We start from the raw sequence: 54,109 nt of genomic DNA on the forward strand, positions 1-54,109 counted from the left end.
CCGCGCGGGCCGCCGCCGACCAGCTCGGCTGCGAGGTCGGCGCCATCGCCAACAGCCTGGTCTTCGAGGCCGACGGGGCGCCGCTGCTGGTGCTGACCAGCGGCGCGCACCGGGTGGACACCGCCCGGGTCGCCGCGCTGGTCGGGGCGGCGAAGGTGGGGCGCGCGACACCGGAGTTCGTGCGCGAGGCCACCGGTCAGGCGATCGGGGGCGTCGCCCCGGTCGGCCACCCCGCGCCGGTCCGTACCCTCGTGGACGTCTGGCTGGACAAGTACGAGCGGGTCTGGGCGGCGGCCGGGCTCCCGCACACCGTCTTCCCGACCTCCTTCGAGGAACTGCTGCGCATCACCGGGGGCGACCCCGCCGAAGTGGGAGTGGACGAATGAGCACGAGCCGACGCGCGTCGTCTGGACTGAGGAGCGTAGGGAGCTTGCGACCGGAGCGACGAGGGAAGACGGCGCGTAAGACGGCGGCGAGTAGCCGAGCGGAGGCGAGGCAATGAGCACAGAGCTGTGGCACAACCCGCGCTGCTCCAAGAGCCGGGCGGCCAAGGCGGCGCTGGACGAGGCGGGCGTGGCCTACACCGAGCGGCGCTACCTGGACGAGCCGCCGACGGCCGAGGAGCTCGACGCCGTGCTGACCTCGATCGGCGCGGAGCCGTGGGAGGTCGCGCGGCTGAACGAGGCCGTCGCCAGGGAGCTGGACCTGAAGAACCTGGAACGCGACCGCGCCAGGTGGATCGAGGTCATGGTGGCCAACCCGGTGCTCATCCAGCGGCCGATCGTGGTCACCGGCGGGGGCGCCGTCGTGGCGCGCGACGACGAATCGGTACGCCGGGCACTCGACAGCGCGTGATGCGAGTGTGATTCTGGGGATTTACCCGGGACCTCTCGTCGGCGACCCTCGGAGGGGCTGGAATGCCATCGCAGATGCGCGGCGCGGCCGCGCGTGACTCCGACTTCCGGGGGATCGACCCGCCCGCGCTGAACGCCCTGCTCAAACAGGTCCGTGACGCCCACACGGCGATCACCGGGTGGCTGTCGGCGCACCGGCCGCCGCCCGGGGTGTCGTCGGCCGGATACCGGCAGGCCGAGCAGGTCGCGCAGTGGGCGGCCGACCAGATGAGCATGCTGACGCGGCGCTACAACTACGCGATCACCCATCCCGACCGGGGCGGCGAGGTGGCGCCGCCCCCCGTCCCCGCGCCGCCGCGCGCCGGGGGGAGCCCCGGCTCCGGCCCCGCCGGGACGCCGCGGGCGCCGCGTCCGCCCCGGCCGAACACCACCCCGCGGGGCGCGGGCGACCTGGGCGGCTTCCCCGACCGGGAGTCCGCGCTCAGGGCGGCCCGCTCCGACGCGCTGGCGGCGACCGCCGCGATCCAGGACCGCAAGCCGATCCCGGACGCGGTGTGGAGGAACCTCAGGGCCAACGCCGACGACCCCGACTACACCGAGAAGCTGTACGAGCGGCTCGGCCCGGCGGGCGCGGCGGCCCTGCTGAAGGCCGCCGGGAACGACGGGGCCCGCCTCAGGACCGTCGAGGAGTCGCTGGGCACGGCCAGCCACCACCTGACGATGGACGTCCGGTGGCTGCGCGCGTTCCTGGCCGAGGCGGACCGCACCGGCGTGCGCGCGGTCGCCGTGCAGGTCCTGACCGGCGCGGACATGAGCAAGCGGACCCGGGAGGCGATCGGGCGGCTGGAGCTGCGCGGCGATCCGGCTCCCCCGCCCCGGGACCGGCCCGCCGGGCCCGCGCACCCGCCGCTGAAACCGGGCGCCCCGGCGTTCGAACAGACCTCCGGCTAAGAGGGACACCATGGCCGCACCACCGCCCCCCGGCGCGCTGCCGCCGCCGCTCGACTCGGCCGCGGCGGCGAAGCTGCCGCCCACCGAGCAGCCCAACCCCGCCTACCGGCAGCTCTACCAGGCCTACGCCGACGCCTACGGCAGCATCGACCGGCTGCGCCGCGCCCTGGACCCGGCCCACCGGACGCTGAACGGCACCGACGCCTGGCTCGGTCCCGAGGCGCGCCAGTGGGGCGGGCAGCTCGACACGCAGCGCGGCCAGTTGCAGAAGGCGGCCGACCGGATCCTCTGGGACATCTACGAGCGCCTTTCGGCGACGCAGCGGACCATCGCCCGGGTCTAAGCTCGCTCGCGTGAGAGAGCCCTGGGTGCGTGAGATCGACCGGCGGGCGTTCCTGCGCCGGCTGCGGCCGATCCTGGAGGTGTACGCGGCGGCGATGCGGCCGCCGCCGGAACAGCTGCCGGGACGGCACACGATCATGGAACGGCACGCGTCGTACCCGCGCTTCCGGGCGCTGGTCGCGGAGCGGCGGCCGGCGTTCCCGGGGCTGCCGGGGACGGTGCGCGGCTTCGCCTACGGGTTCCACGGCGAACGCGGCCAGTGGTGGCACGACGTGGTGCACCAGGCGCTGGAGCGCCGGGGCGGGCCCGGGCACGCCGCGGGGTGGCTGTCGGACGCGTTCGAGGTCGCCGAGCTGCACGTCCACCCGGAGGCGCAGGGGCAGGGCCTGGGGCGCAGGCTGCTGACGGGGCTGTGCGAGGGGCGTCCGGAGACGACGGTGGTGCTGTCGACGCTGGACGGGCCGGAGGACTCCCCGGCCCGCCGCCTCTACCGGTCGGTGGGCCTGGTCGACCTGCTCACCGACTTCGAGTTCCCGGGGGGCGGGCCGCGCTACGCCGTCATGGGCGGGCGGCTGCCGTTGGCCCCGTACCCGGAGCCGGCCAGCAGCTCGTAGACCTCGCGGGTCGCCGTCGACTTGTTGAAGGTGATGAAGTGGATGCCGGGCGCGCCCTCGTCGAGCAGCTCCCGGCACAGCTCGGCGGCGTGCTCGATGCCGAGGCGGCGCACCGCCTCGGGGTCGCCGGCCACCCGCTCGAAGCGCTCGCGCACCTCCGGCGGGAACGGCGCGCCCGACAGCTGCTCGGACCGCTCGATCGTGCTGAGCTGGGTGACCGGCATGATCCCCGGGATGATCGGAACGTCGCAGCCCTGCGCGACGACCCGGTCGCGCAGCCGCAGGTAGTCCTCGGCGCGGAAGAACATCTGCGTGATCGCGTAGTCGGCGCCCGCCCGGCACTTGGCCACGAAGTGGCGGGTGTCGCTCTCGATGTCGCCCGAGCGCGGGTGCTTGTAGGGGAACGCCGCCACGCCCACGCAGAAGTCGCCGTAGGAGCGGATCATGCGGACCAGCTCGGCGGCGTACTCCACGCCCTCGGGGTGCTTGACCCACTCGCCCATCGGGTCGCCCGGCGGGTCGCCGCGCAGCGCCAGGATGTTGCGCACGCCGACGGAGGCGAACCGGCCGATCAGGTGGCGCAGCTCGGCCTGGGAGTGGTCGACGGCGGTGAAGTGCGCGACGGGCGTGAGGGTGGTGTCGGTCGCGATCCGCTCGACGATGTCGACCGTCTTGTCGCGGGTGCCGCCGCCCGCGCCGTAGGTCACCGACACGAACGCCGGGTGCAGCGGCTCCAGCTCGCGGATGGTACGCCAGAGGGTCCGCGCGCCCTTCTCGGTCTTCGGCGGGAAGAACTCGAACGAGAACGTGGGGCCGCCCGCCGCGAGCAGCTCGCGGACGGTGGGCGCTCTGTCGGGGCGTACGCGTCGCATCCGCCCAGCGTACAGAACCGGGCTGAACCCCGGGTAAGCGTGACTTCGCGCACATCCGGCACCGGCATGACCTTTTCTTTCGGGTATCGATGCCTTTGCGGGGTGCTGCGGCGACGCGTCCGCTCTGCGGGTGGATACGATCTCGGCATGCCTACCAGCCGTATCCGCAAAGAGGTCGACGAGGCGTTGTTCTCGTTCGTCGACCAGCGCCGCCCTCTGCTGCTGGGCATCAGCGAGGACCTGGCGGCGCTGATGGCGGCGCTGCGGGCCCTGTTGCAGGGCGGCAAGCGGCTGCGGCCCGCGTTCGCCTACTGGGGCTGGCGGGCCGCCGACGGCGAACCGTACGGCGACGGCATCGTGCGCGCCGCCGCCTCGCTGGAGTTCCTCCAGGCCAGCGCGCTGATCCACGACGACGTGATGGACTCCAGCGACACCCGCCGGGGGCAGCCGGCGGCGCACCGCCGGTTCGAGACGATGGCGGCCCGGATGGGCTGGCCGGGCGCGGCCGCGCCGTTCGGCGAGGGCGCGGCGATCCTGCTGGGCGACCTGTGCCTGGCGTGGTCGGCGGAGATGTTCGAGGCCAGCGGGCTGGAGGAGGAGCGCCGCGCGGCCGGGCGGCGGGTCTACGACCTGATGCGCACCGAGGTCATGTGCGGCCAGTACCTGGACCTGCTGGAGGGGGTGCGGGCGCAGGGCACGGTCGATCGGGCCCTGAAGGTCGTGGAGTACAAGAGCGCCAAGTACACCATCGAACGCCCCCTGCACCTGGGCGCGGCGCTGGCGGGCGCGGACGCGGCCACGATGGGCGCGCTGACCAACTACGGGCTGCCGCTGGGCATCGCGTTCCAGCTGCGCGACGACGTGCTGGGCGTGTTCGGCGACCCGGACGAGACCGGCAAGCCCGCCGGGGACGACCTGCGCGAGGGCAAGCGGACCGCGCTGGTGGCGCTGACCCTGGAGCGGGCCGGCGAGACCGCCGCCGCCGAGCTGGAGCGCCGGCTGGGGGACCCCGCCCTGGACGAGGCCGGGGTGGACGCGCTGCGCACGATCATCACCGAGTCCGGCGGGCTGGCGGCCTGCGAGGAGATGATCGAGAAGTACGCGGGGCAGGCGCACCGGGCGCTGAACATCGCGCCGATCACCGCCGAGGCGCGCGACGCGCTGGCGGACCTGGCCGTGAAGGCGACCACCCGCCAGTCCTGAGCCGGTGCCGAGCCGGGCCTGACCGGCTGCGGCGGGGGTTTACCGCCGCGCCGAAAGTGACTCGTTCCGGCCAAATACGCCCCGTGGGGTAGCACCGTTCCACCGCCTGGTGGCACAAATGTCGCCATGGCCGCCGAACCGCGCATCCCCCCGCTCCCCGAGAACCAGTGGGACGACGTCCTGAAGGCCGTGGCCGCGACCACCGGTCCGCTGCACGTCTTCACCACCCTGGGCCGCCACCCCGAGCTGTTCGCCGCCTGGATCGGCCTCGGCTCGCAGCTCCTGATGAAGGGCACGCTGGGCGACCGCGTCCGGGAGCTGGCGATCCTGCGCACCGCCCACCACCGGTCCTGCGGCTACGAGTGGACGCACCACCACCGGCTGGGCCTGGCGGCGGGGCTGACCGAGACCGAGATCGCCGCGCTGCGCCAGGACCGGGACGCCCACCCCTGGGACGCCGGGGACCGCGCCGTCCTGCGCGCCGCCGACGAGCTGCACGCCACCGGCACGCTGGGCGACGCCGCCTGGGCCGACCTCGCCGGACGGTTCGACGAGCGCGAGCTGATCGAGCTGGTCATGCTGATCGGCCACTACCACATGCTCGCGTTCGCGCTGAACGCCCTGCGCGTCCAGCCGGAGGAACCGGACCGTCCGGAGGAAGGCGGGTCCCGCTGATGGGCGCCGCGAAACGCTGGATCGCGATCACCGGCTCCCTGGCGTCGGCGCTGGCGCTGCTGTCGGCCCCCGGGCCCGCGCGGGCGGCGGGGCGCTGCGGGGACCCCGCGCGCCGCCCCTGGTGCGACACGAAGCTCACGCCCGACCGGCGCGCGGCCCTGCTGCTGGCGAAGCTGACCGAGGACGAGAAGATCGGGCTGCTGGCGTCCGACGACCCCTTCGGCGGCCCGCTCGGCGGGATCTCCGAGAACGCCCACGCCGACACCTCCCACGGCGTCCCCCGCCTCGGCGTCCCGCCCCTCTACATGGCCGACGGCCCCGCCGGGGTCCGCCAGGGGAGGGCGACCGCGCTGCCCGCGCCGATCGCGATGGCCGCCGCGTTCGACGAGGACGCCGCCGCCCGCTACGGCGCGACCGTCGGGTGGGAGGCCCGGCACCGGGGCAACGACGTGCTGTTCGGCCCGACCGTGGACGTGCTGCGCGCCCCGCTGAACGGCCGCGCGTTCGAGGGCCTGGGCGAGGACCCCCACCTGTCGTCGCGGACGGCCGCGGCCTGGGTGAACGGCCTGCAACGGCAGGGCGTGATGGCGTCGGTCAAGCACCTGGCCGTCTACACCCAGGAGACCGACCGGCTGGAGCTGCGGATGAGGGTGGACCCGCGCACCCTGCGCGAGATCTACCTGCCGCCGTTCGAGGCCGCCGTCCGGCAGGGCCGCGCGGCGACCGTGATGTGCGGGTTCGGGCAGCTCAACGGCCGCTGGGCGTGCGAGGACGGCGGCGTCCTCACCGGGATCCTGCGCGGCGAGTGGGGCTTCAAGGGGTTCGTCGTCTCCGACCACACCGCCCTGCACGACGCGGCCCGCGGGATCAACGGCGGCCTGGACATGGAGCTGCCGATCGGCCTGAAGTACAACGCCTGGACGCTCAGGCAGGCCGTCCAGCAGCGGAAGGTCACCTGGGCGACCGTCGACGGGCGGGTCCGCGCCATCCTGCGCACGATGTTCGCGTTCGGGGTGTTCGACCGCGCCGCCCATCCCAACGACCTCACCCGCGTCGACCGCACCGCCAGCGAGGAGACCGCGCGGCGCGTCGCCGAGAGCGGCATGACGCTGCTGAAGAACGCCGGCGGGATCCTGCCGCTGAAGGCCCCGAAGTCGATCGCGCTGATCGGCCGGGGCGCGGTGGAGAACCCCAGCGGCTTCGGCTCGGCCAAGGTCGAGCCGTTCACCCAGGTCACCCCGCGCGACGGCATCGCGCGGCGGGCCGGGAACGGCACGACCGTCACCCACCACGACGGCCACCACCGGGCGGCGGCGGTGGAGGCGGCGCGCCGGGCCGACGTGGCGATCGTGTTCGTCTCCGACACCCAGGGCGAGTTCTTCGACAAGTCCTGCCTCACCCTCACCTGCGCCCGCGACCCCCTCAAGGGCGACCAGGACGGCCTGGTCGCGGACGTCGCCGCGGCGAACCCCGACACGATCGTGGTGCTGGAGACCGGCGGTCCGGTGCTCACCCCCTGGGCCGGCCGGGTCAGGGGCGTCGTGCAGGCGTGGTACCCCGGCCAGCGGGGCGGCGAGGCGCTGGCGCGGGTGCTGTACGGGGACGTCGACCCCGGCGGGCGGCTGCCGATGACGTTCCCGGCCGCCGAGAGGGACGCGCCCCTGGCCGGGAACCCGGCCCGGTACCCGGGCGTGGGCAAGACCGTGACGTTCTCCGAAGGCGTCATGGTCGGGTACCGGCACTACGACGCCAGGAGGCTCACGCCGCGGTTCCCGTTCGGGCACGGCCTCTCGTACACGACGTTCCGCTACGGCGGGCTGTCGGTGCGGCCGGACCGGGTCCAGGTCACCGTCACCAACACCGGGAAGCAGCCGGGCTACGCGGTCCCGCAGCTGTACCTGGGGCTGCCGTCGCCGCGCGCCGGGATCCCGCAGCCGCCCCGCCAGCTCAAGGGGTACGACAAGGTCCTGCTGGCCCCCGGCGCGAGCGCCCGCGTCACGTTCCCGATCACGTCGCGGTCGCTGGCGTACTGGGACGAGGCCGCCGGGGGCTGGCGGGTCGCGCGGGGCTGCTACACCGTCGGCGTCGGTTCCTCCTCCCGCGACCTGCCGCTCACCGGCCGGTTCGGGCAGGGGGGCGCGGCCTGCTGACCGCGCGTTCGCCGTCCGACTGCGGGGCGTCGCGGGGACGCGGTACAAATAACGCGGTACAAATGAGGCATTCCCCGTCCGTCCCCCGCCCCGCCGGAGTCCCCCGTGCCGCATGACCCCTCCCCCGCCACCCGGCGGCGGCCGGGCCGCCCCCTCGGCCCCGACGACCCGGACGAGATCGGCGGCTACCCGCTGGTGTCCCGGCTCGGCGAGGGCGGCCAGGGCGTCGTCTACCTGGCGCGCGACCCGGCCCGCAAGGACCGGCCAGTCACGGTGAAGCTGCTGCGCGGCGGCCGGGCCGCCACCGCGCGCGCCCGCGGCCGGTTCGTCAAGGAGGCCGCCGCCGCGCGGCAGGTCACCGGGCGGCACACCGCGCGGGTGCTGGACGCCGACGTCACCGGCGACCGGCCCTACATCGTCAGCGAGTACGTCGAGGGCCCCACGCTCCAGGACGTCGTGGCGGACCGGGGCCCGCTCCGCGGGGACCGGCTGCGCCGGACGGCGCTGGGCAGCGCCGCGGCGCTGGCGGCGATCCACCGGGCCGGGGTCGTGCACCGCGACTTCAAGCCCGGCAACGTCGTGCTCGGCCCCGGCGGCCCCAAGGTGATCGACTTCGGGATCGCCCGGACCGCCGACGCGACCACGCTCACCACCGGGCCCGTCGGCACCCCCGCCTACATGGCCCCCGAGCAGATCGAGGACGAGCCGGTCGGGCCGCCGGCCGACGTGTTCGCCTGGGGCGCGACGATCGTGTACGCGGCGACGGGGCGGCCGCCGTTCGGCACCGGCCCCAACGCCGCCGTCATGCGGCGCATCACCACCCGCCGCCCCGACCTCGGCGACCTGGAGGGGCCGCTGCGCGAGCTGGCCGCCCGCTGCCTGGACAAGAACCCGGCGGCCCGGCCCACCGCGCGCCAGCTCGTGCGGGCATTGCGCGAGGACCGCGCCCCCGCGCCCAAGCCGCCTCCCCGGGAGATCCCCCGCTACCGGTGGCGGATGATGGTCGCCCTTGCGGTGGTCTCGGTGCTGGGGTTCACGCTGGGCATCCTGATCTGACGGGCCGGGCCCGGGGTTCCGGGCTCACCAGTGCGGTGGGCGTTCCTCCAGGAAACGCGCGTCGTCGCCGTCGTCGGAACCGCGCCACTCGCCCCAGCCGGTGTCGGTGTCGTCGGAGGTCTGGTCGGGCAGCACCGGCAGGTCGTCGTCCAGCTCCACCGGGCGCTCGTCGTCGGGTCGCACGCTCATGTGATCCATTGTCGGGGATGACGGAACGTGCCCGACCGGCACCCCCTCGGCCGCGGCGGCGCGCGTCACAGCTCCGGCAGGCGGCGCGCCAGCTCGGCGGCGGCCGCGCCCGGGTCGGCGGCCTCGGTGATCGCCCGCACCACCACGATCCGGCGCGCCCCGGCGGCCAGCACCTGGTCCAGGTTGGTCGCGTCGATCCCGCCGATCGCGAACCACGGGCGGCCCTCCCGCTGCCCGGCCACGTACTCCAGCAGCTTGGGGCCGGGGGCCTCGCGGCCCGGCTTGGTCGGCGTCGGCCACACCGGACCGGCGCAGAAGTAGTCCACGCCCGGCTCGGCGGCGGCGGCCGAGGCCTGCTCGCCGGAGTGGGTGGACCGGCCGATCAGGATGTCCTCGCCGGCGATCTGGCGGGCCAGCGGCACCGGCAGGTCGTCCTGGCCGAGGTGCAGCACGTCGGCGTGCGCGGCGCAGGCGACGTCGGCGCGGTCGTTGACCGCCAGCAGCGCCCCGTGCCGCTCGCACGCCTCCCGGAACACCTTCAGGTACTCCAGCTCCCGCCGCGCCTCCAGCCCCTTCTGGCGGAGCTGGACGATGTCGACGCCGCCCGCCAGCACGGCGTCCAGGAACTCCGGCAGGTCTCCCTGCCGCTCCCGGGCGTCCGTGCAGAGGTAGAGGCGGGCGCGGCTGAGCCGGGCCCGCAGGGAGACGGCGCGGTCGGAGAGCAGGTGCCTGGACACTGGGGGTGGTGTTCCTTTCCGGGGCGTGGGGCCACGGGCCACGGGGCGAACCCCGCGGCCCGTGGCCTCGTCAGTTCAGCGGTCGAGCGGGTGGAGGCTCAGAAGGCCAGGGCCTGGGCGCGGCGGCGCACCTCGGTGCCCCGGTTCTCGCTGAGCGCCTGCACGGGCGTGCCGGGCAGCGTGTCGTCGGCGGTGAACAGCCAGCGCAACGTCTCGACCTCGCCGTAGCCCGCGTCCGACAGCAGCGTCAGCGTTCCCGACAGGCCCTTGATGACCTGGCCGTCGTGGATGAACGCCGCGGGCACGACGAGCACCCCGTCGCGCCGGACCGCCAGCAGCTTGCGCTCGCTGATGAGCTGCTTCAGGCGGTTGATCTTGATGCCGAGGCGCTCGGTCGCCTCCGGGAGGGTCAGCCACTCCCCGACCAGGGTGTCGGTGCCGGGGTCGAGGGTGCTGTCAACGGTCGTGTGCGTCTGGGTCACGCCCCCTTGCTACCACGTCCCGCCGAAAGTCAAACCCTCAGCTCCGCGCCGCCTGGCGCACCGGGACGTCCGGATCGGCCAGCGCGCCGGGGTCCACCGGCGTCCCGGCGGCGATCAGGCGTCTGGCCTGGACGAGGTCGCGGGGCCGGTCCACGGTCAGGATCGCGTCGAGGCGGTCGCCGGTCAGCCACGCCACGGCCCATTTGCGGTCCGCCGGGTCGCCCCGGCGCACCATCCGCCCGGAGGCGGCGTGGAAGCCCGCGTACTGGACCATCCGGCCGAACTGCTCGGACCAGAAGTAGGGGGCGGCGTCGTAGGCGGCGTCCTGGCCGAGGAGGGTCGCGGCGGCGACCTCGGGGGCGTTGAGGGCGGTGTCCCAGTGCTCGACCAGCAGGCGGCGGCGGTAGCGCTCCGACCACCAGGCGGCCACGTCGCCGACGGCCACGATGTCGGGGCGGGCGACGCCGCCGGCGTGGGCGCGCAGGGAGGCGTCGACGACCACGCCGCGCTCGACGTCCAGGCCGGAGCCCTCCAGCCAGGCGACCTCGGGGCGCACGCCGACGCCGACCACGATCTCGTCGGCGTCGATCCGGCCGCCGTCGGCCAGGAGCAGGTGCCCGTCCCCGACCGAGGCGACCTTGACGCCGGTGCGCAGCCCGACGCCCGCCTCGGCGTACCAGGGGGCGGTCAGCGCGCCGACCTCGGGGCCGAGCGCGTGCGCCAGGGGCGTGTCGGCGGCCTCCACGACCGTGACGGCGCAGCCCTTCCGCGCGGCGGTGGTGGCGACCTCCGCGCCGATCCAGCCCGCGCCGACGATCACGACGCGGGCGCCCTCGACCAGGCGCTCGCGCAGCGCGAGGGAGTCGTCGATGGTGCGGACCACGTGCTGGCGGCCGTCGCCGGGCAGGGTGACCGGGGCGGCGCCGGTCGCGATGACCAGGCCGTCGAACGGCAGCTCGCCGGCCGTGGTGGCGAGGACGCCGCCGCCCTCGTCCGCGGCGGCGAGGGTGAGGCCGGTGGCGCGGTCGCCGAGCAGCAGCTCCACGTCCAGCGCGGCCCAGTCGGTGTCCACGGTGGTGTCGTCGCTGTCGCCGGCGAGCACCGCCTTCGACAGCGGAGGCCGGTCGTACGGCCGGTGCCGCTCGGCCGACACGAGCGTCAGCGCGCCCTCGAAACCCTTGCCCCGCAGGGCCTCCACGGCGCGCACCCCGGCCAGTCCGCCGCCTGCGACGATCACCCTCTCCATGGGGCCGAACCCTACTCGGCCGCCGTGCGGCGCCAGAGGGCGGCACCGGAGCACGGCCGGGGGTCGTAGGGTGGAAACCGACAAAGCGCGGGAGTCCGGGCATCGCCGGGCTGAGAGGGCGGCTGAGCGTGCCGCCGACCGCCAGGACCTGATCCGGATCATGCCGGCGAAGGGAGCGCGCATGGACATTGTGATCATCGGCGCCGGGGTGGTCGGGCTGGCCACCGCGTGGCGGGCCGCCGCGCGGGGCGCGGCCGTCACCCTGGTCGACCCGGCCCCCGCCAGCGGGGCCTCGAACGTCGCGGCGGGGATGCTCACCCCCGTCAGCGAGCTCACCTACGGCGAGGAGCCGCTGCTGCGGCTGGGGCTGGCCTCGCGGGAGCGCTACCCGTCGTTCGTGGCCGAGCTGGAGGAGCTGACCGGGCACGACACCGGGTACCGCGCCGACGGCCTCCTCCAGGTCGCCTTCGACGCCGACGACCTGGCGTCCCTGGAGGACCTGCGGCGCTTCCAGGAGTCGCTGGGCATCCCCAGCGAGGCGCTGAACGGCCGCGAGTGCCGCAGGCAGGAGCCGATGCTCGCGCCGGGCGTCCGGGGCGGGCTGCTGGTCCCCCAGGACGGCTCGATCGACCCCCGGAGGCTGGCGCCCGCGCTGCTGGCGGCGGCCGAGAGGCTGGGCGTCACGCTGGTGCGGCGGCGCGCGGCCGGGATCGTCGTGGAACGCGACACCGCCACGGGCGTCCGCCTCGACGACGGGACGGTGCTGCGCGCCGACCGGGTGCTGCTGGCCGCCGGGCCGTGGTCGGGCGACCTGGAGGGGCTGCCGCCGGGCCTGGTGCCGCCGGTGCGGCCCGTCAAGGGGCAGGTGATCCGGCTGCGCGCGCCGGTGCCGTTCCTGCGGCGCTCCACCCGGGGCCTGGTCCGGGGCTTCTCGATCTACCTGGTGCCGCGCGGCGACGGCGAGCTGGTGGTGGGCGCGACCCAGGAGGAGCTGGGGTTCGACACCCGCGTCACCGCCGGGGGCCTGTGGGAGCTGCTGCGCGACGCCCGCGAGCTGGTGCCCGGCGTCACCGAGCTGGAGTTCGTCGAGGTGTCGGCCGGGTTGCGGCCCGGCTCGCCGGACAACGCCCCGGTGATGGGGCCGACCGCGCTGCCGGGCCTGGTGCTGGGCACCGGGCACTTCCGCAACGGCGTGCTGCTCACCCCGGTCAGCGCCGACGTCCTGGCGGCGGCGCTGCTGGACGGCGCGGTGCCCGAGGTGGGCCGCCCCTTCACCCCCGACCGTTTCGAACAGAGGGTCTGAAAACGTGCAGGTCATCGTGAACGGGCAGCCGCGCGAGCTGCCCGAGGGAACCACCGTGGCCGACGCGGTCGCCACGGTCACCGCGGCCGGGTCCGGGGTCGCCGCGGCGGTGAACGACGAGGTCGTGCGGCGCGCCGACTGGGCGGCCACGACGTTGCGGGACGCGGATCGGCTGGAAGTGCTGACCGCGGTGCAGGGAGGCTGAGGCATGGGCGACGACAGGAACGGCACCGGCGGGACCAACCCGGGCGGCACCGACCCGGGCGGCACCGACGCGCTGGTCATCGCGGGGCGGGAGTTCGGCTCCCGGCTGATCATGGGGACCGGCGGCGCGCCGAGCATGCACGTGCTGAAGGAGGCGCTGGTCGCCTCCGGCACGGAGCTGACGACCGTGGCGATGCGCCGGGTGGACCCGGCGGCGCGCGGCTCGGTGCTGGACGTGCTGCGCGAGTGCGACATCGCCGTGCTGCCCAACACCGCCGGGTGCTTCACCGCGGGCGAGGCGGTGCTGACCGCCAAGCTGGCCCGCGAGGCGCTCGGCACCGACTGGGTGAAGCTGGAGGTGATCGCCGACGAGCACACGCTGCTGCCCGACCCGATCGAGCTGGTCGACGCCGCCGAGCAGCTGGTGGCCGACGGCTTCACCGTGCTGCCCTACACCAACGACGACCCGGTGCTGGCGCGCCGACTGGAGCAGGTCGGCTGCGCCGCCGTCATGCCGCTGGGCTCCCCCATCGGCTCGGGCCTCGGCATCCGCAACCCGCACAACATCGAGCTGATCGTGGAGCGCGCGAACGTCCCGGTGATCCTGGACGCGGGCCTCGGCACCGCCAGCGACGCCGCCCTGGCCATGGAGCTGGGCTGCGACGCGGTGCTGCTGGCCACCGCCGTGACGCGCGCCCGGCACCCGGCGCGGATGGCCGCCGCGATGCGGCACGCCGTGGAGGGCGGGCGGCTGGCGAGGCTGGCCGGGCGCATCCCCCGGCGGCGGTACGCGCAGGCGTCGTCACCGTTCGAGGGAATCGCCACCTGACTGAAGGATCACTTAACGGTCGGGTCCAGATTTAGTCGCTGGACCCGAAGGTTCCGGTCGCACGAAACTGGGTGCAACCGGTGCGCACCATTCGGTGTCCACCGAAATGAACCAGACCTAGGGTGCGGTGCATGGGACAGAGAGCAGATCGGCGCGCGGTGGCCGCGGCGGCGGTGACGGTGGTGCTGTGGGCGTCGGCGTTCGTCGCGATCCGCAGCGCCGGGACGGAGTTCGGCGCCGGCGCGCTGGCGCTGGGCCGGATGTTCACCGGGGCCCTGACCCTCGGCGTGATCTGCCTGGTGCGGCGCGAGGGCCTGCCGCCCCGCGCCGCCTGGCCCGGCATCGTCGCCTCCGGCGTGCTGTGGTTCGGCCTCTACATGATCGCCCTCAACTGGGGCGAGCAGCTGGTGGACGCGGGCACGGCGGCGCTGGTGGTCAACATCGGCCCGATCCTCATCGCGCTGCTGGGCGGCTGGCTGCTGAAGGAGGGCTTCCCGCCGCGGCTGATGGCCGGGATGGCGGTGTCGTTCGCCGGGGCGGCGGTCGTGGGGCTGTCGATGTCGGGCGAGGGGCGCGCCTCCCTGCTGGGGGTCGTGCTGTGCCTGGTCGCCGCCGTCACCTACGCGGCGGGCGTGGTGAGCCAGAAGCCCGCGCTGCGGCACGCCTCGGCGTTGCAGGCCACCACCTGGGGCTGCGTGATCGGCGCGGTGGCGTGCCTGCCGTTCGCCGGGCAGCTGATCGACCAGCTCGGCGACGCCTCGCCGACCGCGATCGGCAACATGATCTACCTCGGCGTCTTCCCGACCGCGCTGGCGTTCACGACCTGGGCGTACGCGCTGGCCCGCACCTCGGCGGGCAACATGGGCGCCACCACCTACGCCGCGCCGGCGCTGGTGGTGCTGATGTCGTGGGCGCTGCTGGCCGAGGTCCCCGGCTGGCTGACCCTGACCGGCGGCGTGCTGTGCCTGGCGGGCGTCGCGGTGTCCCGCAGCCGTCCCCGCCGCCCGGCCCCGGTCGACGACCCGGCCCCCGAGGCCGTCGCCGAAGGGGCCACCGAGACGCCCGTGCGCTGACGGTGTGACCGGTTGCGGACGGGACCGCCACCCAACCGCACCCTCCGGGTGACTGTTCCCGGGGGCGCGGCCGGGGTGCACTGGTCCCCGAACGCCTCAGGGGGACGCCATGCAGCACACGCCGACGTTCCGGACCGCGTCGCCGTTCCTGGCCGCCGGGGCCCTCGCCGCCGTCCTGACCGGCTGCGGCGGGGACGGCGGGTCCTCCGGGGGCGGCTCCTGCCGGGGCGACCGCTGCGTGGGCCAGAGCCCCGTCACGACCCGCTGCGCCGACAGCGGCCGCCGGCTGGAGACCCGGGACATCGACCGCAACACCGGCGACCCCGAGACCAGCCACCGGGTCGCCACCGCCGAGCTGTGGCGGTCCCGCCGCTGCGAGTCCGCCTGGATCCGCATCGTGAACCGGGACGGCGCGGCCTCCGCCGAGGACGTCGCGGCCGCCGTGGTGCTGGTGTGGCTGCGCTGGCGGGAGGTCCCGGCCACCCGGGGCCAGGACCTGTCGGGGTTCACCGCCGGGTGGGAGGTCCACTCCCGCGTCCGCGTGGGCGGCCGGGAGGGCGGCGGCGGCGAGCGCTGGTCCACGATGATCGCCACCGCGCGGCGCGGGGACCGCTTCCAGATGTGCGTCCACGACCTGTTCCACCGCGACGACGGCGAGGCCCCCGTCGCCGGGTCCTGGGACTGCACGCCCCGTGGCCAGGGCTGATCGCGGGTCTCCAGGCGGTCACCCGCCGTGACCGGTCACTCCGGGCAGCCGCCCATGCTCATCCTCCGGACTGATGAGATGCACCCGGAAACGCCCTTAAACTCACTTCGATGGACACGACGGTTGCTGATCCCCTCGTCGGGCAGGTGCTCGACGGGCGCTACCGCATTGAGTCCCGGATCGCCCGCGGCGGGATGGCCACGGTCTACGTGGCGCGCGACATCAGGCTGGACCGCACGGTCGCCATCAAGGTGATGCACGCCCATCTCGCGGCCGACGACGACTTCGTGCGGCGCTTCATCGACGAGGCCAAGGCGGCCGCGGCGCTCTCCCACCCCAACGTGGTGGCGGTCTACGACCAGCGCACCGACGGCGAGCACGTGTTCCTGGTGATGGAGTACGTGCCGGGACGCACCCTGCGGGACCTGCTGAGCGAGCGCGAACGGCTCGGCCCGCGCGCGGCGCTGGAGATCATGCAGCCGGTGCTGGCCGCCCTCGGCGCGGCGCACCGCGCGGGCCTGGTGCACCGGGACGTCAAGCCGGAGAACGTGCTGATCACCGAGGACGGCCAGGCCAAGGTCGCCGACTTCGGGCTGGCCCGGGCCGAGACCGCCAGCAAGATGACCCGCACCGGCGTGATCATCGGAACGGTCGGGTACCTGGCGCCCGAGCAGGTCCTGGCGGGCCGGGCCGACGTCCGCTCCGACGTCTACGCCGCCGGCATCCTGCTCTACGAGCTGCTGACCGGCGAGCTCCCGCACCGCGGCGACACCCCGCTCGCCGTCGCCTACAAGCACGTCAACGAGGTCGTCCCGCCGCCGTCGGCCGCCGTCCCCGGCCTGCCGCCGCAGGTGGACGCCCTCGTCTCCCGCGCCACCGCGCACGACCCGGCGCAGCGCCCGCAGGACGCCAACGCGTTCCTGGCGGCCGTCGCCGAGGTGGCCAACGGCCTGCCGCCCGGCATCGACGAGCGCCTCGCGGACCAGCTCGACGGGCACAACGCCACCTCCGTCCTGCCGACGCCCGCACCCGCGCCCGCCAGCGACGGCCGCACCGCCGTCTACGACGGCACCGCGATCCCGCCGGGCGCGACCCGGACCATGGCCCCGGGCGGGATCCCGCCCGCGGGACCGCACACCGCGCCGCCCCGGCCGCGCGGCACCGGCGACCGCGTCATCGGCGCGCTCACCGGGCGCTACGTGCTGATCGCCATCGGCACCGTCGCGGCCGTGGTGCTGGGCTGGGCGGTCTGGTACCAGGTGTCGGGCCAGTACGAGCACGTGCCGAACACCGTCGTCGGCATGACCGTCTCCGACGCGCGCAGCACGTTGCAGGGCAAGGGCCTGACCGTCCAGGTCGGCCGGCAGAAGGTCTACAGCGACCGGGTCGGCAAGGGCCGGGTCGCCAGGACCGACCCGGCGCCCGGCACCCGCCTGACGCAGGGCCAGGCCGTCACCCTCTACGAGTCCAAGGGCCGCGAGCCCAAACGGGTCCCCGACGTCGTCGGCAAGTCGCAGTCGGAGGCGACGCGGACGTTGCGGGACGAGGGCTTCACCGTCGGGCAGGTGCGCCGCGCCTCGTCCCAGTCGGTCCCCAAGGACCACGTCGTGTCCACCTCGCCGCGCGCCGGGGACATGCAGTCCCCCGACGAGCCGGTCGGGCTGGTGGTCAGCAACGGGATGACGATGCCGTCGCTGGTCGGCCAGAACGGCGACGACGCCGCCGACCAGCTGCGCGGCATGGGCCTGGACGTCAAGGTCGAGAAGAGCAGGGACGGCTCCCGGCCGCCGAACACGGTGCTGAGCCAGAACCCGTCCGCGGGCACCGCCGTGTCCCGCGACGACCGCGTCACCCTGGTCGTCAACAAGAAGGACTGCCTGTTCGGCGACTTCCTGTGCGACGAGGGGCCGCGCCGCGGCGGCGGGGACGACGAGCAGCTCCCGATCCCCACGGTGATCGGCCGCACCTTCGGCGAGGCCCGCCAGGCGCTGGAGAGCTCCGGTTTCAGGATGAAGGTCGGCAGCCGCCGCCTCGGCGACCGGGTCATCGGCCAGAACCCCCTGGGCAACGCGCCCCGGGGCTCGGTGGTCACCGTCTGGGGCTGATCCTCCCCGCCGCCTCCCCCACCTTCGCCGGGCCCCGGCCGGGTCGCGTCCCGACCTGGCCGGGGCTCGGCGTCTCCGCGGCTAGGCTGGGCGGCCTATGACGACTCTCAAGAGCCCCATCGGGGCCCATGTTCCGGTGGCCGGGGGCCTGGCGACGGGGGGCCTGAAGTACGCCGCCGAGATCGGCGCCGAGACGGTCCAGGTGTTCACCTCCAACCCGCGCGGGTGGGCCCTGCCCGAAGGAAAGCCCGAGGAGGACGCCAGGCTGCTGGAGCGGTCCGGCGAGATCCCGGTGTTCGTGCACGCCCCGTACCTGGTCAACTTCGGCACGCCCAGCGCCGAGACGCTGGAGAAGTCCCTGGCCACGGTGCGGCACTCGCTGCGCCGGGGCCGCGCGATCGGCGCGCGCGGCGTGGTCGTGCACACCGGCTCGGCGGTCAGCCAGAGCTACGACGCGGCGATGAAGCAGGTGCGCGAGCACGTGCTGCCGCTGCTGGAGGAGATCCCCGAGGACGGCCCGGACCTGCTGCTGGAGCCGATGGCCGGGCAGGGCGCGATGCTGTGCGCGAAGGTGCTCGACCTCGGCGAGTACTTCGACCGCCTGGAGCGCCACCCCAAGCTGGGCGTGTGCCTGGACACCTGCCACGCGTTCGCCGCCGGGCACGACCTGGCCGCGCCGGACGGCGTCGAGCGGACCATCGCGGACCTGGTCGCGACCGTCGGCCCCGGCCGCCTCAAGCTGGTCCACGCCAACGACTCCAAGGACGTGTGCGGCTCCTGCAAGGACCGGCACGAGAACATCGGCAAGGGCCACATCGGCGAGGAGCCGTTCGCGGCGCTGCTGCGGCACCCGGAGGTGGCGGGGGTGCCGTTCGTCATCGAGACGCCGGGCCGCGACGCCGAGCCGCACCGGGCCGACGTGAACGTCCTCAAGCGCCTCCGGGACGCCTGAGCCCGCGCCCGGGTCCGGAAAAAGGACTCAGGTGCCGCTGAACAACCCCCCGACTGTCCAGCGGCACCTGAGCCGTACACCGTCGGATCCCACCCCCCCGGTACGGGATCCGCCGGCTCTGATCCGGCGCGCGACTCGCGCCCGCCGGATCTCCGGTGTTGTCTTGTGCGGGGCTCCGCGCCGTCACCGGCGCCCGCTCCCCGGAGCGGTGCGGCGTCCTGCCGCCACGGAGAACACTAGAGGTGTTCTGATACCGATCGGGGGACGGGAAACGCCACCCTCGATAAACGGTCCGTAGTCAGCGTTATACGTAGAGTAATCGAGCGACGAGCGGTCGGTCCGCCGCGACGAACGGCCGGGCGCGCGCCCGGGAACGGTCCAGCCGGGGCGCGGCGGGTGTCGCCGGAGTGTCGCGGGTTCATCGCGCGGGTCGTTCCGCGCGGTCAGCGGATGACGATCTCTTCGGGCAGGTGCATCCGCGCCATCGCGCGGTCGGCGCGGCGCGGCACGCTCCGCCGGGTGGCCAGCGACACCCCGGCCATGACGGCGAACGAGATCGGCGCGACCACCAGCGCGGGCTGCTCCAGCAGCGCCGCGGGCCAGCCCGTCCACGGGCCGCCGAACAGCGCCGCCACGCCCGCCGCGACCGCCAGCCCGCCGCCGACCACCAGGCCCGCCCCGGCCCCGGCGGCGGTCAGCCCGCGCCACCACAGGCCCAGCACCAGCAGCGGGCACAGCGAGCACGCCGAGACCGTCAGCGCCAGCGTGACCAGCACCGCCGACCCCAGCGTCCCGATCTCCGACACCAGCGCCAGCGGCACCACCAGCGCGAACACCGCGCCCAGCCGGAACACCGTGACGCTGCCGCGCCCCACGCACTGCGCCACCGTTCCGGCGATGGCCACCACGATCCCGCAGGAGGTGGAGATGAACGCCGCGAACGCCCCGGCCGCCACCAGCCCGGTCAGCAGCGCCCCCGCCGGGTCGGGCAGCAGCTGCTGCGGCAGCATCAGGATCGTCGCGTCGGTGTCGCCGGTCATCAGCAGCTCGGGCATGTAGACGCGGCCCAGCGCGCCGTACAGGGCCGGGAAGACGTAGAACAGCGACAGCAGCACCGGCACCATCGCGGCCGTGCGGCGGGCGGCCCGGCCGCAGGTGTTGGTGTAGAAGCGCATCAGGATGTGCGGCAGCCCCACGGTGCCCAGCACCACGCCCAGCAGCGCCGAGTAGACGGCGTACAGGCCGTGGTCCAGGGACGCGCCGTCGGGCATCGACCAGCGCGTGCCGTCCCGCGCGGGCACGTGGTCGACGTGCGGCACCCGCGCGCCCGCCGGGAACGTCAGCGTCGCGCCCTCCCCGACGGTGTGCCCGCCCGGCGCCAGCGTCAGGTCCGCGCCGTCGTGCGCGGCGCCGTCCACGGTCCCGGTGGCCCGCACCCGCGTGGGGTGGGCCACCCGGACGGTCACGCCCGTCTCCACCCGCACGTCGGTGACGCGTTCGAAGCGCGGCGGCCCGCCGGTCGTGGGGTCGGCCGCGCCGTCCAGCTGCCACACCGACAGCACCGCCACGGCGGGCACCGCGACCGCCACCAGCTTGATCCAGAACTGCACGGCCTGCACCGCGGTGATGCTGCGCATGCCGCCCGACAGCACCAGCAGCAGCACCACGGCGACGACCACGGCCCAGCCCGCCCACACCGGCGCGCGGGTCAGCACCCGCAGCGTCACGCCCGCGCCCTGGAACTGCGGCAGCAGGTAGAACCAGCCGATGAAGATCACGCACCAGGACACCAGCCGCCGCACGGCCCGCGAGCCCAGCCGCCACTCGGCGAAGTCGGAGATCGTGTAGGCGCCCGAGCGGCGCAGCGGCGCGGTCACCAGCGCCAGCAGCAGCACGTACCCGGCGACCGCGCCGAGCGGCAGCCACAGCATGTCCGCGCCGTGCGCCAGCACCAGCCCGGCGGTGCCGAGGAACGCCGCCGCCGAGATGTACTCGCTGCTGATCGCCGAGGCGTTCCACAGCGGGGTGACGCCGCGCGAGGCGACCAGGAAGTCGGAGGTGGTGCGCTCGGTGCGGCGGCGGCCGTAGGAGCCCAGCACGGCCGTCAGGCCCAGCACCGCGACCAGCGCGGCCAGCGCGGCCGTCACCGCCATGACGATCACGACCGCTCCACCAGCCGCAGGAAGTCGCGTTCGGTGCGCTCGGCCCGCCGGGCGTGCCGGACCGCCAGCCCGATCCACAGCGGTTGCAGGCCGAGCGCCAGCAGCAGCCACGGCAGCGGCACGCCGTGCAGGCGGGCCTGCGCCAGCGCCGGGACCTGGAACAGCAGCGGCAGCGCCACCAGCACCCCCGCGACGGCCGCGCAGGTCGCCAGCGCCGAGCGGAGCTGGGCGCGGATCAGGGACCGGACGTAGACCGCGCCCAGCTCGGTCTGCTCGTCCAGGTCGCGGACGACGCTCCAGTGCGCCGCCGGGCGGTCGCCGCGCCCCGGATCGGTCCGGGCCTGGTCCGCGCGGGTCCGGTCGGCACGGGCCCGGTCGGCGCGGGCGCGGTCGGCGCGGGCCCGGTCGGCACGGGCCCGGTCGGCACGGGCGCGGCCGGTGCGAACGCCGGTCACCACGACCCGGCGCGGCCTCTCTCGGTGGGGTTCGTCGCCGGGCTCGGCGAGCGTCTCGGCGGGCGGGCCCATGGTCGGCTCAGGCATCGGGTCCGTCCCCCTGGATCGCCTCGTTGTGCCGGAACCGGCGGACCAGCAGGTCGCGCACCTCCCGGGTGTGGCGGCGGCTCACCGGCAGCAGCTCCTCCCCCACCTGGACGGCGGCGCGGCCCCCGTCGAAGCGCAACTCGCTGATGTGCGCCGAGGCGACCAGCGTGCTGCGGTGGATGCGGATGAACCCGGCCGCCTCCCACCGCCGCGCCAGCGACGCCAGCGACATGCGCACCAGGTAGCTGCCCTCGTCGGTGTGCAGCCGCACGTAGTCGCCCTGCGCCTCGACGTGGGTGACCGAGCTGCGCGGCACCAGGCGGGTGCGCCCGCCGAGCTCGACCGGGACCATCTCGTCCTCGGCGGGCGGGCCCCCCTCCGACGGCAGCGCCCGGTGCACGGCCTCGTCGACGCGGCGGACCGCCTCGGCGAGCCGTTCGGGCCGCACCGGCTTGAGCAGGTAGTCCAGGGCACCCAGCTCGTAGGCGGCCACCGCGCAGTCGTCGTGCGCGGTGACGAACACCACCTCGGGCGGCGCGGCGAACCCGGTCAGCAGCCGGGAGAAGTCCAGCCCGTCCAGCCCCGGCATGCGGATGTCGAGGAAGACGGCGTCGAGGCGGTCCCCCGCGACCAGCATGCGGCTGAGGTTGCGCAGCGCGGCGGCGGCGTCGCCGGCGCCGGTGGCCTGCTCGATGCGGGGATCCTCCCGCAGCAGGTAGCACAGCTCTTCGAGGGCGGGCAGCTCGTCGTCGACGGCCAGGACGCGCAGCATACAGAGGACCTTGCCGCGATTACGGTCCGCACGCAATAGGTTTCGTCAGGTAAGGGCCCCCGCTAGTCCGGGAAGACCCCCGGCCGGTACTTCGGCACCCGGAGGCTGACCTTGGTCCCGGCGCCCGGCGCGGTCTCCACCGTCAGGCCGTACTCGTCGCCGTAGACCTGGCGCATCCGCTCGTCGACGTTGGCCAGGCCGATGCCCGCGCCGCCGCGGTCGCGCCCGGGGCCGGGCGACAGCGCGCCCGCCGACAGGATCCCGCGCAGCCGCTCGGGGTCCATGCCGACGCCGTCGTCCTCCACGCTGATCGTCGCCTCCGGACCGGCGTCCCGCGCCACGATCTTGATGTGGAACTCGGTGCGCGCGCCCTCCATGCCGTGCCGGATGGAGTTCTCCACCAGCGGCTGGAGCGACAGGAACGGCACCGCCACCGGCAGCACCTCGGGGGCGACCTCCACGCTGAAGTGCAGCCGGTCGCCGAACCGGGCCCGCTCCAGCAGCAGGTAGCGGTCGATGGAGCGCAGCTCGTCGGCCAGGGTGGTGAAGTCGCGGGGGTTGCGGAACGAGTAGCGGGCGAAGTCGGCGAAGTCCAGCAGCAGCTCGCGGGCGCGTTCGGGGTCGGTGCGCACGAACGAGGCGATGGTGGTCAGCGAGTTGTAGACGAAGTGCGGGGAGATCTGGGCGCGCAGCGCCCGCATCTCGGCCTCGGCGAGCCGGGCGCGGGAGGAGTCCAGCTCGGCCAGCTCCAGCTGCCCGGCGACCCAGCGCGCGACCTCCCCGACCGCGCGCACCCGGGCGGCCGAGGCGCTCGGCCCGTAGACGGCCAGCACGCCCGTCACGCGGCCCTCGACCGTCAGCGGGGCCAGCATCCCCACCCGGATCCGGCACGCGGGGTCGTCGCACGCCAGCGCGTCGGGGGTGAGCACGCGGGGGCGCCCGCCGGTCAGCACCGGGCGGGCCTGGCAGGCCGCGCCGGCCGAGTGGCGGTCGCCGCCCTCGCCGTCCCAGACCAGCAGCTCGCCGTCCGTCTCCTCGTCGTCGGTGTCGACGTCGTCGGCGGCGGGCCGGACGGCGACCAGCGCGACCGCCTCGGCGCCCAGCAGGGCGCGCAGGTGCCGGGCGGCCTTGCGGGCCGACTCGCGGGTCAGGCCCGCGCGCAGCGACGGGGAGGCGCGGGAGATGGTGTGCAGGGCCCGGAACGTCGCCTCGTCGGCGGGCGTGCCGAACCCGTGGCGCCGCGCCCGCAGCCGGGACGGCAGGGTGCGGCCCGCGGCCCCGGCGAACACCGCCATGAAGACGGCCCCGACCAGCACGAGGACGGACGGTGCGGACATGGGAACTCACGGTAACGTGAGAATCCCATCACCGCAGTGCTTTCCCGGGTTCTCCGTCCCCGTCACAGCGGCGGGGACTCCCCGTCCTCCTCCTGGTAGGAGTAGCGCTGCTCGCGCCAGGGGTCGGCGACGTTGTGGTAGCCGCGCTCCTCCCAGAACCCGCGCCGGTCCTTGACCATGTACTCGATGGCGCGGACCCACTTGACGCTCTTCCACGCGTACAGGTGGGGCACCACCATCCGGACGGGGAAGCCGTGGTCGGGGGTGAGGCGCTCGCCGTCGCGGTGGGTGGCCAGCATCGCCCCGTCGGCGAGGAAGTCGCCCATGCGGACGTTGGCGCTGTAGCCGTACTCGGCCCACACCATGACGTGCGTGACGTCGGGATGGGGCGGGGCGAGCTCGACGAGCGCCGAGCCGGGCACCCCCTCCCAGGCGATGTCGGGGATCGTGAACTTGGTGACGCAGTGGAAGTCGGCGACCGTGGTGACGCGCGGCAGGGCGTCGAACTCGTCCCAGGTCCACCGGTGCTGCCCGCCGTCGGCGGTGGCGCCGAAGACACGCAGATCCCAGTCCTTGGGACGGAACTTGGGGACCGGGCCGTAGTGCAGGACCGGCCAGCCGCGGGGGATGTACTGCCCTGGCGGCAGTGGCTTCTCGGGTGGGGACATGACGCGGGACATCCTCCCACCCGGCGTGAGGTGTGCCACGCCCGGGGGTGCGGTCCCCACGGCGACCGTTCATCGGCTAGCCTGTGACCCATGCGCAACCTCGTCTATCTGTTTTGGTTCGACCAGCCCGGGAGGCTGGTCTGCCAGACGTTGCGCTGACAGACCTCAGTCAAAGAGCCCCGGGCCTCCGTAGCCCGGGGCTCTTTGTCGTTTCAGGGGTTCCACCCATCATCGGAGAGGCAGCAGTACATGGTCGTCGTCATGGCCCCGGGGGCCACCGAAGCGGATATCGAGCGCGTCGTCTCACTGGTCGAGACGGCCGGGGGCGACGCGTTCGTCAGCCGGGGCGTGGAACGCACCATCATCGGCCTGGTCGGGGACGTGCAGCAGTTCGGCTCGCTGAACCTGCGCTCGCTGAACGGCGTCAGCGACGTCATCCGCATCTCGGCCCCCTACAAGCTGGTCAGCCGGGAGAACCACCCCGAGCGTTCGATCGTGCGGGTCGGCGGCGTGCCGGTCGGCCCCGGCACCATGACCCTGATCGCCGGTCCGTGCGCGGTCGAGACGCCCGAGCAGACCCTCGCGGCGGCCGAGATGGCGCGGGCGGCGGGCGCGACGCTGCTGCGCGGCGGCGCGTTCAAGCCGCGCACCTCGCCCTACGCCTTCCAGGGCCTGGGCGAGACCGGCCTGAAGATCCTCGCCGACGTGCGCGAGGAGACCGGGATGCCGATCGTGACCGAGGTGGTGGACGCCGCCGACGTCGAGCTGGTCGCCTCCTACGCCGACATGCTCCAGATCGGCACCCGCAACGCGCAGAACTTCGCGCTGCTCCAGGCCGCCGGCGAGGCGGGCAAGCCGGTGCTGCTCAAGCGCGGCATGAGCGGCACGATCGAGGAGTGGCTGATGGCCGCCGAGTACATCGCCCAGCGCGGCAACCTGGACATCGTGCTGTGCGAGCGCGGCATCCGCACCTTCGAGAAGGCCACCCGCAACACCCTGGACATCTCCGCCGTCCCGGTCGCCCAGCGGATGTCGCACCTGCCGGTGATCGTGGACCCGTCGCACTCGGGCGGCCACCGCGACCTGGTGCTGCCCCTGACCCGCGCCGCCATCGCCGTCGGCGCCGACGGCGTCATCATCGACGTCCACCCCCACCCCGAGACCGCGCTGTGCGACGGCCCGCAGGCCCTGGTCGACGGTGACCTGCGCGAGCTGGCCAAGGTCGTGCGGACGCTGCCGCCGCTGGTCGACCGGGTGCTGACCGCGGCCCCCGAGGCCGTTCCGGCCTGACCCCGCGCCCGCGCCGGGCGCCGCCTCTCCCCCTCCCCGCCGTGGTCGGGTCATCCCACGACGACCGGCCCGGCCACGGCGGGTGGTAGGGTCCCGTCCATGGCGTACTGGACCTCCAACTGCGGACCGCCCCGCTCCTGACCGGGGCGCGGCGATCCCTCCTGATCCTCGTGTGACGACCCCGCGCTGACGCGCGCCGGGGTCCGTCCTCCTGCGCCCCGGATCCGAATCCTCCCTGTCGATTCGAGTCCAGGAGCGTTTCCTCCAGTGTCCGTACGCACTGATTCCGCACGTACCGGTTCCACGCGCCCGTCCGCCCTGCGCACCGGCGGCGCCGACATCCTGCTGGCCGCGTGCCTGTGGGGCACCACCGGCACCGTCCGCACCTTCGCCCCCGAGGCCTCCAGCCTGTCGATCTCCGCCGTCCGCATCGTGCTGGGCGGCCTGGTCCTGGCGGTCCTCGTCGGGTGCACCGGGCGCGGCGGAGCCCTGCGCGCCCTGCTGGGCACGCGCCGCGGCCTCGTCCTGATCGCGCTGGGGGCGGTGGCGATCTCCGTCTACCAGACGGCGTTCTTCACCGCCGCCGCCCGCACCGGGGTGGCGATCGGCACGGTCGTCACCATCGGCAGCGCCCCGGCGTTCAGCGGGCTGCTCGGCGTCCTCACCCGCCAGTCCCGGCTGACCGGGCGCTGGGTGCTGGCCACCGCCGGAGCCGTGAGCGGCTGCGCGCTGCTGGTCGGCGGCGGCGAGGACGCGGGGGCCGACCCGCTCGGCATCGCCCTGGCGCTGCTGTCGGGCCTGTCCTACGCGGTCTACGCCACGGTGGCCGCCACCCTGATCACCCGGGGTCACCAGGACCGCGTCGTCGCCGGCGCCCTGTTCGGCGCGGCGGGGCTGCTGTTCCTGCCGGTCCTGCTGGTGAACGTCCCGGCCTGGGCGTTCACCGGGACCGGCGCGGTGATCGCCCTGTACCTGGGCGTGGTCACCACCGGCGGCGGCTACCTGCTGTTCGCGCGCGGGCTGCGCACCACCCCCGCCACGACGGCGACCACGCTGACCCTGGCCGAACCGGCGGTGGCGGCCCTGCTCGGCGTGGCCGTGCTCGGCGAACGCCTGGGCGTCCTCTCCCTGACGGGTCTGACCCTGCTGGCGGCGAGCCTGGTGATCCTCGTCTGGCCGAACCGCCGCTGAATTTCAACCAGGGAAAAAATTGGTCTGAACCACTCGCCAGGCGGGGACGGGGCGGGGATGATGCTCGGCATGACTACGGGTGACGGCGACACCGGTCGGCTGTTTCCGGAGGATCTCGGAGACGTCGATCCGGTCGCCGCGGTGATGCTGGCCGACGCCTGCCGGGCCATCGCCGCCTACCCCGAACTCGTCGTGGTGGGGGCGTTGTTCACCGCCACCGAGCGGGTGGTGGACGGCTGGCAGGTCGTGTGTCCGTACGACCCGCTGCCCCAGGGGGCGCGGGAGATGCTGGCCGACCATCTCGGTGACCGGGCGGCGCTCGCCGGTGGCGGCGCCGCCCGGGAGCTGGGCGCGGCGGCGCGGTCGCTGCGGGCCAGGCCGCGCGACGAGGTGCGCGCCGACGGGCGGCGGTTCCGGATCGTGCGGATCGAGCAGCTGGTGCGGACCGGGCTCGACGGGCCCGAGCCGCCCCGGCCCACCGATCCCGATCCGCGCGCCGACGGGCGGCGGCCCGTCCCGGCCCGCCCCTACGAGCTGCTGCGGGACGGGGCCGGGGTGCCCGAGTCGGCCGCCGGGGAGCTGCTGTGCCAGGTGCTGGACGCGGCCGCCCGGACCGGCGCCGAGCCCGCCGAGGGGTTCTGGGTGCCGGTGCCGCTGGCGCCGGCGTTCACCGTCGCCGAACGCGTCGAGGGCCGCTGGCAGCCGGTCGGGCGGCTGTACGACGCGCCGCGGCAGGCCCGGGACTCGCTGGCCACCTACTTCCGGCACGTGGTCCCGGCGGTGGAGCGGCCGGACGAGGCCGCGCTGGCCGAGTACGCGCGGGCCGCGACGGCGATGCGGGACGGGACCCGCCGCAACGGGATCGCCGTGGCGGGCCGCCGGTTCCGGATCGTGCGGATCGAACGGATCACGCTGCTGGGGCCGGACGGCCCCGAGCCGCCCCGCCCCACCGACGCGGACGTGGCCGGGTAGGGCTCAGGAGGCGTTCGCGTCGCCGTAGACGGGACGGTGCTCCTGGACCGACTCGACCAGCTGGTCGGCGAGGTCGGCGACGTCGAGGCGCTTCTCGATCTGCCGCAGATCGGCGATCTTGGCGCGGGTCTCGGCGCGGCGCGGGGCCAGCAGGGTGCAGCAGTCCTCGTCGGGCAGCTCGGAGATCGACAGGGTGCGGATGCGGCGCGCCTGGTCCATGATCTCGATCTTGTCCATGCCGACCAGCGGGCGCAGGATCGGCATCTCGACCGCGTCGTCGAGGGCGGTGAGGTTGGTGAGGGTCTGGCTGGAGACCTGGCCGAGGGCGTCCCCGGTGATCAGCGCGGCGCCGCCCAGCCTCCGGGCGAGGACCTCGCCGGTCTTGAGCATCAGCCGGCGCTGGGCGATCACGGCGAGCTTGTCGGCGCCGGAGGACTTGATCTGCTGCTGGGCCTTGCCGAACGGCACCACGAACAGCCGCGACCCGCCCTGGAACTTGTCCAGCTCGCGGACCAGCGCGTACGCCTTGTAGATCGACTCGGGGCCGGTGAACGGCATCCCGGAGAAGTGCAGGAAGTCCACCCGCAGGCCGCGGCGCATCATGCGGTAGGCGGCGACGGGCGAGTCGATGCCGCCCGACATCAGCACCAGGCCCCGGCCGCTCATGCCGACGGGCAGGCCGCCCTGGCCGGGCAGGCCGCCGGAGAACACGAAGACCTCGTCCCGGTCCACCTCGATGGAGACGGTGTGGTCGGGGTTCTTGAGCCGGACGGGCAGCCCGTACGCCTCGTTGATCTTGGCGCCGACATGCCGGTCCAGCTCGGTGGAGGTCATCGGGAAGCGCTTGTCGCGGCGCTTGGACCGCACGGCGAAGGTGCCCGAGATCCCGGCGGTCAGCTCCAGCGCGGCGCGCTCGACGCTCTCGACGTCCTTGCCGACCCGCCAGGCGCGGTGCGCCCACACGATGCCCATGACGTCGGTGATCCGCTCGGCGAGGCGGTCCACCAGCTCGGCGGTGGCGTCCTTGGTGCGCACGATGAACACGCCGTGGCGGCGGATGACGTCGACGCGGGCGATGGGGCGCACGGCCATGCGGACGTTGTCGGCCAGGCGGCGTTCGAACTGCTCGCGGTTCTTGCCCTTGAGGACGACCTCGCCCAGCTTCAGCAGCACGCACGGCTCGCCGTCGACGGCCGGCACCTGCTCCCGGGACTCGACGGCCGCGGTGTCGAGCGTGGACATGCGAGATCCTCCTGTGTGACCGGGTGGAAGAAAAGGTGAACCTACAGTGTGGCCCACAGATCGGAACACCGCGACTCACCAACGTGTTCCCCCGGCATGACGCCGCCCCGGGGCCGAGGGGCCGCCGGGGCGTCGTCGCGTGTCTCAGATCACCCGAAGTCCCAGGTCACCCGAAGAAGACCTCGGCCTCGGAGTAGCGCTCCAGCGGAACGGTCTTCAGCTCCTTGGTCGCCTCGTCGAGGCCCACGCGGACGATGTCGGTGCCGCGCAGGGCGACCATCTTGCCGTAGTCGCCGTCCTTGACCGCGTCGATGGCCTGGAGCCCGAAGCGGGTGGCCAGCACGCGGTCGAACGCGCTGGGGGTGCCGCCGCGCTGGATGTGGCCGAGGACGGTGGCGCGGGCCTCCTTGCCGGTGCGCTTCTCGATCTCGTCGGCCAGGCGCTGGCCGATGCCGCCGAGCCGGACGTGGCCGAACGCGTCGCGCTCGCCGGTCTGCAGCTCCATCTGCCCGTCGATCGGGTGCGCGCCCTCCGACACCACGATGATCGGGGCGTAGCGGGTCTTGAAGCGGCTCTCGACGTACTCGACGACCTTGTCGATGTCGAACGGCCGCTCCGGGATGAGGATGACGTTGGCTCCGGCGGCCATGCCCGCGTGCAGGGCGATCCAGCCCGCGTGGCGGCCCATGACCTCGCAGATCAGGGCGCGGTGGTGGCTCTCGGCGGTGGTGTGCAGCCGGTCGATGGCCTCCATCGCGATGTTGACGGCGGTGTCGAAGCCGAACGTGTAGTCGGTGGCGTTGAGGTCGTTGTCGATCGTCTTGGGGACGCCGACGACGTTGACGCCGTTGGTGTACAGCTCGCGGGCCACCCCGAGGGTGTCCTCGCCGCCGATGGCGATCAGGGCGTCCACGCCGAGCCCGGCCAGGTTGTCCTTGATCCGCTCGATGCCGCCCTCGACCTTGATCGGGTTGGTCCGGGACGAGCCGAGGATGGTGCCGCCGCGCGGCAGGATGCCGCGCACCGCCTCCACGTCGAGGGCGAGGGTGTCGCCCTCCAGCGGACCCCGCCAACCCGCGCGGAAGCCCACGAACTCGTACCCGAAGACCTGCACGCCCTTGCGCACCACGGCGCGGATCACGGCGTTCAGTCCGGGGCAGTCTCCTCCGCCGGTCAGCACTCCGACGCGCATACCCTCTCCTTCTCCCCACGGGGCCTTCCTCGGCTCGCGCGGCCCCCATTGGTCTAGACCATAGTGGTTCGGAGCGGGCCGGGGGCGGGTTCGGCGATCACCGGCGCGCGGCTTTGCCGAAGACCCGCAGCCTCCCCCGGACCTGCACGGCGAAACCTCCGGGGACGCGCCGGAACGCCGCTTTGCGCAGGCGCGGCTCGCCGGTCCCGTCATAGTCCCAACGGGTCTCGCGGAGGGCCAGTTCCAGCGCGACGGCCGGGGACAGCCCGTCCCGGTGCGCGCGGGCGAAGTCCCAGGAGTCGCGGAACGACCCGCGGGTGGGACGCTCCGCCGCCCACGCCGTGAACGCCGCCCTCCACCGGTCCCCGTAGCAGGCTGCCAGGGCGGGCCATGCCCGCGCCACCTCCCCCGCCCGTTTCCGCAGGATCGCGTCGGCGGCGGCGCGGACGGCGGCGGCGTCGAAGCCGGGCGGCAGCGGCCCGCCCGCCGTCATCGCGCGGACCAGAGCCTCCTGCCGGGCGGCCAGTTCCTCCAGCCCGCCCGGGTCACCGGCGCTCATGTGACCGGTACTCATGTGACCGGCTCCAGGCCGGACGCGGCGGCGATGGCGTCGAGCTCGGCGCGCAGTTCGGCGGCGGGCGGGTAGCGGCCGTCGCGTTCCAGCAGGAAGCCCGGCGGGCGCGTCCGGTCCGGGAGCCGCGCCGACAGCTCGGCGACCAGGTCGATGACCTCGGGCGGGACGGGCGCGGTGTGGGTGTCGTGGTAGCGGCCCCCGCCCTCCTCGCCGCCCGCGACGTGGCAGTAGGCGACGTGGTCGAGCGGGAGCCGGTCCAGCAGCCCCACCGGGTCCCGGCCCCGGTTGCGGGCGTTGGCGTAGACGTTGGCGACGTCCAGCAGCAGGAGCACGCCGGTGCGCTCGACCAGCTCGGTGAGGAAGTCGCCCTCCTCGTACTCGTCGTCGGGCCAGTCGAACAGCGCCGCGATCGGCTCGACGGCCAGCGGTACCGGCAGCTCCGCCCGGGTGCGGCGGATGTTGGCGGTGAGGGCGTCCAGCGCGGCGCGGCTGCGCGGCACCGGCAGCAGGTGCCCGGCCTCGACGCCGCCCGCCCGCACGAACGCGACGTGCTCGCTGACCAGCGGCGAGCCGAGGAGCTCGGCGCAGGCGGCCAGGTGCGCGACGCGTTCGGGGGCGACCGGCTCGGCCCCGCCCAGCGACAGCTTCACCCCGTGCGGCACGACCGACGCGCCCCGGTCGCGCAGCTCCAGCAGGTGGTCGGGGGGATGGGCGAGGTGCACCGACTCGGCGATCACCTCGGTGAAGCGCAGTCCGGGCAGGTCGGCGACGAACCCGGCGATCTCGGGCCGCCACCCGATCCCCACGCCCAGCCGGGGCAGGCCCTCGGTGCCGTTCAACTGCTGCTCCCTCCCCCGCCGCAACTCGATCCTCCACCACCGCCGCCGCAGCTCGATCCGCCGCCGCCCCCGCCGGAGGAACAGACCGAGGCGCTCGACGAGCAGCTCGACCCCGAGTAGCCGATGCCTCCGGAGGAGGAGTCGGGCCCGGCCATCTCCAGCAGCCTCCCCAGCCCGGCGCACTGCGTGAAGTCGGGATCGACGGCCATCAGCGCGGCGGTGCCGAACAGCGCGGTCCCCATCGCGGCGGCCCCGATCCCGTAGGTCGGGTACGAGGGGGCGAGCCGCGGGTCGAGATGGGAGTGGCGGTTCCGGACGTGTTCGAGCACCTGGTCGGCGGCGCGCGTCCGCTGCCGTTCCCCGCCGCCCAGGACACCGAACAGCAGGAACAGCGCGACCAGGAGCCCGAGCGGCAGGATCGCCTGGAGTCCTCCCCGTTCGCCGATCGGGGAGGAGACGGCGACGAAGAAGGCTGCCCCGAGGATCCCGTAGAAGACGTAGGACATCGACCGCAGCGTCCGCGCGGCCGACGGCGGTGGGACCATGCCCTGCTGGACCAGGCCCTCCCGCATGCCCTCCAGGGCCTGCCGGACGCCCGGGTCGGCGGTGACGCGGGCCACCGTCGCGACGGCGCGCCGCACCGCGTGGTGGACCGCCAGGTCGAGGGGCGTGGTCGCGGCGCGCGGGTCGGCGACGGCGGTCAGGCGGCCGTCGGGTCCGGCGATGACCGCCCCGTCCAGCCGGAGCGTCAGCAGCGCCGCCGCCACGGCGTGCCGTCCGCCGCCGGTGAGGTAGGCGATCTCGTAGGGGTGCGGGTCGCGCACCGGCGGGTGCCCGGCCAGCAGCCGGTGGGCCAGCCACCGGCGCGCGATCGTGAGGGCCAGGGCGAGCGCGACCAGCAGCCCGAGGAGGGGGATCATCCGCCGCAGCCACCGCCGCCGCCACCACCGCAGCCGCCGCCACCACCGCCGCAGCTGCTGCTCGACCCGCTGCACCCGGAGGTGGAGGAGCCCGACGACGAGCTCGACCCCGTGGTGACCGCCGTGGTGGCCGCGAACTGCTTCTGCATCTCGGCCTCGGCGGAGAAGTGCGGGTCGAAGCTGGCCAGCGCGGGCACCCCGTACAGCGCGACGGCGAACGTCGCGGCGGACGCGCCGTAGGTGGTCCAGGCCGGAGAATAGACCGGGTCGAGGTGCCGCATCGCCGTACGGGCCCGGTGCAGCTCCCGCTTCCCCTCCGGGGTGACGGCCGCCCAGTGGAACGTCAGCACCAGCGCCACCACGGCCACCGCGATCGTCGCGAGGACGAGGAACGCGACCGGCCTGCCACCCGCCACGCCCGCCACGATCCGCACGACCCCGAGCGCCACCAGCGCCACCAGCGGGAGCGCCGCCCGGCGGCGGGCGCGGCGCGCGGCCGGGCCGAGGACCAGGCCCCGGTCCACCAGGCTCCGCCGGATCGGCTCCAGCTCCGCGCGGACCGACGGCCACCAGCTCAGGTCGCCCGGCGACTCGGCGCCGTCGCGCAGCCGCCCGTGCACGGCGCGGTCGAGTGGCGTGGCGTTCGCGGGCGGCTCGCCGACGGCCCGCACCTTCCCCGCGCCGGCCGCCTCGACGGCGCCCTCGGCGCGCAGCGCCGTCAGCACCGCCAGCACGGCCCGGCCGGGCCCGCCGTCGAGGTAGGCCAGCTCGTAGGGGTGCAGGTCGCCCGCGAAGCGGCGGCCGGGGGCCAGCGCGCGGCGCAGCAGCAGCACCAGCCCGACCAGGACCAGCGCCGCCGGGACGTACATGCCCCAGATGAACAGCGGACCCGGGATCCCCCAGGTGTCACCCGCGGCGGACAGCGCCATGGCGCCCTCCCTCTGTACTCGCCGGTCCCCCCGGCTCATCTCTATAGATGCCGGGAACCCCGGGTTCGTTCCGCGTCAGATGACCCAGAACGGGAAGATCCACCGCCGGTTCATCGTTCGTCGTCGCGGTCCAGGCCCTTCTCGATGGCGTAGCGGACCAGTTCGACGCGGTTGTGGAGCTGGAGCTTGCCGAGGGTGTTCTGGACGTGGTTCTGCACGGTGCGGTGCGACAGGACCAGGCGCTGGGCGATCTGCTTGTAGGTCAGGCCCTTGGCGACCAGGCGCAGCACCTCGGTCTCGCGCTCGGTGAGGCGCGGCGCGTCGTCGTCGCGCCGGGGGGCGGCGGCCAGGCGGCGGTACTCGCCGAGGACCAGCCCGGCCAGGCCGGGGGTGAAGACGGCGTCGCCCTGCCCGGCGCGGGCGACCGCGTCCAGGAACTCCTCGCGGGCGGCGGACTTCAGCAGGTAGCCGGTCGCGCCCGCCTTCACCGCCTCCAGGACGTCCTGCTGCTCGCCGCTGGCCGACAGCACCAGCACCCGCACCGGCGGATCGGCGGCGACCAGCTGCCGGGTGACCTCCACGCCGCTGATGTCGGGGAGTTGCAGGTCGACGATCGCGACCTGCGGCCGGGCCGCGGCGGCCACCCGCACGGCGGTGCGGCCGTCCCCGGCGGTGGCGACCACCTCGTGTCCGGCCTCGGCCAGGTCGCGGGCCACGGCGTCGCGCCACATCGGATGGTCGTCCACGACCATCACCCTCAACGGAACGGCAGGAGGTTCACTCACAACGGCCACCCTAAGGCCGGTCCCGGACACCGGAATCACCGCGTGATCGAACAGAAGCCGGGGTGTGATCCTCCGACAAGGGCATGAACAGGGAGGAGAATCCCCGGAACCACCCCCGCGGAGACCTCATGGCGCGAGGCGCGGCGCGCGTGGTTTCCGGGGCATGGGCTCCACGGTGTCCACCCGGCTCGGGCTGGGCGCGCGGGAGGCCGAGCGCGAGACGCGGCGCGAGCCGGCCGACCGGATCGAGGACCTGCTGTCGGCGCTGCTGGAACGGGCCGAACGCCTCCTCGCCGACGACCGCGCGGCCGTGCTCGCCGTGGCGCACGCCCTGGAGACCCACCGGACGCTCCAGGGCGAGGACGCGGCGGCGCTCGGCGCGCACGGCGGACGCGACCCGTTCCGGCCGGGGACGCCGCCGGTGCCGGGCGGCGCGGCGGCTAGCGGGGCGCCGGCACCGTCATCTCGATCTCGGTCCCCTCGCCCGGGGCCGAGTGGATGACGACGGCGCCGTTCAGGTCGCGGATGCGGCCCCGGATGGACTGGACGACGCCGAGGCGGCCGGCGGCGGCGGCCTCCTCCAGCCGGCCCGGCGGCATCCCGGGGCCGTCGTCGCGGACGCTGACGATCACCTCGCCCGCGCCGTCGTCCTCCAGCAGCACCCACGCGCGGGCCTGCTCGCCGCAGTGCACGCGGACGTTGTCCAGCGCGGCCCCGACCGCCGCCGCGACCTCGCGGGCGGCCGGCTCGGCGAGCGGCACGGGCGTGGCCGGGGTGGAGACGGTGACGGTGGTGGAGCCGTAGGCGGTCAGCAGCGGACGCAGGTCGGTCGTGGTCCCCGGGCGCGGCGGGTCCCCGGCGGCCGCCGGGCGCGGCGGCGGCAGGGGCGCGCCGCGGATGCTGATCAGGTTGCGCAGGGCCGCCTCCTGCTCGCCCGCCATCCGGCCGAGCTCGGCGGCCTCTCCGCCCAGCTCGACGCCGCGCCGCTGCACCATCGCCAGGACCTGGAGCACCGAGTCGTGGATGCCGCGCGCCAGGCGTTCGCGCTCGCGGGTGGCGGCCTCCAGCTCCACCGCCCGCGCCAGCCGCGCCTCGGCGTCCCGGGCCAGCTTCACCACGTGCCCGACCACCATCCCGGCCAGGAACAGCAGCACCACCCCGTTGACGGTGCTGGGGCCGCCCCGCACGCCGGTGTCGGCGAACACGTGGACGAGGAAGTTGCCCACCGCCAGGATCGCGGCGGCGGCGATGCCCGCGCGCTTGGCGCCGACCACCGCCCACGCCAGCACGCTGGCCGCCACCCACGACACCGGCAGCGTCGGACGGCCCTGCTGGAGGTGCGCGGTGGACTCCACCCAGGCGGTCGCCAGCAGGCAGCCCATCGCCACCGTCATGTCGGCGGCCAGCAGCGGCCAGCCCCGGCGGCGCGGGTCGGAGAACGCGAACGTCGCGTACGCCGTCCACACCGTCATCACGGCCAGCACCGCCCAGCCGCCCGCCGGGTGCTCGTACCCGTCGGGACCGCCGGAGTTCATCGCGATCAGGACGGCGGCGTACCCCAGCGCGGCGAACCGGTACACCGCGACGGCGCGCCACAGCGCGACCTCCAGCCCCATCGCGGCACCACCTCCGGAAGATCAGTGGTCGGTCACTCGTCGTCGCTGACCGGACGCGGGGTCTTGCCCGCCATCTCCGCCTTCACCTCGGCGGCGTACCGGTCGACGTACTCCTGGCCGGACAGCTTCCGGATGGCGCGCATGATCTCGTCGGTGACCTCGCGCAGCACCTCCCGGTCGTCCTCCTTGCCGTAGAAGCGGGAGAAGTCCAGGGGTTCGCCGAACCGCACGCCGGGCCGGATGCCGAGCCGCGGGTAGGGCTGGCCGGGCGGCATCAGCTCGAACGTGTTGATCATCGCCATCGGGATGACCGGCACCCGCGACTTCAGGGCCAGCCGCGCCACCCCGGTCTTGCCGCGGTACAGGCGGTTGTCGGGGGCGCGGGTGCCCTCGGGGTAGATGCCCAGCAGCTTGCCCTCGCCGAGGATGCGCAGGCCCGTCTGGAGCGCGGCCTCGGCGGCGGTGCCGCCGGTGCGGTCCACGGGCACCACGCCGACGCCGGTGAAGAACGCCTTGCTGACCAGCCCCTTGAGGCCCCGGCCGGTGAAGTAGTCCTGCTTGCCGATGAAGAAGATCGGGCGCAGCAGCGGCAGCGGGCCGAAGAAGTGGTCGGCGAACGACAGGTGGTTGCTGACCAGCAGCGCGGGACCGCGCTTGGGGACGTTCCTCATACCCGAGTTCTGCGGCCGCCACACCAGGTACATGATGGGCGAGAGGATGATCCTCAGCAGGATCCAGAACCAGAGCATCCGGGCACCTTCCTCTGGCCGCGGTCACGCGGCGCTTCCTTCCGTGTCCCCCGGGCAACGGGGAGATGATGGAACATCTTCCCATTCCGTCCGGGCACTGCCCACACCCCCGCCCGGCGGGACGGGAATGAACGTAGGCTCGGAACGGTAATTCTCAATGGGTGTGCCCCGGGGGCTTGTTCCCGGCGGCGCAGCGAATACCGTGGGACACACGTTTCGGGGTGTCCGAGGGCCGTCGCAGGCGGTTCCCGGGCGCATGTCTGTAGGGGGAGCGGAGGCCGTGATGCCGGTGCCGTCGGTCACGCCGGAGTCGACCAGGGAGCCGACCCCGTGAATCGCCGTGGCAATGGACTGTCGGCCGACGCCTACGCCCCGCTGGCCGATCTGGCGCCGGACCTGGCCGACGCGATGCTGACCGCCCTGCGGGAGGCCGGGATCGCCGCCTACGCCCTGTCCGAGCAGGACGTGGACCGGCTGTACGTGGACGTCGCGATGAAGCCGACGGCCGAGGGCGTGCTGCGCGCGCACCTGCCCCGGCAGGGTGAGCCCGACCCGCTGGAGCAGACCGGGGACGCCGACGACGGCGCCGACGGCGCGGCCACCGGCGGGCAGCCCACCGGGCCGCAGCCGACCGGGACCCTGACCACCGGGCCGCAGAGCCCGGTCGGCGGCGACGCCGCCGGCGCGGGCGACGGCGGGCGGGCCGACGAGCGCGACGAGGACGCCATCTGGGCGGAGATCGTCGCGGGCTACGACGCCGTCCACGAGGGCGACCGGGTGCCCTGGCCGGACGAGGAGAACATCGACGAGCCCGCCGCGCGCGACGAGCCGCGCGAGGGCGAGGACCGCACCGGCCGGTTCCCGGACGCCCGGGTGATCCGCGCGGCCCACGACGACGAGGACGACTACCCGCCCGCGCCCGACGAAGAGGGCCACTACGTGCCCCCGGCCCCGCCGCCGCTGCCCAGCGCCGACCCCCTCACCAAGGGCGCCTGGATCGCGCTGGTCGGCGGGCCGCTGTACCTGCTGCTGACGGTGCTGCTGAGCTGGCACGTTCCGGGCTGGGCGGCGTTCCTGGCGGTGGCGGCGTTCATCGGCGGCTTCGTCACGCTGGTGCTGCGGATGGGCGACGAGCCGCGCGACGACGACGACGGCGCGGTCATCTGACCCCCGGCCGTCCGGTGATCGAGGCCCCGGACGGCTAGGGCAGGCGGAGTTCGGCCAGTACCGGTCGGTGGTCGGTGGCCTTGGGGTACAGCTCGACCGGCGCGGGCGGGCCGGGCACGCCGCAACCGGCGACCTCGATCCGCGGATCGACGAAGATCCCGTCGATGCGGCGGCGCGGCGCGGCCGACGAGAACGTCAGCTCCTCCCCCGCCGGGGCGACGGCGTACCCGTCCTGGAAGCGGCCCGCCAGCAGCGCCCAGGAGTCGCCGCCGGGCTCCTGGTTGACGTCCCCGGCGACCAGCATCGGCGCGCGGTGCCGCCGCCCGGCGCGCTCCAGCAGCGCCAGCACCTGGCGGGTGTGGGCGCGGCGCGGCGCGTCCACCAGGTCCAGATGGGTGCTGGCCGCCACCAGCCGCGCCCCCTCGACCTCCAGCGCCGCGATCGCCAGGCCCCGCCGGTGCAGCCCCGGCACCCGGTGGAGCAGGTGGAACTCGCGGGCGACGGGCGTGACGCGCGGCCCGGCCAGCACCGCCAGCCCGCAGGCGCGCCGCCCGGCGGCGACGGTCATCCCGCACGCGGCGGCCAGCCGGCGGCGCTTGCCCCACCAGCCCCAGAACCGCGGGACCTCCTGGAGGCACAGCACGTCGGGCCGCAGCGCCCGCACCACGCGGACCAGCGCGTCCGGGTCGTCACGCAGCGAACGGATGTTGTAGCTGACGACCCGGAGCACGGGCATGGCGTCTCGCTCCTCAGAGGCGGGCCAGGTCGGCGGCGCCGACGATGCCGGCGGCCGAGCCGAGCTCGGCGATGCGGATCTCCGGCTCCGGCCGGTGGCCGCGTCCGGTCAGCGCGTTGTGGAACGCCGCGCGCACCGGGTCCAGCAGCAGGTCCCCGGCGTCGGACAGGCCGCCGCCGATGATGAACAGGCCGGGGTCGAGGATCGCGGTGAGGTCGGCCAGGCCCTGCCCGGCCCACTTGGCGACGGTGCGGAAGCACTCCAGCGCGGCCGGATCGCCCTCGCGGGCCGCCTGGGTGATCTCCGGGCCGCTGATGCCCTCGGGGCTGCCCTCGCCCAGCTCCAGCAGCCGGCCGGCCATCGCCGGGGACACCCGGGCCAGCTCGCGGGCCTCGTGCAGCAGGGCGTTGCCGCTGGCGTACTGCTCCCAGCAGCCGCGGTTGCCGCAGCCGCAGCGGCGGCCGTCGGGCACCACCCGGAAGTGGCCGACCTCGGCGCCGATGCCGAACCGTCCCCGGTACAGCTCGCCGTCGATGATGATGCCGCCGCCGATCCCGGTGCCCAGGGTGACCAGCACGATGAAGTCGTGGCCCCGGCCGGCGCCGAACCGCGCCTCGCCCCAGGCGGTGGCGTTGGCGTCGTTCTCCACCACCACCGGCAGCCCGACCCGGTCCTCGACCTTCTGCTTGATGGGCTCGTCGCGCCAGGCCAGGTTGGGCGCGAACAGCACGGTGGAGCGCGTCTCGTCGACGAACCCGGCGGTGCCCAGGCCGACCGCGACGACGTCCTCGAACTTGCCCTTGAGCAGGTCGACGACCTCGGCGATGACCTCGGCGGTCTCCGCCGGGTCGGTGGAGGGCGTGGGCCGCCGCACCTTCTCCAGGATCGTCCCCCGGTCGTCGACGACGCCCGCGGCGACCTTGGTGCCGCCCACATCCACGCCGATGGTCAGGGCCATGTACGCTTCCTCCTCCTCACGCGCCCGCTGACGCGGCCGCGCGCCGCACCGCGGCGTCTCCCCTGTGGGATACCCGTCGGCACGGTGCTACCCGATGTCGATGGGGTCACCGCCGGCGGCGGGCCCCGGCCGGCCGTCCTCCGGCCGTGCCTGTGACGTCGCCCCCGGCCGCCGGCCCGGCTCGCGGGTGCGCTCGTAGGCCGCCACCACGTCCAGCGCCGCCGCCGCCAGGGCCGCCCCGGCCTGCCGGACGTGGCGTCCGACGTCGGGCCCGGACTCGCGCGCCATCGCGATGGCGCGGCAGATCGGGCAGTTGCGGCACTCGGGCGCGCCGGTGGCGATGTGCGGGTCCTCGGTCACGGCCCGGCTCCACACGTCGTCCGCGCCGGTCCCGGCGCCGCCGGTCCCGGATCCGCCGGTCAGGCGCCTGCGCAGGACGTCGAAGAGCTTGGCCGCCTCGTCGAGGACGTCGCCCGGCTGCTCGGTCATGAGAACATTGTCCATCCGTCGTCGGGGTGGAACGGTACCGCCCCACCCGGGCCATCGATGATTACTCAGCCCTCGACGTGCCGTTTCAGTCCCTTGAGGGCCGAATCGATGATCCGCTTCTCGGCCTTGCGCTTGACCATCCCGATCATCGAGACCTTCAGGTCCACCGCCAGCTCGTAGGTCACCTCGGTGCCGTCCCCGGCCTCGGCCAGCAGGTAGGAGCCGTGCAGGTTGGAGATCATCGCGCCGGCGCCGACGGTCTCCCAGCGCACCGCGGTGTCGCCGTCCCAGGTGTAGGCCAGGTCGACGGTGTCGTTGATCGGGCCCATCGAGATGGTCATGCGCGCGCGGGACGCCCGGCCGTCGTCCCCGGTCCCGCCCACCTCGAACCGTACGCCGCTGGTCCACTCCGGGTACGCCTCAAGATCAGCGATCACCGCCATGATCTCGGCCTTTCCGGCCTTGATGGTGATGGAGGAACTCGTCCGGTCGGCCATGCTCGCCCTCGTCTCTTCCTCTGCCGGTCAACGCGCCCGCTCGGGGGCGCCGGAGGCTCCGGGGACCCTCCGGGGATCTCAGTATCTTTCACACCGTCAGGACGTAGGGGGTGCCGCGCCCCCGGAAGTGCCCGACGTTGACGCACTCGGTGCGGCCGACGCGCATGCGGGCCGCCAGGGGCTGGTGCACGTGCCCGAACAGCGCGTAGCGCGGCTGGACCCGGCGGATCAGGTCGAGCACCGCCTCGCTGCCGCGCTCGAACCGCCGCGCCACCGTGTCGTACAGCAGGTCGGGGACGGCGGGCGGGATGTGGGTGCACAGCACGTCCACCTCGCCCAGCGCCTCGACCTTGGCGGCGTACACGTCGTCGTCCAGCTCGTAGGGGGTGCGGTACTCGGTGCGCAGCCCGCCGCCGACGAACCCGAACCGCAGGCCGCCGATCTCGACGGTCTCGCCGTCCAGCACGTGGTGGCCCTCGCGCAGGTAGTCCCGCCACATGCTCGGGATGTCGACGTTGCCGTAGGTGAGGTAGGCGGGGGTCGGCATCGCGTCGAACAGCTCGGCGTACTGGCGGCGCACGGCGCGTTCGATGTGCGGCCAGGCCTCGCCGTCCAGGGACGCCCACATCCGCCGGGAGAACTCGCGGGCCTCCTCGAACCGCTTGGCGGTGCGCAGCGCGATGAAGCGGTCGGCGTTCTCCTGCCCGAACAGGTCGGCGAAGATGCCCTGACCGTGGTCGGAGTAGTCGATGAACAGGATCAGGTCGCCCAGGCAGATGAGCGCGTCCGCTCCGTCCCCCGCGCGTTTCAGTGCGTCCGCGCGGCCGTGGACGTCACTCACCACATGGATCCGCATGGACCGACTCTAATGGCGCGTCACGCGCCCCCGCGCGGCGCGTCGCGCCCGGACCACCCGGGGTCAGTCCCGCGCGGCCGCCGCCACCAGCGTCCGCCACTCGCGGACCAGCGCCGCGTCCACCGGCCGCTCCCAGGAGCCGTCGGGCCGCACGGCCGTCCCCACGTGGAACTTGCCGACGCCGGCCGCCGCCAGCACCGCCACGTGCTTGCGGCGCAGCCCCCCGCCCGCCATGATCAGTCCGGCCGCGGCGGGGTCCTCGGCGGCGCGCCGGACCAGGGTCTCCACCCCGGCGTCCACGCCGCGCGGCGATCCGGCCGTCAGCACCGTGTCCATGCCGCCGTCCATGCCGCTGTCCGCGCCGCCGGAGCCCTCGGCCAGGTCGCGCACCACGGGCCAGGCGGCGGCGGGGTCGGCGGCGTGGTCCAGGGCCCGGTGGAACGTCCACGGCAGCGGCGCCACCACCGTCGCGATCTTGCCGGTGGCGGCGGTGTCGACGTTGCCGAACGAGTCCAGGAAGCCCAGCACGAACCCGTCCGCGCCCGCCTCCCGCAGGTCCTCGGCGGCGCGCCGCAGCCGGTCCAGCTCGGGGCCGGTGGTGCGGAAGCCCGAGTTGGCGCGCAGCATCACCCGCATCGGCAGCGATGTGACCTGTCTCATCCTGGCCACGACCTCCGGGTCGGGGGTGAGCCCGTCGGCCACCATATCGGCGACCACCTCGACGCGGTCGGCCCCGCCCTCCTGCGCCGCCCGCGCGTCGGCCACGGTCAGCGCGATCACCTCGAGCAGCGGCATGGCTCGGTCCCCCTGGGTCACCTGGGCTTTTCCAGATCAAGGTTAGGCGGTCCCGGCGCCGCGCCCCGGCGCGCCCGGCGGACCTTTGCCCGTCGTTGACCCCCCGCGGCGCGGTCCGGCGGCCACGGTCCGTGACGGCGGCGGGCACGTAGGCTGTCACCTGGGCTGACCAGCAGAGCCGTTGCTACCCATGGGTATCTTCCCGGGCCGGATGCCTGTACCGTCGTCCCCGCCGTATGCAGTGACAACCGAGGAGTGGCAGTGCGCGAGTTCAGCGTCCCCGCCATGGTGGAGGTATCCGATTCCACCAATCTGACCGACGCGCCCTTCACCCGAGCCGACCGGGAACCCGGCCGGATCGTGCTCCGCCGCAAGGACGGCGACGCGTGGCGCGCGGTGACCGCCGGCGAGTTCGCCGCCGAGGTGTCCCGGGTGGCCAAGGGCCTGGTCGCCGCCGGGATCGAGCCGGGCGACCGGGTCGCGCTGATGTCGCGGACCCGCTACGAGTGGACCGTTCTCGACTACGCCATCTGGGCGGCGGGCGCGGTCACCGTCCCGGTCTACGAGACCTCCTCCGCCGAGCAGGTGGAGTGGATCATCGGGGACTCCGGGGCCCGGGCCGTGTTCGCCGAGACCGGCGCGCACCTGGCCACCGTCGCCGAGGTCCGGGACCGGCTCCCGGGCCTCGCGCACGTCTGGGGCATCGACGCCGGGGACGTCGACACCGTCGCCGCCGGCGGCGCGGAGGTGTCCGACGAGACCCTCGCCGAGCGCCGCCGGTCCCGCACCGCCGCCGACGTCGCCACCCTCGTCTACACCTCCGGCACCACCGGCCGCCCCAAGGGCTGCGAGATCACCCACGGGAACCTGGTACTGACCAGCCGCAACGCCGTCCAGGGCGCGATCGCCGAGATCGCCGTGGACGGCAGCTCCACGCTGCTGTTCCTGCCGCTGGCGCACGTGTTCGCCCGCCTCATCCAGGTCGCGTGCATCGAGGGCGCGATCGTGCTGGGCCACAGCGACATCCCGAACCTGCTGCCGGACCTGGCGAGCTACCGGCCGACGTTCCTGCTGGCCGTGCCGCGCGTGTTCGAGAAGGTCTACAACGGCGCCGAGCAGAAGGCCATCGCGGGCGGCAAGGGCAAGATCTTCGCCGCCGCCGCCGAGACCGCCATCGCCTACAGCAAGGCCCTGGACACCGGCGGCCCCGGCCTCGGGCTGAAGGTCAGGCACGCGGTGTTCAACAAGCTGGTCTACGGCAAGCTGCGCGAGGCCGTCGGCGGGCGCGTCCAGTACGCGGTGTCGGGCGGCGCGGCCCTCGGCGAGCGCCTCGGCCACTTCTTCCGCGGCGTCGGCATCGTCATCCTGGAGGGCTACGGCCTCACCGAGACCACCGCCCCCGTCACCGTCAACCGGCCCTCCGCCATGAAGGTCGGCACGGTCGGCCAGCCGATCCCCGGCACGACCATCCGGATCGCCGAGGACGGCGAGGTGCTGGCCAAGGGCGTGCCGGTCTTCGCGGGCTACTGGAACAACGAGTCCGCCACCAAGGAGGCCCTGGAGGACGGCTGGTTCCGCACCGGCGACCTGGGCTCGCTGGACGCCGACGGCTTCCTGAAGATCACCGGCCGGAAGAAGGAGATCCTGGTCACCGCGGGCGGCAAGAACGTCGCGCCCGCCCCGCTGGAGGACCGGCTGCGCGCCTGTCCGCTGATCAGCCAGGCGCTGGTGCTCGGCGACGGCCGCAAGTTCATCTCCGCGCTGATCACGCTGGACGAGGAGGCCCTCGGCCCGTGGAAGGAGCAGCACGGCAAGCCCGCCGCCATGACGGTCGAGGAGCTGCGCAACGACCCCGACGTCATCGCCGAGATCGAGGCCGCCGTGGCCGACGCCAACAAGTCGGTCTCGCACGCCGAGGCGATCAAGAAGTACCAGATCCTCGGCGTGGACTTCAGCGAGGAGGCCGGGCACGTGACCCCGAGCCTGAAGGTCCGCCGGCACGCGGTCCTCAAGGACTTCGCCGACGAGATCGACGCCCTCTACTCCTGAGGACCCGGTAGCGCCGACGTCACCGGATCCTTACTCCCACCTGGGGATATTCTCGGCGGGGAGGGATCTTCCTCCCCGCCCAGACCCCCGGCAGGAGTGATCGCGTGCGCGAGATCGGCGTCCCCATCGAGTTCCCCGTCCCGGACCTGGCGAACCTGACGGACACGCCGTTCGAACGGGCCGCGGCCGAGCCGGGGCGGATCGTGCTGCGCCGGCGCCGGGGCGACGCCTGGAGCGCGGTGACGGCGGCCGAGTTCGCCGCCGAGGTGTCCGCCGTCGCCAAGGGCCTCATCGCCGCCGGGATCCGGCCCGGCGACCGCGTCGCGCTGATGTCGCGGACCCGCTACGAGTGGACCGTCCTCGACTACGCCGTCTGGACGGCGGGCGCGGTCACCGTCCCGGTCTACGAGACCTCCTCCCCCGCGCAGATCGCGTGGATCGCCGGGGACTCGGGGGCGGTCGCCGCGTTCGCCGAGACCCCCGCCCACCTGGACGCCCTCGCCGGGCTCCGGAACGAGCTGCCGGGACTCAGGCACGTGTGGGGCATCGACACGGGCGACCTCGACGCGCTCGTCGGCGACGGCGCGGACGTCCCCGACGAGACCGTCGCGCTGCGGCGGCAGGGCGTGGTCGCCGACGACCCGGCGACGATCGTCTACACCTCCGGCACCACCGGCCGCCCCAAGGGCTGCGAGCTCACCCACCGCAACTTCCTCGGCACCGCCCGCAACGTGGTGCGCGGCGGCGTCCCGCAGATCGCCGAGGGGAACGCCTCCACCCTGCTGTTCCTGCCGCTGGCGCACGTGTTCGCGCGCCTCATCCAGGTCGGCTGCGTCGAGTACGGGATGGTGCTGGCGCACAGCGACGTGCCGAGCCTCCAGCGGGACCTGGCGACGTTCCGGCCGACATTCCTGCTGGCCGTGCCGCGCGTGTTCGAGAAGGTCCACAACGGCGCCGCGCAGAAGGCCGCCGCCGAGGGCAAGGGCAGGATCTTCGACCTCGCCGCCGAGACGGCCGTGGCCTACAGCCGCTCCCTGGACGCCGGCGGCCCGGGCCTCGGCCTCCGGCTCCGGCACCGGGTCTTCGACCGGCTCGTCTACGGCAGACTACGCGCGGCCGTCGGTGGCCGGCTCCGCTACGCGATGTCCGGCGGCGCGGCCCTCGGCGAGCGCCTCGGCCACTTCTTCCGCGGCGTCGGCATCCAGATCATCGAGGGCTACGGCCTCACCGAGACCACCGCCCCGGTCCTGGGCAACCGCTTCACCCCGGGCGGCAACCGCATGGGCACGGTCGGCAGGCCGTTCCCCGGCACCGACCTGCGCGTCTCCGACGACGGGGAGATCCTGGTGCGCGGGATCAGCGTCTTCAAGGGCTACTGGAACGACAAGGAGGCCACCGGGCGGGCCGTGCGGGACGGCTGGTTCCACACCGGCGACCTCGGCGTCCTGGACCCCGACGGCTTCCTGAAGATCACCGGCCGGAAGAAGGAGATCCTGGTGACGGCCGCGGGCAAGAACGTCGCCCCCGGCCCCCTGGAGGACCTGATCCGCGCCCATCCCCTGGTCAGCCAGGTGCTGGTGGTCGGCGACGGCCGCCGGTTCGTCGCCGCGCTGGTCACGCTGGACGAGGAGGCGGTCACCGCCTGGCGCGCCCTGCACCCCGGCGGCGACGTCCGCACGGAGATCGACGCCGCCGTCGCGGCGGCGAACGCGACGGTGTCCAGGGCCGAGGGCATCCGCAAGTACACGATCCTCGACACCGACTGGACCGAGGAGAGCGGGCACCTGACCCCGAGCCTGAAGGTCCGCCGCCACACGGTGATGAGGGACTTCGCCGCCGAGATCGAGGCCCTCTACGACGCCCGGTGACCGACCAGGCCGTGCTCGTAGGCCAGGATCACCAGCTGCACCCGGTCGCGCACCCCGAGCTTGGTGATGGCCCTGGTCACATGCGTCTTGACGGTCAGCGGACTGATCACCAGGGCGGCGGCGATCTCGTCGTTGGACAGCCCGGTGGCGATGAGCCGCACCACCTCGGCCTCGCGGGCGGTGAGGGCGCCGAGGTCGGCCGAGGGCCGGGGCCGGCCGGCGAACCGCTCCACCACGCGGCGGGTGACGCCGGGCGACAGCAGCGAGTCGCCCGCCGCCACGACGGCGACCGCCCGGCGCAGCTCGTCCGGCTCCACCTCCTTGGTCAGGAACCCGCTGGCCCCGGCGCGCAGCGCCTCGAAGACGTGCTCGTCGGTGTCGAACGTCGTCAGGATGACCACCCGGACGGCGGGCAGCGCGGCCAGGATCCGCCGGGTCGCCTCGATGCCGTCCATGCCCGGCATCCGGATGTCCATCAGCACCACGTCGGGCTCCAGCCGGGCCGCCTCCCGCACGGCCCGCTCGCCGGTCGCGGCCTCGCCGACCACGGCGATCCCCTCGGCGCGGGCGAGCAGGGCGCGGAACCCGGCCCGGACCAGGGACTGGTCGTCGACCAGCAGCACGTTGATCGTCATGTCGGCGATCCCGCCCTGTCGGCGACCGCGCCGGCGGCCGTCCCGGCGACGGGCAGGACGGCGCGGACCGTGAAGCCGTCGCCGGAGGTCAGGTCCAGGGTGCCGTCGAGCGCGGCCACGCGCTCCCGCATCCCGGTCAGGCCGTGCCCCGCCGCGAACGCCGCCGGGCCCGCCCCGTCGTCGTTGACCTCCACCCGCAGCTCCCCCGCCCGCGCGGCCAGCCGCACGTCGAGCCGGGACGCCGCGGCGTGCCGCAGCGTGTTGGTGACGGCCTCGCGCACGATCCGGTAGGCGGCCACGCCCTGCGCGGCGGGCACCCCGTCCAGGTCGCCCTCCCGGTGGAGCGTCGCCGTCAGCCCGGCGGCCCGCGCCCGGTCCAGCAGGTCCGGCACCTCCGCCAGGCCCGCCGGGCCGTCGCGCAGGTCCCCGACGAACGCCTTGAGGTCCCGCATCGCCCGACCCCGGACCTCCATCGCGGTGCGCAGCGCCGCCCCCGCCTCCTCCGGGGAGTCCGCCAGGGCGTCGGCGGCCACGTGGAGGTGGACGCCGACGACGGCCAGGGTGTGCGCCACCACGTCGTGGACCTCGCGGGAGATCTCCAGGCGCTGTTCGGCCAGCCGGGCGCGCTCCTGGTCGACCAGGCGGGCCTCGTGCTCGTCCCGCCAGCGGCCGTACTGCCGCCGGGCGACGGCCCCGGTCATCACCAGCGCCAGCCACAGCGCCTCCACGCCGATCCGGGCGGCCGTCTCCGGGACGTCGGACGTCCCGGCCAGTTCCCGGGGCAGGCCGCACAGCAGGACCGCCACGCCGATCCCGGCGCTCCAGCCGGCGCGTCCCCGTGCCGCGGCGCTCGCCAGGGCGGGCGTGAGCGGCCACAGCCAGCCGCCCTCGAACAGGCCCGCCCACCGGTAGGCGACCATCACGGCGGCCGACGCCGCCAGCACCGCGACCGGGTGACGCCTGCGGAACAGCATCGCCCCGCCCAGCAGCGCCGCCGGCGCGAGCGTGCCCTCGTAGGTGAGCGTCGCGCCCACCACGGCCGGGCCCGTGACCACGGCGACCGCCGTCAGCACGGCCAGGGCCGCGTCGACCAGCCGTTCCCGCGCCACCCGCGTCATCGGCGCGCCTTCCGGTGCGGGCCGATGGCAACCGTCGGCATCCAGACCAGATCCACGCCGACCACCCGTTCCCGCGTTCCGCGCGTCACCGGCACGGCCCCCGGTGCGGGCCGATGGCAACCACCGGCATCCAGACCAAGTCCACGCCGACCACCAACCGCGTCGGCCCGTCGTTCCCGCGTCCCGCATGTCATCGGCGCGCCTTCCGGTGCGGGCCCGTGGCGGCCACCAGCAGCCAGGCCAGGTCCGCGCCGATCGCCAGCCGTTCGGCCAGCCCCAGCGGCGCGCTGTGCGTGATCATCATCCGGTCCACGAGGGTGGCGGCGAACAGCGCCAGCCCGATCCCGGCCGCCCAGGCGCACGCCCGCAGCGCGCCGGTGCGGGAGCGCCACGCCGGATCCCGCCGCCACCGGCGGGTGAGCAGCATGATCGCGGCCAGCAGCATCAGCAGCCCGGCCCACGCCGCGAGGCCGTGCACGCCGTCCGAGCGCGACCGGTTCGCCCAGTCGCCCGGCGGGTCGGCCGGGAAGACCGCGGCGACCGCCGCGCACACCGCGAACCCGGCCAGCAGCCACCGCCCGGCGCCGCCCGGCACGAGCGCGGCCAGCGCCGCCCCTCCGGCGGAGAACGCGACCAGGCCGAGCGTCACCAGCCAGCCCGCCGAGGCGTTGACGAACGTGCTGATCGCCTCGGCGAGCGGGCTGTACTCGTGGTTCACCAGGTCCGACAGGGCGAACGCCAGCGCGCAGATCACGAGCCCGGCGGCGGCGGACACCCGGAGCACCCGCGTACGGGGGAAGATCGTTTCCATGCGGACGACGTTAGGTTCCGGCCGCATGGCGGCGCGTCGCCCGGAGAGCGTCACCCCACCCTGCGCCGCCGGAGCACCCCCGTACATCGGACGGTGTAGTCAGGCGAGCGCCGCGACGGCGTCGCCGACCGGGGTGTCGCCGTTGAGGAGCTCCAGGGTCGTGCGGTTCACCCGCGGGTTCGACAGCAGCTCGGCCAGGACGGCGGCCGTGTCGTCGCGGGTGATGTCGCCCCGGCCCAGCTCCTCGGCGGCCAGCCGGACCCGACCGGTGCCCGGGTCGTCGGTCAGGCGGCCCGGACGCAGGATCAGCCAGTCCAGGTCGCGGGCCCGCAGGTCGTCCTCGGCCTCGCCCTTCGCCCGCACGTAGGCGGCCCACACCTCGTCGGTGCCGGGGCGCGGCGGGCGGCCGGCGCCCATCGCCGAGATCTGGAGGAAGCGGCGGACCCCGGCGCGCTCGGCGGCGTCGGCCAGCAGCACCGACGCCCCGCGGTCCACGGTGTCCTTGCGGACCACGCCGCTGCCCGGCCCCGCCCCGGCCGCGAACACGACCGCGTCCGCGCCGGAGACGTGGCCGGTCACCTCCTCCGGCGTCGACCTTTCCAGGTCGCACACGACCGGCCCGGCCCCCACGTCCCGGATGTCGGCGGCGTGGTCCGGATTCCGGATCAGGCTCCGCACGACGTCCCCCCGGGCGCTCAGCAGCCGGGCCAGCCGCAGCGCGATCTGGCCGTGCCCTCCCGCGATCACGATGTCCATGCTCGTGATCCTACGGAGGAGGCGACGGCGGTCAGCAGTTGCGTCCGCCGTTGATGCAGGCCACGGCGCGGCGCATCAGCGAGTCGGGCATCACGTTCTCGAAGTCGGCGTGGTCGGTCACCGGGTCGTGGCCCTGCTCGGGGAAGCTGTCCACGGCGAACGCCAGCGGCCGGTTCGGCAGGTTGTACGACAGCGTCATCCGCAGCTGCGGGACCGCCCGCGTCCCGGACGGGCAACGGCCGTCGCCGTTCGGGAACACGATGTGCGTGCGGTGGTTGGCGCTGTCGGTGTTGCGGCCGTCCCAGCAGCTCGGGAACTCCAGGACGCGCGTGACCCGGCTGCCGTTCGGGCACAGCGGGTACTTGTCGGTGAACGCCCGGTTCTCGAACCCGCTGCAGGTCCACAGCGCGCGGGCGTTGGCGGTGCCGTTGGTGCCCGCCTTGGCGTCGCCGGTGATGATCCGCATGAACCGCGGCATCGCGGTGACCTTGCTCTTGGGGTTGCCGACGAACTGCATCCGCGCCTGCGCGGGCAGCACGATCCGGCCCACGTTGCCGTCGGCCGTGCTCTGCCGCGCCTGGCCGGAGTCGTCCCGCTGGGCGCGGTTGCGCATCACCGGCCAGAAGTAGGTGGACCTGTCGCCGAGCGCGCAGGTGGTCCCGGCGGCGGCCAGGCTCTCGTCGGTGGAGAACCCGTCGGTGGACAGGTTGCCCACGTAGTCGTGGATGTGGTGGGCGCCGTTGCGGACGCCGGGCGCGACGATGAAGTTGTCGGGGTTGTGGTGCTGGTTCTCGTTGCGCCCGCAGCGCGAGGTGAACGAGCCGCGCGAGCCGCTGCGGCTCACCGCCGGCCGGTTGCGGCGCGGGGCCTGGCGGATGCTGACGAAGTCGCCGCGGTCCGGACCCGGCTTCACCTGGTTCTGGTTGCCCTGGTTCTGGTTGCCCTGGTTCTGGCCGTTCTGGTTCTGTTGGCCCTGGTTCTGGATGCCCTGATTCTGGTCGCCCTGGTCGTCACCCTGGCCGTTCCGGTCGCCTTCTTGGCCGTCGCCGTTCTGGCCGTTCTGATCGCCCTGGTTCTGGCCGTTCTGGTTCTGACCGTTCTGGTCGTTCTGGTCGCCCTGCCCGCCGTCACCGTTCTGGCCGTCGTTCCGGCCGTCGCCGTTGCGACCGTCGTTGCGCTGATCGTCGGGATCCTGGCCGTTCTGGTCGCCCGGTTCGGCGACGCGGACCGGGGCGGAACGGCTCTCGGCCGCCGCCGTCACGGGCGATCCGACCGCCGTGGCGGCCAGCAGGAGTGCCGGGACGACGACGGCGATACCCTTTTTGCTTGCCATGGAATTCTCCTGTTTCGCGGGGTTCTGCGGTCACGAGGCAAGGGACGCCTTGGTGGCCAGTCCGGTGCTCTCCAGCAGAGCCATGTGCGTGTTCACATAACGCAGCGAGCGTTCGGCGAAAGCACGGATCTCGGTGTTCTCGGTACTGGCCCGGGTCTTGGCGATGACGCCGAAGACCTTTCCGTGCGCGGCGCGCAGCCGCAGCACGAACGTCTGGTCGTAGTCGGGCCCGGCCTTGCTCGACAGCTCGGCCAGCCAGCGCTTCTGGTCGGCGTTGGGCTCGATGGGCAGCATCACCCCGAGCTTGGCGGCGGTGGCGCGCACGTCGGCGTCCAGCCGCATGTGCTGCTCCATGATGATGTCCGCCACCTCCTTGACCTTGGCGCTGGAGGCGCGCTCCTGGGCCTGCTGGCCGGCGGGCATCTCCCACAGCCCGGCCCGGCGGACGGCCTCCAGCAGCGACCGGTCGGTGGCCGACAGCGGACCCCAGCGGGTCTGGACGGTCCCCGTCGGGTTGCCCGCGACGCTGGCGGACGCGTTGCCCGCCGAGGTCCCGGACCGGCCGAGGACCACCAGGGCCGCCAGCGCCACGGCGACGGCGGCGGCCGCCGCCAGCATCCACCGGGCGTTCGCCATCCGGCGCATGCGGCGCATCCGGCGACCGTAGGACTTCCTCACAGGGAATCCGCCTCCTTTCCGCGTTCTCCGAAACGACCCGGCGCGGGGTCGTAGGGCAATACGCGCCGACGCCGTTCCCGGTTCAGCCGGAACAGCATTTATCGGAGGTTTTCCAAGACCCTGGAAAAGGGCATGCCGACAATCCGGCCGGAAAACACCGGCCGGATTGTCGGCGCGTTCTCAGGAACGCCGGGCCGGGCTTCTCGACATGCCGTTGGTGACGCGCAGCGCCAGCGCCGGGCACATCGACACGGCGCGCTGCACGTCGCGTTCCATCCAGGCGGGGATGTCGGTGCCGAGCACGACGGGGAAGCCGTACCGGTCGAGCTGGATCAGCTCGGGCACCAGGTAGGCGCACAGGCCGTGGCCGTCGCAGCGGCTCCAGTCGATGGCGACCCTCCCCTCGGAGCCGTCGGGCACCGGCAGCGGCAGCACGCCGAACGTCGACTGCCCGCACGTGCCGCCGTACCGGTGTTCGGCGATGTCGGCGGCGAACGCGTCCATCGCCGACAGCACGAACCGGGCGGTGCCGTCGGGGTGGCCGCACGCGCCGCGCCCCATGCCGACGGCGGCGGCGCGGCGGACGTCCTCCACCGACGCCGCGCCCTCGGTGAGCGCGTTGAGGGCGCGGACCACGTCCGGCAGGCCCATCCGGCACGGCCCGCACTGCCCGGCCGACTGGGCGGCCAGGTAGGAGGCGATGCGGGTGACCTCGCCGAGCGGGCAGGTGCCCTCGGGCAGCGGCAGGACGATGCCCGCGCCGACGGTGCCGCCGACCGCGCGCATGCCCTTGCCGGACAGCCGGGCGCGGCGCACCGCGGGCGGGTCCAGCCACATGCCGTGGTAGCCGCCGACCAGCACGCCCTGCCCGGCCGGGACGCCGCAGTACTCCAGCACCGCCGTCAGCGGGGTGTCGTAGGGGGCCTCGACGACCTGGGTGCCGCCGACGGTCAGCAGCGTGGTGCCGGGCTCGTCCTCGGTGCCGACCGAGGCGTACAGGTCGGGGCCGAGCGAGGTGAGCACGGCCAGCTGCGCGAACGTCTCGGTGTTGGACAGCAGGGTGGGGCAGCCGTCGACGCCGGACTCGGCGGCGCGGACCTTCACCCCGAACGGGATGGGGACGTCCCCGTTGATCGCCCGGACGACCGAGCCGCTCTCGCCGGAGATGAACCGTTCGGTGAGGCGGACGACGCGGGCGGGCATCCGGCGTTCGGTGATGGCGGCCCGCACCGAGCGGGCGGCCTCGTCGTTCTCGACGGCGACCACGATCCGCTGGGTGCCGAGGGCGGTCGCGGCGATCTGCGCGCCGTCCAGCACCAGGTGGGGGGCGCGGGTGAGCAGCACCTTGTCCTTGAAGCTGCCCGGCTCGCCCTCGGCCCCGTTGACGACCACGACGGCGTCCTCGCCGGGCAGGCGGTCGTCGGCGCCCTCGCCGGGCAGCAGGTCGGTCTGGTCGGCCGACGGGTGCACGACGCGGGCGGCGACGGCCATGAGCTTGCGGGCGAACGGGAACCCCGCGCCGCCCCGGCCGCGCATGCCGACCTGCTCGGCCGCCTTGACGATCTCGTCGAGCAGCGGGGTGCGCAGCTTGCCGTGCACGGCCTGGTGGCGTTCCAGGTCGAGGCGGTCGAACCGGTCGAACCCCAGCGTCAGCCGGGGACCGCCGAGGTTCGAGACGGTGATCGTGGAGGTCGAGGTCATCGCGCCACCCGGGTGCCGCGCGGGTCGCCGACCGTGGCGCGGGGCTCGGGGACCGCCGTCTCGGCGCGGGACGCGGCGGGCCGGCGCTCGGGGGCGGGCGTCAGGCCCTCCCCGGCATGGCCGATCCGGCGCGGCCGGGTCGAGACGGCCAGCCGGGTGAGCACGGCCAGCGCGACCGCGCCCATGCACAGCACGTAGCCGAGGACCACCCAGTTGGCGGGGGCGCGGCCCGCGGTGAGGCCGTGCGCGATGCCGACCGGCCAGGCCAGGTAGGCGACCGAGTGCAGGGACCGCCACACCCACGGCCGGGCGCGGAGGGCGAACCGGGCGCGCAGCACACCGGTCACGGCGACCACCAGCATGAGCTGGAACGCCAGCGTGCCGAGCCCGACCGGATCGACGCCGGGCACCACGACGTTCACCGGCGCGGCGACCCCGCCGAGCACCTTCACCAGCAGGTGCGCCACGACGAAGGTGACCGCCAGGACCGAGGCGGCGCGGTGCACGCCCTGGAACAGCACCCGGTGGTGGATCCGCAGGAGGACGCGTTCGGAGGCCAGCACGCCGGTGACCACGGCGGTGGTCATCGTCAGCAGCGTGAACACGCCCGCGTAGAAGGACAGGAACCGCTGCAGGCCCCCGGCCAGGGCCGCGCCGGGCGGAGTGACGGCGCCGACGGTCACGATCAGCGCGCCGAACGCGGTGACCGCCAGCGCCCAGGTCGGGAGGAGCGGATCCTCACTGCTGCGGGTCTTCACGTTGTCTCCTCTTGTCGTTGGCGGGCTTCTTCTCGGGGCGCTCGCCCTTGGGGCCGTCGGATCCGGCGGGCCCGGCGGCGAGGCCGAGGTTGGCCAGCAGCCCGCCGGTCAGCACCTGGATGTCGCCGCGTTCGGCGAACCCCAGCAGCGGGGCGGCGCGTTCGCGGAACGTCCAGCCGCCCAGCCGCGCCCCCTCGAACGGGACGTCGTCGGCCCCGCGCCGCAGCCCGAACTGCACGTCGGGCCGGGAGGCGGGCGCGCCGCCGCAGGGCCGCTGGGTGCCGGTGCGGCCGAGGGGCTCGCCGCGCCGCACCAGGCTCCCGGGGCGGACGCGGACGACGTCGCGCATCCGGTAGTAGGTGGTGGCCAGTCCGCTGGGGTGGACCAGCAGGACCAGTCCGCCGCCGCCCGCCGAGCAGAAGCGGTAGAGGCGGCCGTCGCCGGCGGCGGTGACGGTGCCGTCGCCGCCCCAGAACGTCAGGGACCCCAGCGGGCGCGGGGAGTTGCGGGTGGGGACCGCGCCCATCGACCAGGTCGCGCCGACCCGCCAGGGCAGCACCAGGCCGTCGCCCGCGCGGGCG

57 protein-coding genes and 1 riboswitch (2 of these 58 only partly in view) are annotated in these 54,109 nt (G+C 74.5%); of the genes, 23 read left to right on the forward strand and 34 right to left on the reverse strand.

Features of this window, described 5'->3' with window-relative positions:
* The 5 genes from AKI01S_RS01425 to AKI01S_RS01445 form a co-directional block, all read left to right on the forward strand.
* On the forward strand, window positions 1–386 hold the 3' portion of the coding sequence (locus tag AKI01S_RS01425; protein WP_067811398.1) for a YbaK/EbsC family protein. 88 nt of this gene lie to the left of the window's left edge; only the last 386 of its 474 coding nucleotides appear in the window; its start codon lies beyond the left edge, outside the window; it ends in the stop codon at window positions 384–386.
* A 112-nt stretch (window positions 387–498) separates the two neighbouring features.
* A complete protein-coding gene (locus AKI01S_RS01430; RefSeq protein ID WP_067811401.1) occupies window positions 499–855 on the forward strand; it encodes an arsenate reductase family protein in 357 nt (118 codons plus the stop codon).
* Window positions 856–917: 62 nt separating this feature from the next.
* Window positions 918–1,805: a hypothetical protein gene (locus tag AKI01S_RS01435; RefSeq protein ID WP_157419583.1), complete on the forward strand. Its 888-nt coding sequence runs from the start codon at window positions 918–920 to the stop codon at window positions 1,803–1,805.
* Window positions 1,806–1,815: 10 nt separating this feature from the next.
* Window positions 1,816–2,148: a hypothetical protein gene (locus tag AKI01S_RS01440; RefSeq protein ID WP_067811405.1), complete on the forward strand. Its 333-nt coding sequence runs from the start codon at window positions 1,816–1,818 to the stop codon at window positions 2,146–2,148.
* A gap of 10 nt (window positions 2,149–2,158) precedes the next feature.
* Window positions 2,159–2,761, forward strand: coding sequence for a GNAT family N-acetyltransferase (locus tag AKI01S_RS01445; RefSeq protein ID WP_067811407.1), 603 nt, complete (start codon window positions 2,159–2,161; stop codon window positions 2,759–2,761).
* Here the strand turns inward: AKI01S_RS01445 and metF are convergent.
* Window positions 2,698–3,633 carry a methylenetetrahydrofolate reductase [NAD(P)H] gene (metF, locus tag AKI01S_RS01450; protein WP_067811410.1) on the reverse strand — a complete coding sequence of 312 codons (936 nt, stop codon included), beginning with the start codon at window positions 3,631–3,633 and terminating at the stop codon, window positions 2,698–2,700. The genes AKI01S_RS01445 and metF overlap by 64 nt on opposite strands.
* 147 nt (window positions 3,634–3,780) lie before the next feature.
* Here metF and AKI01S_RS01455 point away from each other — a divergent pair, with 147 nt between their 5' ends.
* The 4 genes from AKI01S_RS01455 (at window position 3,781) to AKI01S_RS01470 (ending at window position 8,717) form a co-directional block, all read left to right on the forward strand.
* Window positions 3,781–4,836, forward strand: a complete 1,056-nt coding sequence (locus AKI01S_RS01455) for a polyprenyl synthetase family protein (protein ID WP_067811413.1) — start codon at window positions 3,781–3,783, stop codon at window positions 4,834–4,836.
* 126 nt (window positions 4,837–4,962) lie between these two features.
* Complete coding sequence (locus AKI01S_RS01460; protein WP_067811415.1) at window positions 4,963–5,511, forward strand: carboxymuconolactone decarboxylase family protein; 549 nt, start codon at window positions 4,963–4,965, stop codon at window positions 5,509–5,511.
* Window positions 5,511–7,661 (forward strand): beta-glucosidase family protein, encoded by a 2,151-nt coding sequence (locus AKI01S_RS01465; protein ID WP_067811418.1) that lies wholly within the window; start codon window positions 5,511–5,513, stop codon window positions 7,659–7,661. Before AKI01S_RS01460 ends, AKI01S_RS01465 begins: the two co-directional genes overlap by 1 nt.
* A gap of 105 nt (window positions 7,662–7,766) precedes the next feature.
* Window positions 7,767–8,717, forward strand: coding sequence for a serine/threonine-protein kinase (locus AKI01S_RS01470; protein WP_067811421.1), 951 nt, complete (start codon window positions 7,767–7,769; stop codon window positions 8,715–8,717).
* A gap of 24 nt (window positions 8,718–8,741) precedes the next feature.
* Here AKI01S_RS01470 and AKI01S_RS51540 read toward each other — a convergent pair whose 3' ends face one another.
* From AKI01S_RS51540 to AKI01S_RS01485, 4 genes are all read right to left on the reverse strand, one after another.
* Window positions 8,742–8,906 carry a hypothetical protein gene (locus AKI01S_RS51540; RefSeq protein ID WP_169813889.1) on the reverse strand — a complete coding sequence of 55 codons (165 nt, stop codon included), beginning with the start codon at window positions 8,904–8,906 and terminating at the stop codon, window positions 8,742–8,744.
* A gap of 65 nt (window positions 8,907–8,971) precedes the next feature.
* The gene (gene thiE / locus AKI01S_RS01475; RefSeq protein WP_067811423.1) at window positions 8,972–9,643 is read right to left on the reverse strand and encodes a thiamine phosphate synthase; all 672 of its coding nucleotides are present in this window, start codon (window positions 9,641–9,643) and stop codon (window positions 8,972–8,974) included.
* A 98-nt stretch (window positions 9,644–9,741) separates the two neighbouring features.
* The gene (locus AKI01S_RS01480) at window positions 9,742–10,125 is read right to left on the reverse strand and encodes an Rv2175c family DNA-binding protein (RefSeq protein ID WP_067811425.1); all 384 of its coding nucleotides are present in this window, start codon (window positions 10,123–10,125) and stop codon (window positions 9,742–9,744) included.
* A gap of 37 nt (window positions 10,126–10,162) precedes the next feature.
* Window positions 10,163–11,371, reverse strand: a complete 1,209-nt coding sequence (locus AKI01S_RS01485) for an NAD(P)/FAD-dependent oxidoreductase (protein WP_067811428.1) — start codon at window positions 11,369–11,371, stop codon at window positions 10,163–10,165.
* A gap of 77 nt (window positions 11,372–11,448) precedes the next feature.
* A riboswitch (TPP riboswitch) is annotated at window positions 11,449–11,563 on the forward strand.
* Between AKI01S_RS01485 and thiO the strand changes: the two genes are divergently transcribed.
* The 7 genes from thiO (at window position 11,553) to AKI01S_RS01520 (ending at window position 18,543) form a co-directional block, all read left to right on the forward strand.
* On the forward strand, window positions 11,553–12,674 hold the full coding sequence (gene thiO, locus AKI01S_RS01490) for a glycine oxidase ThiO (protein WP_067811431.1): 1,122 nt from the start codon (window positions 11,553–11,555) through the stop codon (window positions 12,672–12,674). Its footprint overlaps the riboswitch before it by 11 nt.
* Before the next feature lie 4 nt (window positions 12,675–12,678).
* Window positions 12,679–12,879, forward strand: a complete 201-nt coding sequence (gene thiS / locus AKI01S_RS01495; protein WP_067811434.1) for a sulfur carrier protein ThiS — start codon at window positions 12,679–12,681, stop codon at window positions 12,877–12,879.
* A gap of 3 nt (window positions 12,880–12,882) precedes the next feature.
* Window positions 12,883–13,707, forward strand: a complete 825-nt coding sequence (locus tag AKI01S_RS01500) for a thiazole synthase (protein WP_083998727.1) — start codon at window positions 12,883–12,885, stop codon at window positions 13,705–13,707.
* Window positions 13,708–13,838: 131 nt separating this feature from the next.
* Entirely contained in the window at window positions 13,839–14,780 is a 942-nt protein-coding gene (locus tag AKI01S_RS01505; RefSeq protein WP_067811436.1) for a DMT family transporter, read from the forward strand.
* A 109-nt stretch (window positions 14,781–14,889) separates the two neighbouring features.
* Window positions 14,890–15,486, forward strand: a complete 597-nt coding sequence (locus AKI01S_RS01510; RefSeq protein ID WP_067811439.1) for a DUF2690 domain-containing protein — start codon at window positions 14,890–14,892, stop codon at window positions 15,484–15,486.
* A gap of 110 nt (window positions 15,487–15,596) precedes the next feature.
* Complete coding sequence (gene pknB / locus AKI01S_RS01515) at window positions 15,597–17,591, forward strand: Stk1 family PASTA domain-containing Ser/Thr kinase (RefSeq protein WP_067811442.1); 1,995 nt, start codon at window positions 15,597–15,599, stop codon at window positions 17,589–17,591.
* A gap of 97 nt (window positions 17,592–17,688) precedes the next feature.
* Window positions 17,689–18,543, forward strand: coding sequence for a deoxyribonuclease IV (locus AKI01S_RS01520; protein ID WP_067811444.1), 855 nt, complete (start codon window positions 17,689–17,691; stop codon window positions 18,541–18,543).
* Between the two features lie 443 nt (window positions 18,544–18,986).
* On the opposite strand, the gene AKI01S_RS01525 is transcribed toward AKI01S_RS01520, so the two are convergent.
* The 5 genes from AKI01S_RS01525 to AKI01S_RS01545 all read right to left on the reverse strand — a co-directional run bounded on the left by AKI01S_RS01525 (window position 18,987) and on the right by AKI01S_RS01545 (window position 24,024).
* A complete protein-coding gene (locus AKI01S_RS01525) occupies window positions 18,987–20,696 on the reverse strand; it encodes a sodium/solute symporter (protein WP_067811572.1) in 1,710 nt (569 codons plus the stop codon).
* A gap of 5 nt (window positions 20,697–20,701) precedes the next feature.
* Window positions 20,702–21,247: a hypothetical protein gene (locus AKI01S_RS50140; RefSeq protein ID WP_157419585.1), complete on the reverse strand. Its 546-nt coding sequence runs from the start codon at window positions 21,245–21,247 to the stop codon at window positions 20,702–20,704.
* On the reverse strand, window positions 21,240–22,019 hold the full coding sequence (locus AKI01S_RS01535; protein ID WP_067811450.1) for a LytR/AlgR family response regulator transcription factor: 780 nt from the start codon (window positions 22,017–22,019) through the stop codon (window positions 21,240–21,242). The genes AKI01S_RS50140 and AKI01S_RS01535 overlap by 8 nt, the downstream gene beginning before the upstream one ends.
* Before the next feature lie 62 nt (window positions 22,020–22,081).
* Complete coding sequence (locus AKI01S_RS01540) at window positions 22,082–23,356, reverse strand: histidine kinase (protein ID WP_067811453.1); 1,275 nt, start codon at window positions 23,354–23,356, stop codon at window positions 22,082–22,084.
* 62 nt (window positions 23,357–23,418) lie between these two features.
* Window positions 23,419–24,024: a sulfite oxidase-like oxidoreductase gene (locus AKI01S_RS01545; RefSeq protein ID WP_067811456.1), complete on the reverse strand. Its 606-nt coding sequence runs from the start codon at window positions 24,022–24,024 to the stop codon at window positions 23,419–23,421.
* 249 nt (window positions 24,025–24,273) lie between these two features.
* Between AKI01S_RS01545 and aroF the strand changes: the two genes are divergently transcribed.
* The 3 genes from aroF (at window position 24,274) to AKI01S_RS01560 (ending at window position 27,477) form a co-directional block, all read left to right on the forward strand.
* On the forward strand, window positions 24,274–25,314 hold the full coding sequence (gene aroF, locus AKI01S_RS01550; protein WP_067811458.1) for a 3-deoxy-7-phosphoheptulonate synthase: 1,041 nt from the start codon (window positions 24,274–24,276) through the stop codon (window positions 25,312–25,314).
* A 267-nt stretch (window positions 25,315–25,581) separates the two neighbouring features.
* Window positions 25,582–26,505 (forward strand): EamA family transporter, encoded by a 924-nt coding sequence (locus AKI01S_RS01555; protein WP_067811461.1) that lies wholly within the window; start codon window positions 25,582–25,584, stop codon window positions 26,503–26,505.
* Between the two features lie 69 nt (window positions 26,506–26,574).
* A complete protein-coding gene (locus tag AKI01S_RS01560; protein ID WP_067811462.1) occupies window positions 26,575–27,477 on the forward strand; it encodes a DUF5954 family protein in 903 nt (300 codons plus the stop codon).
* Between the two features lie 3 nt (window positions 27,478–27,480).
* On the opposite strand, the gene thiI is transcribed toward AKI01S_RS01560, so the two are convergent.
* The 7 genes from thiI to AKI01S_RS01595 form a co-directional block, all read right to left on the reverse strand.
* Complete coding sequence (gene thiI / locus AKI01S_RS01565) at window positions 27,481–28,719, reverse strand: tRNA uracil 4-sulfurtransferase ThiI (RefSeq protein ID WP_067811465.1); 1,239 nt, start codon at window positions 28,717–28,719, stop codon at window positions 27,481–27,483.
* A 166-nt stretch (window positions 28,720–28,885) separates the two neighbouring features.
* Entirely contained in the window at window positions 28,886–29,911 is a 1,026-nt protein-coding gene (locus tag AKI01S_RS01570) for a 6-phosphofructokinase (protein ID WP_067811467.1), read from the reverse strand.
* Between the two features lie 97 nt (window positions 29,912–30,008).
* The gene (locus AKI01S_RS01575) at window positions 30,009–30,485 is read right to left on the reverse strand and encodes an SCO6045 C-terminal-like domain-containing protein (protein WP_218009519.1); all 477 of its coding nucleotides are present in this window, start codon (window positions 30,483–30,485) and stop codon (window positions 30,009–30,011) included.
* Window positions 30,482–31,324, reverse strand: a complete 843-nt coding sequence (locus AKI01S_RS01580; protein ID WP_083998735.1) for an MbnB/TglH/ChrH family RiPP precursor modification enzyme — start codon at window positions 31,322–31,324, stop codon at window positions 30,482–30,484. The genes AKI01S_RS01575 and AKI01S_RS01580 overlap by 4 nt, the downstream gene beginning before the upstream one ends.
* Entirely contained in the window at window positions 31,321–32,319 is a 999-nt protein-coding gene (locus AKI01S_RS01585; protein WP_067811473.1) for a TIGR04222 domain-containing membrane protein, read from the reverse strand. The genes AKI01S_RS01580 and AKI01S_RS01585 overlap by 4 nt, the downstream gene beginning before the upstream one ends.
* Window positions 32,241–33,173 (reverse strand): TIGR04222 domain-containing membrane protein, encoded by a 933-nt coding sequence (locus AKI01S_RS01590; protein WP_067811476.1) that lies wholly within the window; start codon window positions 33,171–33,173, stop codon window positions 32,241–32,243. The genes AKI01S_RS01585 and AKI01S_RS01590 overlap by 79 nt, the downstream gene beginning before the upstream one ends.
* Before the next feature lie 110 nt (window positions 33,174–33,283).
* The gene (locus AKI01S_RS01595) at window positions 33,284–33,925 is read right to left on the reverse strand and encodes a response regulator (RefSeq protein ID WP_067811478.1); all 642 of its coding nucleotides are present in this window, start codon (window positions 33,923–33,925) and stop codon (window positions 33,284–33,286) included.
* A gap of 196 nt (window positions 33,926–34,121) precedes the next feature.
* Here AKI01S_RS01595 and AKI01S_RS01600 point away from each other — a divergent pair, with 196 nt between their 5' ends.
* Complete coding sequence (locus AKI01S_RS01600; RefSeq protein ID WP_067811481.1) at window positions 34,122–34,460, forward strand: hypothetical protein; 339 nt, start codon at window positions 34,122–34,124, stop codon at window positions 34,458–34,460.
* On the opposite strand, the gene macS is transcribed toward AKI01S_RS01600, so the two are convergent.
* Window positions 34,399–35,574, reverse strand: a complete 1,176-nt coding sequence (macS, locus tag AKI01S_RS01605) for a MacS family sensor histidine kinase (RefSeq protein WP_067811484.1) — start codon at window positions 35,572–35,574, stop codon at window positions 34,399–34,401. The two genes, AKI01S_RS01600 and macS, sit on opposite strands and share 62 nt — an antisense overlap.
* A gap of 32 nt (window positions 35,575–35,606) precedes the next feature.
* Window positions 35,607–36,323: a lysophospholipid acyltransferase family protein gene (locus tag AKI01S_RS01610; RefSeq protein WP_067811487.1), complete on the reverse strand. Its 717-nt coding sequence runs from the start codon at window positions 36,321–36,323 to the stop codon at window positions 35,607–35,609.
* Window positions 36,324–36,653: 330 nt separating this feature from the next.
* On the opposite strand from AKI01S_RS01610, the gene AKI01S_RS01615 reads away from it, so the two are divergent.
* Window positions 36,654–37,490, forward strand: a complete 837-nt coding sequence (locus AKI01S_RS01615) for a hypothetical protein (protein ID WP_067811489.1) — start codon at window positions 36,654–36,656, stop codon at window positions 37,488–37,490.
* A 34-nt stretch (window positions 37,491–37,524) separates the two neighbouring features.
* On the opposite strand, the gene AKI01S_RS01620 is transcribed toward AKI01S_RS01615, so the two are convergent.
* From AKI01S_RS01620 to AKI01S_RS01645, 6 genes are all read right to left on the reverse strand, one after another.
* A complete protein-coding gene (locus AKI01S_RS01620) occupies window positions 37,525–38,226 on the reverse strand; it encodes an endonuclease/exonuclease/phosphatase family protein (protein ID WP_067811492.1) in 702 nt (233 codons plus the stop codon).
* A gap of 13 nt (window positions 38,227–38,239) precedes the next feature.
* The gene (locus AKI01S_RS01625) at window positions 38,240–39,184 is read right to left on the reverse strand and encodes an ROK family glucokinase (protein WP_067811495.1); all 945 of its coding nucleotides are present in this window, start codon (window positions 39,182–39,184) and stop codon (window positions 38,240–38,242) included.
* A gap of 87 nt (window positions 39,185–39,271) precedes the next feature.
* Window positions 39,272–39,673, reverse strand: a complete 402-nt coding sequence (locus tag AKI01S_RS01630) for a hypothetical protein (protein WP_067811498.1) — start codon at window positions 39,671–39,673, stop codon at window positions 39,272–39,274.
* 65 nt (window positions 39,674–39,738) lie between these two features.
* Window positions 39,739–40,170 (reverse strand): SRPBCC family protein, encoded by a 432-nt coding sequence (locus AKI01S_RS01635; protein ID WP_067811501.1) that lies wholly within the window; start codon window positions 40,168–40,170, stop codon window positions 39,739–39,741.
* 88 nt (window positions 40,171–40,258) lie between these two features.
* A complete protein-coding gene (locus AKI01S_RS01640; RefSeq protein ID WP_067811503.1) occupies window positions 40,259–41,026 on the reverse strand; it encodes a metallophosphoesterase family protein in 768 nt (255 codons plus the stop codon).
* 63 nt (window positions 41,027–41,089) lie between these two features.
* Window positions 41,090–41,821, reverse strand: a complete 732-nt coding sequence (locus AKI01S_RS01645; RefSeq protein ID WP_067811506.1) for a copper homeostasis protein CutC — start codon at window positions 41,819–41,821, stop codon at window positions 41,090–41,092.
* Window positions 41,822–42,082: 261 nt separating this feature from the next.
* Between AKI01S_RS01645 and AKI01S_RS01650 the strand changes: the two genes are divergently transcribed.
* Both AKI01S_RS01650 and AKI01S_RS01655 read left to right on the forward strand, forming a co-directional pair.
* The gene (locus AKI01S_RS01650; protein ID WP_067811509.1) at window positions 42,083–43,870 is read left to right on the forward strand and encodes an AMP-dependent synthetase/ligase; all 1,788 of its coding nucleotides are present in this window, start codon (window positions 42,083–42,085) and stop codon (window positions 43,868–43,870) included.
* Window positions 43,871–43,974: 104 nt separating this feature from the next.
* Window positions 43,975–45,738 carry an AMP-dependent synthetase/ligase gene (locus AKI01S_RS01655; RefSeq protein ID WP_067811512.1) on the forward strand — a complete coding sequence of 588 codons (1,764 nt, stop codon included), beginning with the start codon at window positions 43,975–43,977 and terminating at the stop codon, window positions 45,736–45,738.
* Here the strand turns inward: AKI01S_RS01655 and AKI01S_RS01660 are convergent.
* The 9 genes from AKI01S_RS01660 to AKI01S_RS01700 all read right to left on the reverse strand — a co-directional run.
* On the reverse strand, window positions 45,723–46,373 hold the full coding sequence (locus AKI01S_RS01660; RefSeq protein WP_067811514.1) for a response regulator: 651 nt from the start codon (window positions 46,371–46,373) through the stop codon (window positions 45,723–45,725). The genes AKI01S_RS01655 and AKI01S_RS01660 overlap by 16 nt on opposite strands.
* Complete coding sequence (locus AKI01S_RS01665; protein WP_067811517.1) at window positions 46,370–47,491, reverse strand: sensor histidine kinase; 1,122 nt, start codon at window positions 47,489–47,491, stop codon at window positions 46,370–46,372. Before AKI01S_RS01665 ends, AKI01S_RS01660 begins: the two co-directional genes overlap by 4 nt.
* 190 nt (window positions 47,492–47,681) lie before the next feature.
* Window positions 47,682–48,302 carry a DUF998 domain-containing protein gene (locus tag AKI01S_RS01670; protein ID WP_169813890.1) on the reverse strand — a complete coding sequence of 207 codons (621 nt, stop codon included), beginning with the start codon at window positions 48,300–48,302 and terminating at the stop codon, window positions 47,682–47,684.
* A 99-nt stretch (window positions 48,303–48,401) separates the two neighbouring features.
* Entirely contained in the window at window positions 48,402–49,058 is a 657-nt protein-coding gene (locus AKI01S_RS01675) for an SDR family oxidoreductase (protein WP_067811522.1), read from the reverse strand.
* A 31-nt stretch (window positions 49,059–49,089) separates the two neighbouring features.
* The gene (locus AKI01S_RS01680) at window positions 49,090–50,391 is read right to left on the reverse strand and encodes a DUF1996 domain-containing protein (protein WP_067811525.1); all 1,302 of its coding nucleotides are present in this window, start codon (window positions 50,389–50,391) and stop codon (window positions 49,090–49,092) included.
* Window positions 50,392–50,421: 30 nt separating this feature from the next.
* Complete coding sequence (locus tag AKI01S_RS01685) at window positions 50,422–51,045, reverse strand: DUF4142 domain-containing protein (protein WP_157419587.1); 624 nt, start codon at window positions 51,043–51,045, stop codon at window positions 50,422–50,424.
* Window positions 51,046–51,249: 204 nt separating this feature from the next.
* Complete coding sequence (locus AKI01S_RS01690) at window positions 51,250–52,770, reverse strand: NADH-quinone oxidoreductase subunit NuoF family protein (RefSeq protein ID WP_067811526.1); 1,521 nt, start codon at window positions 52,768–52,770, stop codon at window positions 51,250–51,252.
* Window positions 52,767–53,528: a ferric reductase-like transmembrane domain-containing protein gene (locus AKI01S_RS01695; RefSeq protein ID WP_067811529.1), complete on the reverse strand. Its 762-nt coding sequence runs from the start codon at window positions 53,526–53,528 to the stop codon at window positions 52,767–52,769. Before AKI01S_RS01695 ends, AKI01S_RS01690 begins: the two co-directional genes overlap by 4 nt.
* Window positions 53,509–54,109, reverse strand: the 3' end of a protein-coding gene (locus tag AKI01S_RS01700; protein ID WP_157419589.1) for a M23 family metallopeptidase. Its footprint extends 1,139 nt past the window's final position; the window shows 601 of its 1,740 coding nt (coding positions 1,140–1,740); its start codon lies beyond the right edge, outside the window; the stop codon is at window positions 53,509–53,511. The genes AKI01S_RS01695 and AKI01S_RS01700 overlap by 20 nt, the downstream gene beginning before the upstream one ends.

The organism is Actinomadura kijaniata NBRC 14229 (assembly GCF_001552175.1).
In the GTDB taxonomy this organism is placed as follows: Bacteria; Actinomycetota; Actinomycetes; order Streptosporangiales; family Streptosporangiaceae; genus Spirillospora; species Spirillospora kijaniata.

Bases quoted from the DNA above. Each gene is read 5' to 3' on its own strand.
- AKI01S_RS01430 (WP_067811401.1), top strand. From the start codon at position 499: ATGAGCACAGAGCTGTGGCACAACCCGCGCTGCTCCAAGAGCCGGGCG.
- AKI01S_RS01435 (WP_157419583.1), top strand. From the start codon at position 918: ATGCCATCGCAGATGCGCGGCGCGGCCGCGCGTGACTCCGACTTCCGG.
- AKI01S_RS01440 (WP_067811405.1), top strand. From the start codon at position 1,816: ATGGCCGCACCACCGCCCCCCGGCGCGCTGCCGCCGCCGCTCGACTCG.
- metF (WP_067811410.1), bottom strand. From the start codon at position 3,633: ATGCGACGCGTACGCCCCGACAGAGCGCCCACCGTCCGCGAGCTGCTC.
- AKI01S_RS01455 (WP_067811413.1), top strand. From the start codon at position 3,781: ATGCCTACCAGCCGTATCCGCAAAGAGGTCGACGAGGCGTTGTTCTCG.
- AKI01S_RS01460 (WP_067811415.1), top strand. From the start codon at position 4,963: ATGGCCGCCGAACCGCGCATCCCCCCGCTCCCCGAGAACCAGTGGGAC.
- AKI01S_RS01465 (WP_067811418.1), top strand. From the start codon at position 5,511: ATGGGCGCCGCGAAACGCTGGATCGCGATCACCGGCTCCCTGGCGTCG.
- AKI01S_RS51540 (WP_169813889.1), bottom strand. From the start codon at position 8,906: ATGAGCGTGCGACCCGACGACGAGCGCCCGGTGGAGCTGGACGACGAC.
- AKI01S_RS01485 (WP_067811428.1), bottom strand. From the start codon at position 11,371: ATGGAGAGGGTGATCGTCGCAGGCGGCGGACTGGCCGGGGTGCGCGCC.
- thiO (WP_067811431.1), top strand. From the start codon at position 11,553: ATGGACATTGTGATCATCGGCGCCGGGGTGGTCGGGCTGGCCACCGCG.
- AKI01S_RS01500 (WP_083998727.1), top strand. From the start codon at position 12,883: ATGGGCGACGACAGGAACGGCACCGGCGGGACCAACCCGGGCGGCACC.
- AKI01S_RS01505 (WP_067811436.1), top strand. From the start codon at position 13,839: ATGGGACAGAGAGCAGATCGGCGCGCGGTGGCCGCGGCGGCGGTGACG.
- AKI01S_RS01510 (WP_067811439.1), top strand. From the start codon at position 14,890: ATGCAGCACACGCCGACGTTCCGGACCGCGTCGCCGTTCCTGGCCGCC.
- pknB (WP_067811442.1), top strand. From the start codon at position 15,597: ATGGACACGACGGTTGCTGATCCCCTCGTCGGGCAGGTGCTCGACGGG.
- AKI01S_RS01520 (WP_067811444.1), top strand. From the start codon at position 17,689: ATGACGACTCTCAAGAGCCCCATCGGGGCCCATGTTCCGGTGGCCGGG.
- AKI01S_RS01525 (WP_067811572.1), bottom strand. From the start codon at position 20,696: ATGGCGGTGACGGCCGCGCTGGCCGCGCTGGTCGCGGTGCTGGGCCTG.
- AKI01S_RS50140 (WP_157419585.1), bottom strand. From the start codon at position 21,247: ATGCCTGAGCCGACCATGGGCCCGCCCGCCGAGACGCTCGCCGAGCCC.
- AKI01S_RS01535 (WP_067811450.1), bottom strand. From the start codon at position 22,019: ATGCTGCGCGTCCTGGCCGTCGACGACGAGCTGCCCGCCCTCGAAGAG.
- AKI01S_RS01540 (WP_067811453.1), bottom strand. From the start codon at position 23,356: ATGTCCGCACCGTCCGTCCTCGTGCTGGTCGGGGCCGTCTTCATGGCG.
- AKI01S_RS01545 (WP_067811456.1), bottom strand. From the start codon at position 24,024: ATGTCCCCACCCGAGAAGCCACTGCCGCCAGGGCAGTACATCCCCCGC.
- aroF (WP_067811458.1), top strand. From the start codon at position 24,274: ATGGTCGTCGTCATGGCCCCGGGGGCCACCGAAGCGGATATCGAGCGC.
- AKI01S_RS01560 (WP_067811462.1), top strand. From the start codon at position 26,575: ATGACTACGGGTGACGGCGACACCGGTCGGCTGTTTCCGGAGGATCTC.
- thiI (WP_067811465.1), bottom strand. From the start codon at position 28,719: ATGTCCACGCTCGACACCGCGGCCGTCGAGTCCCGGGAGCAGGTGCCG.
- AKI01S_RS01570 (WP_067811467.1), bottom strand. From the start codon at position 29,911: ATGCGCGTCGGAGTGCTGACCGGCGGAGGAGACTGCCCCGGACTGAAC.
- AKI01S_RS01575 (WP_218009519.1), bottom strand. From the start codon at position 30,485: ATGAGTACCGGTCACATGAGCGCCGGTGACCCGGGCGGGCTGGAGGAA.
- AKI01S_RS01590 (WP_067811476.1), bottom strand. From the start codon at position 33,173: ATGGCGCTGTCCGCCGCGGGTGACACCTGGGGGATCCCGGGTCCGCTG.
- AKI01S_RS01595 (WP_067811478.1), bottom strand. From the start codon at position 33,925: ATGGTCGTGGACGACCATCCGATGTGGCGCGACGCCGTGGCCCGCGAC.
- AKI01S_RS01600 (WP_067811481.1), top strand. From the start codon at position 34,122: ATGGGCTCCACGGTGTCCACCCGGCTCGGGCTGGGCGCGCGGGAGGCC.
- macS (WP_067811484.1), bottom strand. From the start codon at position 35,574: ATGGGGCTGGAGGTCGCGCTGTGGCGCGCCGTCGCGGTGTACCGGTTC.
- AKI01S_RS01610 (WP_067811487.1), bottom strand. From the start codon at position 36,323: ATGCTCTGGTTCTGGATCCTGCTGAGGATCATCCTCTCGCCCATCATG.
- AKI01S_RS01620 (WP_067811492.1), bottom strand. From the start codon at position 38,226: ATGCCCGTGCTCCGGGTCGTCAGCTACAACATCCGTTCGCTGCGTGAC.
- AKI01S_RS01625 (WP_067811495.1), bottom strand. From the start codon at position 39,184: ATGGCCCTGACCATCGGCGTGGATGTGGGCGGCACCAAGGTCGCCGCG.
- AKI01S_RS01630 (WP_067811498.1), bottom strand. From the start codon at position 39,673: ATGACCGAGCAGCCGGGCGACGTCCTCGACGAGGCGGCCAAGCTCTTC.
- AKI01S_RS01635 (WP_067811501.1), bottom strand. From the start codon at position 40,170: ATGGCCGACCGGACGAGTTCCTCCATCACCATCAAGGCCGGAAAGGCC.
- AKI01S_RS01640 (WP_067811503.1), bottom strand. From the start codon at position 41,026: ATGCGGATCCATGTGGTGAGTGACGTCCACGGCCGCGCGGACGCACTG.
- AKI01S_RS01645 (WP_067811506.1), bottom strand. From the start codon at position 41,821: ATGCCGCTGCTCGAGGTGATCGCGCTGACCGTGGCCGACGCGCGGGCG.
- AKI01S_RS01660 (WP_067811514.1), bottom strand. From the start codon at position 46,373: ATGACGATCAACGTGCTGCTGGTCGACGACCAGTCCCTGGTCCGGGCC.
- AKI01S_RS01665 (WP_067811517.1), bottom strand. From the start codon at position 47,491: ATGACGCGGGTGGCGCGGGAACGGCTGGTCGACGCGGCCCTGGCCGTG.
- AKI01S_RS01670 (WP_169813890.1), bottom strand. From the start codon at position 48,302: ATGGAAACGATCTTCCCCCGTACGCGGGTGCTCCGGGTGTCCGCCGCC.
- AKI01S_RS01675 (WP_067811522.1), bottom strand. From the start codon at position 49,058: ATGGACATCGTGATCGCGGGAGGGCACGGCCAGATCGCGCTGCGGCTG.
- AKI01S_RS01680 (WP_067811525.1), bottom strand. From the start codon at position 50,391: ATGGCAAGCAAAAAGGGTATCGCCGTCGTCGTCCCGGCACTCCTGCTG.
- AKI01S_RS01685 (WP_157419587.1), bottom strand. From the start codon at position 51,045: ATGCGCCGCATGCGCCGGATGGCGAACGCCCGGTGGATGCTGGCGGCG.
- AKI01S_RS01690 (WP_067811526.1), bottom strand. From the start codon at position 52,770: ATGACCTCGACCTCCACGATCACCGTCTCGAACCTCGGCGGTCCCCGG.